The following is a 56,778-nucleotide window of genomic DNA, read 5'->3' as shown; positions in this document are numbered from 1 at the left end:
TGAAAAGCTCTTCCTTGTAGCCGGAAATCTTTTGTTCAATTTCGGCCGTCGTCAGGTTGCGGAAGTCGTTAGCTTTCATTTGCTTCACCACCCGCTTCTTCTCGTTTCACGAACTTCGTCTTCACCGGAAGCTTGTGGGACGCGAGACGCATCGCTTCACGAGCGACTTCTTCGGATACGCCCGCAAGTTCGAACATGATCTTGCCCGGTTTGACGACTGCTACCCACTTCTCGACGTTACCTTTACCGGAACCCATCCGGACTTCCAGCGGCTTCTGCGTGATCGGCTTGGACGGGAAAATCTTGATCCACACCTTGCCGCCCCGCTTGATGTAACGGGTCATCGCGATCCGCGCCGCCTCGATCTGCCGGTTCGTGATCCATGCCGGCTCGAGCGCCTGCAGACCGTATTCGCCGAATGCTACTTCCGTGCCGCCTTTGGCGCGGCCTTTCATTTTACCGCGTTGAACCTTGCGGTGTTTGACGCGCTTCGGTATCAACATGGGTCAGTTGCCTCCTTCCTGGACGGCAGCTTTCTTTCTCGCCGGGAGCACCTCACCGCGGTAGATCCATACTTTCACGCCGATGCGGCCGTAAGTCGTATGGGCCTCCGCCGTGCCGTAATCGATGTCCGCGCGCAGCGTGTGCAGCGGCACCGTGCCTTCGGTGTACCCTTCCGTACGGGCGATTTCCGCACCGCCGAGACGGCCGCTGACGCTGGCCTTGATGCCCTTCGCGCCGGCGCGCATCGTCCGCTGGATCGCCTGTTTCAGCGCGCGGCGGAACGAGATGCGGCGTTCAAGCTGCTGAGCGATCGATTCCGCGACAAGCGTCGCGTCCAGATCCGCTTGTTTGATCTCCAGAATATTGATGTGGACTTTCTTGCCCTTCGTAATCTTCGTCAATTCTGTGCGAAGATTTTCGACTTCCGCGCCGCCTTTGCCGATGACCATGCCCGGCTTCGCGGTGTGGATCGTCACGTTGACGCGGTTCGCCGCCCGTTCGATCTCGATGCGGGAGACCGCGGCGTCTTTCAGTTTCTTCTTCAGGAAATCACGGATTTTGACGTCTTCAAGCAGAAGGTCGCCGAAGTCTTTGCCGGCGTACCATTTGGATTCCCAATCCCGGATGATTCCGATGCGGAGACCGACCGGATTGACCTTTTGACCCACACGTGTCCCTCCTTATTTTTCAGATACCACCAGCGTAATGTGGCTCGTACGTTTCTTGATCGGGAATGCGCGGCCCTGGGCGCGGGGACGATACCGTTTCAACGTCGGCCCCTGGTTCACGTATGCCTGGGAAATGTAGAGCCGTTCTACGTTCATCTGGTAGTTATGTTCTGCATTCGCGACTGCCGAATTGAGCAGCTTTTCCACGATCGGGGATGCCGCCTTCGGCGTATGGCGCAGAATCGCGATCGCTTCACCCACGCTCTTGCCGCGGATCAGATCCACGACGAGCCGTGCCTTGCGCGGCGCGATGCGCACATAGTTCGCGTGTGCCTTCGCTTCTGGCATGGAAGAAACCTCCTCTCATGACATAGGCCTGTTCCGGCATGAACCGCTTGAGGCTGTATGTTCAAAACCGGCAGGCGCCGAATTATCTTCTGCCCGTCTTCTTGTCGTCGTCGGTGTGGCCTTTGAACGTACGCGTCGGCGCGAATTCGCCGAGTTTGTGGCCCACCATGTCTTCCGTTACATAAACCGGCACATGCTTGCGTCCGTCGTAGACGGCGAACGTATGGCCGACAAATTGCGGAAAAATCGTGGAACGGCGGGACCAGGTCTTGATGACGGCTTTCTTGTTGCTTGCGTTCAGTTCTTCGACTTTCTTCATCAGGTGATCGTCGACGAACGGTCCCTTCTTCAGGCTGCGACCCATCGGTGTTCCTCCCTTCGCTTAAATCGAGACCAAAGCCCGCCGGATCCGCGCGGGCGCTTCATGCGGCCCCCGCGCGGGTGCCAAGCTATCTACGCGGCGGGCGTTCGATCACTTCGTGCGGCTGCGAATAATGTACTTGCTCGACGCTTTCTTCTTCTTGCGCGTCTTGTAGCCGAGCGTCGGTTTGCCCCACGGCGACATCGGCGACTTGCGGCCGATCGGAGCGCGGCCTTCGCCGCCGCCGTGCGGGTGGTCGACCGGGTTCATGACGACACCGCGGACCGTCGGACGTCTGCCGAGCCAGCGGCTGCGGCCGGCCTTGCCGATCTTGATCAGCTCGTGGTCTTCATTGCCGACCGAACCGATCGTCGCGCGGCACGTCTTCAGGATGCGGCGCATTTCGCCGGACGTGAGACGGACAACGACATACTTGTCCTCTTTGCCGAGCAGCTGCGCTTCCGTACCGGCGGCGCGCACGAGCTGGCCGCCTTTGCCCGGGCGGAGCTCAATGTTGTGGATGACCGTACCGACCGGGATGTTCTCGAGCGGCAGCGCGTTGCCGACCTTGATGTCCGCGTTCGGACCGGACATGATCTCGTCGCCGACCTTCAGACCCTTCGGCGCGATGATGTAACGCTTCTCGCCGTCGACATAGTGAATTAGCGCGATGTTCGCCGTGCGGTTCGGATCGTATTCGATCGTCGCGACCTTGCCGACGATGCCGTCCTTGTTCCGTTTGAAGTCGATGATCCGGTATTTCCGTTTATGGCCGCCGCCGTGATGGCGGACCGTGATCTTGCCCTGGTTGTTGCGGCCCGCTTTCTTCTTCAGCGGCGCAAGCAGCGATTTCTCCGGGCGGTCCGTCGTAATTTCCTCGAACGTCGAGACCGACATGGCGCGCCGGGCCGGAGAAGTCGGTTTGTACTTCTTGATGGGCACGAATATCCCCTCCTTGTCTCAACAGAATCAGACGGACGCCTCGAAGAACTCGAGTTCCTTGCTGTCCGGGCTGAGCTGCACGATCGCTTTCTTCCATTCGCTCGTGTAGCCCTCATAACGGCCGTAGCGCTTCGGCTTGGCCGGAACGCGCATCGTGTTCACTTTCACGACCTTGACCTTGAAGATCTGTTCGACGGCGGACTTGATTTCCGTCTTCGTCGCCTTCAGATCCACTTCGAACACATAGCGTTTGTTCGCCATCAGTTCGCTCGACTCTTCGGTGATGACCGGACGTTTGATGATGTCGCGCGGGTCCTTCATTGCGCCAGCACCTCCTGTACTTTCAGTGCCGCGTCCTTCGTCATGATGAGCTTGTCGTGGACCATGACGTCACGCACATTGATGCCGTCAGCCGCAATGAATTTCACACCCGGAATGTTCCGTGCGGAAAGCGCCACGTTGTCGTCGTATTCCGCCGTCACGACAAGCGCCTTGCGGTCGACTTTCAGATTGTTCAGGATGCCGGCGAAATCCTTCGTCTTCGGCTTGGCGAGCTTCAGCTCATCCAGCACGATCAGTTCGCTCGCCCCCACTTTCGCGGACAGCGCCGAGCGGATCGCCAGCCGGCGGACTTTCTTCGGCAGCTTGAATCCGTACGTGCGCGGCAGAGGACCGAACACGGTGCCGCCGCCTTTCCATTGCGGAGCCCGGATGCTGCCTTGACGGGCGCGGCCCGTTCCTTTCTGTCTCCAGGGCTTGCGGCCGCCGCCGCTCACTTCCGAACGCCCCTTCGTTTTATGCGTACCGCGGCGCTCGGCGGCTTCCTGCAGCACGATCGCGCTGTGCAGCGCATGCACGTGCGGCTCGATTCCGAATACCGCATCGGACAGCTCGATCTCGCCTACCTGCGCCCCGCTCACATTGTATACTGCTACTTTCGGCATTTCATGTTCCTCCTTTCCTGCAAGAATCGGTTTATTTCTTCACCGAGGATCTGATTTTCACGAACGAGTTCTTCGCGCCCGGGATCGAGCCTTTCACGAGAATAACGTTGCGCTCGGCGTCGACGCGAATGACTTCGAGGTTCTGGATCGTGACGGTCTCGCTGCCCATGCGGCCCGCCAGATGCTTGCCCTTCGGCACGCGGTTCGCCTGGATGGAGCCCATCGAACCCGGTCCGCGATGGTACTTCGAACCGTGCGCCATCGGACCGCGTTGTTGACCCCACCGTTTGATGACGCCGGCGAAGCCTTTGCCCTTCGAAATGCCCGTCACGTCAACAAACTCGCCTTCCGCGAAAATATCCGCCTTGATCTCCTGGCCAACTTCATATTCGCCCGGGTTGACCCCGCGGATTTCTTTTACGTAGCGCTTGGGAGCCGTGCCGGCTTTCTTCGCGTGGCCGACTTCCGGCTTGATCGGGTTCTTCTTGTCGGCAAAACCGAGCTGGATCGCTTCGTAGCCGTCGGTCTCCCGATCCTTCTTCTGGAGCACGACGCACGGGCCGGCCTCGATGACCGTAACCGGTACGACGGAGCCGTCAGCCGCGAAGACTTGCGTCATCCCCAGCTTTCTGCCCAAGATACCTTTCATGTTGACACCTCATTTCCTCTCATGCATATAATAGCCGCCCTTCGCGGCCTGGGCCTTACAGTTTGATCTCGATGTCGACGCCGGACGGCAGGTCCAGACGCATCAGCGCATCGACCGTCTGCGGCGTGGGATTCACAATGTCAATGAGACGCTTGTGCGTGCGCATCTCGAATTGTTCACGGGAATCCTTGTACTTGTGCACCGCCCGCAGAATCGTGATGACTTGCTTCTCCGTCGGAAGCGGAATCGGACCGGACACCCCGGCGCCGGAACGCTTCGCCGTCTCGACGATTTTCTCCGCGGACTGGTCGAGAATTCGGTGATCGTATGCCTTGAGACGGATACGGATCTTTTGCTTTGCTGCCATATGAGTCCCTCCTTCTATCGCCCAATTTGGTAATCGGACATACTCCGCGAGAATAACCCGACAGGCTCCCTATGGCAAAGGGGCCGGGTGTGTCGGCAACCTCCCGCATCATCGCAACGTCGCAGACCAACATGCAATATTATAGCGAAACACCCGGGCGTTTGCAATCTTTTTTCTTTGCGGGACGAATCAAGCATCCGAACCAATAAAAAAGGAAGAGCGGCGGCTTGCGCCGTCACTCTCCCAGCACCCGTTCGATATCTTCCAGCACCAGCTGTCCCGCGATGGCGCCGCTGTACAGCCAGCTGCGGTTCTTGTCCATCTCGTAGACATGTCCCGCTTTGACGGCGGGGATCGTCTTCCAGAGGTCGCTCTCGATCAGCGAGTCCGTCTGGCCTTCTTCGTAGTTCACCAGGAAAATGTAGTCCGCCGTCAGTTCCGACAGTTTCTCGAGCGATATCGGATTCCACGATGCGCGGTTCTCTTCCGGAATCTCGGTGTAGACGTTCGGCGGATTCACGCCAAGGTCGCCGAACACGACCGCTCCGCTCGCCGTCTTCGTGTCGACCATGTAGAACTGCTTGGCGGTCAGCCACAGGATGGCGATCGATTTGCCTTCAAGCTTGCCCTCGAGCTTGGCTTTCGTCTCCTGCACTTTTTGATCGTAAGCTTCGAGCGCGGCTTTCGCTTCTTCTTCCTTGCCGAGCACTTCGCCGATCTTGCTCAGCGCGGCGCGCCAGTCGTTTGCGATCTGATCCCCGAGGACAAAAGTCGGCGCGATTTTCGAATACTGCGAATACAGATCGTTCTGCACCAGCGATTCCGAACCGATGATCAGCAGATCCGGATTGAAGCTTGCCACTTCTTCCGGCGGCAGGTTGTAGCTGATCGTCGGCACGCCTTCCAGGCCGGCAGGCTGCAGATAGTCCTGCACGCCGTTCGGCACCGACCATTGCGCTACCGGCACGACGCCGAGCGTGAGCAGGTGGTCTTCCAGATACGAAGCGATGATCCGCTGCGGATTCGCCGGAATCGTCACTTCATTGCCGAGCGCGTCCGTCAGCGTGCGCTCCTGCGGAGCCGCGGCTTCGCCTTGATCCGCGCCGCTTTCGGCAGCACCGCCGTTCGTTTCGCCGGCCGCGCCGTTGCTGCCGGCGGCCGCCCCGCCATTGGAATTGGCGCCGCTGTTCTCGCCTGCATTGTTATTTCCGCCGCAAGCGGCGAGCGCCAGCGCGAGCACCAGCAGCAACGCCGCGAGCATCCCGACCGTTCTTTTGCCGTCTTTCTTGCTGCGCAACATTTGAGCTTTCCATCCTTTCGCTGATTTGCAGGCGTATGTACAATAACCCGCTTTGTTGTCTCAAACAGGAATGATAATCATTCTCACGTCAGTTGTCAATCAAAAGATTTTTGAAGGCCGGCTCGGCCGCAGCCGCGCGATTCCGTCGGCTCACCGTGCCGGCAACGGCATGGGGTGCCGTTGGCGACGCGCGCACGGGACAATCCTCATCCCGACTGCCGGCCCTTGCGGCGCGCCAGCCAGAGGAAGAACGGCGCTCCGACCAGCGAAATGAGTGCGCCGGCCGGCGTCTCGTAAGGCGGGTTGACCGACCGCGCGCCGATGTCGGCGAGGACCATGAACAGACTTCCGAGCACGGCGGAGGACGGAATGATCCACCGGTAGTCGACGCCGACGAGAAACCGGGCGACATGCGGCACCATCAGCCCGATGAACGCAATGCTGCCGACAGCCGACATCGACGCCCCGGCGAGGACCAATACGACGATCATGCCCGCCGTTTTCACCCAGCCGGTGCGCAGTCCGAGGCCGGCTGCCACATCTTCGCCGAGACTGAGCACCGTGATGGATCGGGACAGCAGCAGCGCGGCGATCAGGCTGGCGCCGATCCAAGGCCACAATACCGATATCTGCTGCCAGGTGATCCCCGCTGCGCCGCCTGCATACCAGAACGCGAGATCTTGTCCGACGCGAAACATGAGCGCGATGCCTTCGCTCACCGCGGTGAGCAGCGCGCTTACCGCGGCTCCCGCCAGCGTCAGGCGCACCGGCGTCATGCCGCTGCGCGCCATCGAGCCGATGCCGAACACCAATCCCGCGCCGAGGGCCGCGCCCAAGAACGAATACACCATCATCAGGATGTACGGCGTCTGCGGAAAGAATGCAAAGCAGACCGCGAGCATCAGGCCTGACCCCGCATTGAGGCCGAGCAATCCGGAGTCCGCCAGCGGGTTGCGCGTCATGCCTTGCATCATCGCGCCGGCGACGGCGAATCCGGCTCCGACGAGCGCGCTGCCGAGCGCGCGCGGCACACGCAAGTCGCGCACGACGTGATGACTCGACAGTTCCGGATCAAAGCGGAACAGGGCATCCCATACGGTGGAAAGCCGAATGTCCGCCGCACCGATGGCCACGGCAGCCGCCATGGCCAGGACCAGCGCAACGAGGCCGCCCGTAATTATGAGGATGGCCGCAAGCGGACGGCCTTTGACCGGCATCTGCCGCGCATTCGCCGCATCATGCCGGGTGTGCGATGCGTTCATTTAACCACCTGCTCATGCTGTTCAATGTGCCGGACGGAACGGCGGGACAAAGACAAAGCCACCGTCCCGACGGGAACCAGTGGCTTCACCATCAGCCGCTTTCTCGAAAGGTTGCAGCTTTCATCCGCATGTCGGAGCGGCCCGTCAACCGTTCGTCACGGCATTCGCCTGCTTGCCGTAAGCCCGATCGCCCTGTTCGCTCTTCGCCTGCTGATGCTCACGGTTCTTCGCCGAACGAAGGCTTTCGCGGAACAGCTCGAATGGCAGACAGAGCGGTACGCCGGTGCGCGGGTCGAAAAGGATATCGGCTTCGATGCCGAATACTTCGCGGAGCACTTCCTTCGTCGTCACTTTCGCCGGTTCGCCTTCGGCCACGATCTCGCCGGACTTGATTGCGACCATGTGATGTGCATAGCGCGTGGCGTGGTTCAGATCATGCACGACCATGACGATCGTCCGGCCCTGCTCTTCGTTGAGCTGCTGCAGCAGCTTCAGCACCTCGAGCTGATGCGCCATATCCAGATAGGTCGTCGGCTCGTCAAGGAACAGAATTTCCGTCTGCTGCGCGAGCGCCATCGCGATCCACGCCCGCTGCCGCTGACCGCCGGACAACTGATCAACCGCACGGTCGGCAAATGAAACAAGACCGGTCACCTCGATCGCCCACTCCACGATTTCACGGTCTTCCCGGCTCATCGTGCCGAAGCCTCTCTGATGCGGATAGCGGCCATAGCCGACCAGTTCGCGGACCGTAAGCCCTTCGGGCGCAACGGGATTCTGGGGCAGAATCGCAAGCTGTTTCGCCACTTCCCGCGTCGATTGCGAGTGGATCGCCTTGCCGTCGAGCAGCACGCTTCCGCGCTGGGGTTTCATGATGCGGGCCATCGTCTTCAAAATCGTCGATTTGCCCGATCCGTTCGAACCCACCAGGGCGGTAATCTTGCCCGTCGGTATGCTCAGGTTCAGGCCGTCCACAATCAGTCGTTCATCATAGCCAATCGCCAGGTCTTGCGTTATCAGTCTGTCCAAGGCGCCTCATCCTCTCCGGTCACCTGCCGCAGTCAGGCCATATCAATACATCACGGTCGGATTCGAAAAATCAATCGGCTTCGCAGCCGCGCCCGATCCTTCATCCACCCTGCTGGTCAAATCAATCCGTCTACTATGATAATGGTTCTCATTATCGTCGTCAATGATCTGCTTGCAATCCGTCTATAAAAACGGCTTGTTCCGTGACGGACGTGAAAAACAAACGGCCGTTTGACAGCGATTGGCTGCCAAACGGCCGTTGAAGCCTGCAATATGCGGCGTGGAGCCGCGCCTGATTACTTCAGGATCGAAGCAACGGCACCTGCGCCTACCGTACGGCCGCCTTCGCGGATAGCGAAGCGCGTACCTTCTTCGATTGCAATCGGAGCGATCAGTTCAACCGTCAGGGTGACGTTGTCGCCCGGCATAACCATTTCGGTGCCTTCCGGCAGTTCGATGACACCCGTTACGTCCGTCGTCCGGAAGTAGAATTGCGGACGATAGCCCGTGAAGAACGGTTTGTGGCGGCCGCCTTCTTCCTTCGTCAGGACGTAAACTTGAGCCGTGAATTTCGTGTGCGGGTTAACCGAACCCGGTTTAACCAGAACTTGACCGCGTTCGATTTCCTTGCGCTCTACGCCGCGGAGCAGCGCGCCGATGTTGTCGCCGGCTTGCGCTTGGTCGAGCAGCTTGCGGAACATTTCAACGCCCGTAACGACCGTCTTCTTCGTTTCTTCTTGCAGACCGACGATTTCAACCTCGTCGCCGACTTTAACCGTACCGCGCTCGACGCGGCCCGTTGCAACCGTACCGCGGCCGGTGATCGTGAATACGTCTTCGACCGGCATGAGGAACGGCTTGTCGACGTCGCGTTCCGGCGTCGGGATGTAGGAGTCGATCGCTTCGAACAGTTCGATGATCTTGTCAGCCCACGGACCGTCCGGATTTTCGAGCGCTTCGCGCGCGGAACCGCGGATGATCGGCGTGTCGTCGCCCGGGAACTCGTATTCGTTCAGCAGGTCGCGAACTTCCATTTCAACGAGTTCGAGCAGCTCTTCGTCTTCAACCATGTCGCACTTGTTCAGGAATACGACGATGTACGGAACGCCGACCTGACGGGAGAGCAGGATGTGCTCGCGCGTTTGCGGCATCGGGCCGTCAGCAGCGGATACGACGAGGATTGCGCCGTCCATCTGAGCTGCACCCGTAATCATGTTCTTGACGTAGTCGGCGTGGCCCGGGCAGTCAACGTGCGCATAGTGGCGGTTCGGCGTTTCGTACTCGACGTGTGCGGTCGAGATCGTGATGCCGCGCTCGCGCTCTTCCGGAGCCTTGTCGATTTGGTCGTAAGCGACTGCAGCGCCGCCGCCATACTTCTTCGACAGAACCGTCGTGATGGCGGCCGTCAGCGTCGTCTTGCCATGGTCGACGTGACCGATGGTGCCGATGTTGACGTGCGGTTTCGTACGTTCGAATTTAGACTTAGCCATTGAACCATTTCCTCCTTGGGATGATGGATTGGGTTATGTGTGGAGCGGGGCGCGGCGCAAGGCGCCGCGGCATCCGTCCTGTAACCACATCGGTTATGTCGTCATGCAGGCTTACTCGTTGCTGCTTCCCTTGTACTTCGCGATGATCTCATCCGCAATCGACTTCGGAACTTCCTCATAGTGGGACAGTTCCATCGAGAACACCCCGCGGCCTTGCGTGCCCGAACGAAGCGTCGTCGAGTAGCCGAACATTTCGCCGAGCGGCACCTTCGCGCGGATGATTTGCGCGCCTGCGCGCGTATCCGTGCCCTCGATGCGTCCGCGGCGGGAGCTGAGCGTGCCCATGACGTCGCCGAAGTATTCTTCCGGCACCGTGACCTCGACCTTCATGATCGGCTCGAGGAGCACAGGGTTACACTTGTCCTTCGCGGCCTTGAGCGCCAGCGAACCGGCGATCTTGAACGCCATTTCGGACGAGTCGACGTCGTGGTACGAACCGTCGACGAGCGTAGCCTTGATGTCGACCATCGGATAACCGGCGAGGACGCCGTTGCGCATCGCTTCTTCGATACCGGCTTGAACGGCCGGCACGTATTCTTTCGGAACGACGCCGCCGACGATCTTGTTCTCGAACACGAAGCCCGCGCCTTGCTCAAGCGGTTCGAATTCGATCCAGACGTGGCCGTATTGACCGCGGCCGCCCGACTGGCGGACGAATTTGCCTTCGACGCGCGCCGGCGTGCGGAACGTCTCGCGGTATGCGACCTGCGGCTTGCCGACGTTCGTCTCGACCTTGAATTCCCGTTTCAGACGGTCGACGATGATCTCCAGATGGAGCTCGCCCATGCCGGCGATGATCGTCTGGCCGGTCTCTTCGTCCGTGTAGGCACGGAACGTCGGGTCTTCTTCGGAGAGCTTCGACAGCGCGACGCCCAGTTTGTCCTGGTCGTTCTTCGTCTTCGGCTCGATCGCGACCTCGATGACCGGTTCCGGGAAGTTCATCGATTCCAGGATAACCGGATGCTTCTCGTCGCAGAGCGTGTCGCCCGTCGTCGTGTCCTTCAGGCCGACGGCAGCGGCGATGTCGCCCGCATACACTTCCGTGATCTCCTCGCGATGGTTCGCGTGCATCTGCAGAATCCGGCCGATCCGTTCGCGCTTGCCCTTCGTGGCGTTCAGCACGTACGAACCGGAGTTCAGGATGCCGGAGTAGACGCGGAAGAACGTCAGCTTACCGACATAGGGATCGGTCATGATCTTGAATGCGAGTGCCGCGAACGGCTCGTCGTCGGACGACTTGCGCGTCGTCTCCGTGCCGTCTTCGAGCGTGCCCTTGATGTCCGGCACGTCAACCGGCGACGGCAGATATTCGATGACGGCGTCCAGCATCAATTGAACGCCTTTGTTCCGGTACGAAGAGCCGCAGACGACCGGGAAAATCTGAACGGAACATACGCCTTTGCGCAGTGCCGCCTTCAGTTCCGGAACGGTGATCTCTTCGCCTTCCAGATACTTCATCATGAGCTCTTCGTCGATTTCAGCGACCTTCTCGACGAGCTCATTGCGAAGCTCTTCGGCCTTGTCGGCCAGGTCGGCCGGAATGTCCCCGACTTCGATATCTTTGCCGAGGTCGTCTTTGTAGAAGTACGCTTTCCGCTCGATCAGGTCAATGATGCCGCGGAAATCGTTCTCGGCGCCGATCGGCAGCTGGATCGCGACGGCGTTCGCCTGCAGACGATCGCGCATGTCCTGGACGACGGCGAGGTAATCCGCGCCGATAATGTCCATCTTGTTGACATAGGCGATCCGCGGCACGCCGTACTTGTCCGCCTGGCGCCAGACGGTCTCGGACTGCGGTTCAACGCCTTCCTTCGCGCTGAACACGGCTACTGCTCCATCCAGCACGCGCAGGGAACGCTCGACTTCGACGGTGAAGTCGACGTGGCCCGGAGTGTCGATGATATTGATCCGGTGACCTTTCCATTGAGCGGTCGTCGCGGCGGATGTAATCGTGATGCCGCGTTCCTGCTCCTGTTCCATCCAGTCCATCGTCGCGGAGCCTTCATGCGTCTCGCCGATCTTGTGGGTGCGGCCGGTATAGAACAGGATGCGCTCCGTGGTGGTCGTCTTGCCGGCGTCAATATGGGCCATGATCCCGATATTGCGCGTATCTTTCAAGGAGAACTGTCTAGGCATGCTGTTGTCTCCTTCCGAAATCTGAATCCTACCAGCGGTAGTGCGCGAACGCCTTGTTCGCCTCGGCCATCTTGTGCGTGTCTTCGCGCTTCTTCACGGCAGCGCCCGTGTTGTTCGAAGCGTCGATGATCTCTGCGGCCAGGCGTTCCTGCATCGTCTTCTCGCCGCGGGTGCGGGCGTAGTTGACGAGCCAGCGGAGGCCAAGGGACGTCCGGCGTTCCGGTCTGACTTCCACCGGAACCTGGTAGTTCGCGCCGCCGACGCGGCGAGCCTTGACTTCGAGCACCGGCATGACATTCTTGAGAGCGGCCTCGAATACTTCCATCGGGTCCTTGCCCGTGCGCTCACGGACAATCTCGAACGCTTCGTACAGGATTCTGGACGCGACTCCGCGCTTGCCGTCGATCATGATGCGGTTGATGAGCCGCGTGACCAGCTTGCTGTTGTAGATCGGGTCCGGCAGCACATCGCGCTTCGGCACCGGTCCTTTGCGTGGCATGGATCCAACCTCCTTCCATCATGTTTCTCCATCGTCAGCCGATCTATTACTTCTTCGCTTCCTTCGGGCGCTTCGCGCCGTACTTGGAGCGGCCTTGCTTGCGGTTGTTCACGCCGGCCGTATCCAGCGCACCGCGGACGATATGATAGCGGACGCCCGGGAGGTCCTTGACCCGGCCGCCGCGGATCAGCACGACGCTGTGCTCCTGGAGATTGTGGCCGATACCCGGAATGTATGCCGTGACTTCAACGCGGTTCGTCAGACGAACCCGCGCGTATTTCCGCAGGGCGGAGTTCGGCTTCTTCGGCGTCATCGTGCCGACGCGGGTACAGACGCCCCGCTTCTGCGGCGAGCTGATGTTGGTCGCTTCACGCTTGAGCGCGTTGAAACCCCGTTGCAGCGCCGGCGATTTCGACTTGACGACCTTGGCTTTGCGGCCTTTGCGCACGAGTTGGTTGATTGTTGGCATGTTGCCACCCCCTTCCTTGGGCGAATCGGTTCATCAGCTGCGTGTCTCAAGTCCACAGATCCAGGCGGTTCATCTTGAAGCAGGCAAAGGCCCGAGCCGCGATTCCTTGGCGAAATCCGGCGCGAACGCTGTCTGCTTTACGGTCCATCCGGAATCCAGGCGGCCGAGGCGGCCCCGACGTCGATCCCGCAATGCTTGCCGAGATCGGCCATCCGGTCCACCCATTCGACCTCGATCTCCGCTTTGCGGCAGAGCTCCACAAGCTTGCCCGTCAACCGAGGATCTGCATCGCGCGCGACGAATACCCGCGCGGCCAATCCTTGCTCCACAGCTTTCGTCGTTTGCTTGGTGCCGATCTTCCAGGGCATGGAGACTCCTCTCTTTCGCGAAGGCGCACGATCCCCATCCTTACAGGCACACTCCGATATAGTATCACCTGCTGCCAGGGTGTGTCAAGCAAAACGGCTTGCAATGGCATCTTCCAAAACCGTGCACCCATTTGCGGTGAAAGATCAGTCATTTGACAAGCGAGCTGCCTGTCGGGTCTTATCTTTCAAGCCAGACGGCTGACGCCTCTCATTGAGAGACTTGTCCGTTTTGCGGCCGGTCGGCTCGAAATCTCCCTCCGACAGCCGCCGGGCCGGCCCGGACGATCGGTTCGTCCGGCCGGCCCAGGCCGCCTTCCTCGGAATCGGGTCAAACGTTATCCTCGGATGTGTGCCGCATCCGATGCGCCCTGACGGAAGGTCCGGCGCATCAGGATTCGACCGCTACGCCTTCAAGCACTTCTTCCGATTGCTGCTCGTCTTCTTCCAGACCGGCGAAGCGAATGTTCCGGTAATGGGCCATGCCCGTGCCCGCCGGAATCAGCTTGCCGATAATGACGTTCTCCTTCAGGCCGAGCAGCTGGTCGACCTTGCCCTTGATCGCGGCGTCCGTGAGCACGCGCGTCGTCTCCTGGAACGATGCGGCGGACAGGAAGGAGTCCGTCTCGAGCGACGCCTTCGTGATGCCGAGCAGCACCGGCTTCGCGACGGCCGGCTCCTTGCCCGCGAGAATCGCTTCGCGGTTCGCCGCCTCGTACTCGTGGATGTCGACGTAAGAACCCGGCAGGAGCGGCGTGTCACCCGCATCGACGATCCGGATTTTCCGGAGCATCTGCTTGATCATGACCTCGATATGCTTGTCGTTGATCTCGACGCCCTGGTTCCGGTAGACGCGCTGCACTTCCTGCAGGATGTAGTTCTGCACGCCGCGGATACCCTTGATCCGGAGCATCTCCTTCGGGTCGATCGAACCGTCCGTCAGCTCGTCGCCCGCTTCGACGCGGTCGCCGATGTTCACGCGGATGCGCGAACCGTAGCTGACCGAGTAAACCTTCGTCTCCGCTTCGCCTTCGACTTCGATCTCGCGCCGGTCTTTCGCGTCGCGGATATCCTTGACGACGCCGTCGATCTCGGAGATCGTCGCCTGGCCTTTCGGATTCCGGGCTTCGAACAGCTCCTGGATCCGCGGCAGACCTTGCGTGATGTCGTCGCCGGCGACGCCGCCCGTATGGAACGTCCGCATTGTGAGCTGCGTACCCGGCTCGCCGATCGACTGCGCCGCGATGATGCCGACCGCTTCGCCGATCTCGACATGCTTGCCGGTCGCCAGGTTGCGGCCGTAGCAGATCTTGCAGACGCCGTGGCGGGCGCGGCAGCTGAGCACGGAGCGGATCTCCAGCTTCTCGATGCCGGCGGCGATGATCTTCTCCGCGATCTCGGCATCGATCATTTCGCCCTTGCCGACGATGATCTCGCCCGTCTCCGGATGGCGCACCGCCGCCGCCGTATAGCGGCCTTCGATCCGGTCGTACAGATCCTCGATGACTTCCTTGCCGTCGTGGATCTTCGTGACGGTAATCCCTTTATCCGTACCGCAGTCTTCTTCGCGCACGATGACGTCCTGCGCGACGTCGACGAGACGGCGGGTCAGATAACCCGAGTCCGCGGTCCGGAGCGCCGTGTCGGCGAGACCTTTCCGCGCGCCGTGCGTCGAGATGAAGTACTCGAGGACCGTCAGCCCTTCGCGGAAGTTCGACTTGATCGGCAGTTCGAAGATCCGGCCGGACGGCGTCGCCATCAGGCCGCGCATGCCGCCGAGCTGCGTGATCTGCGACTTGTTGCCCCGCGCTTTCGAATCGACCATGAGCATGATCGAGTTGTAGCGGTCCATCGATTTCATGAGCACGTCCGTGATCCGGTCCTTCGTCTGGCCCCAGATCTCGATGACGCGGTCGTAACGTTCCTCGTCCGTGATCAGGCCGCGGCGGTACTGGTTCGTGACGACCCTGACCTTCTCCTCGGACTCGGCGAGAATCTCCTTCTTCGCTTCCGGCACGACGACATCCGAGATCGCGATCGTGATGCCGGCCCGCGTCGAGTACGTGAAGCCGAGCTGCTTGATCTTGTCGAGAATGATCGACGTCGTCGTCGTCTGGAACAGGCGGAAGCATTCCGCGATGATCTGGCCGAGATATTCCTTGCCCACCGCGCTGGCGATCGGGAGCTGGGCGATGTACGCGTTCACGTCCGCGCCCTTCTCCTTGACGAACCAGCGTTCCGGCGTGCCCTTGAGCAGGTTGTCCTTCGTCGCTTCGTTGATGTACGGGAACGTGTCCGGGAAAATCTCGTTGAAAATCAGTTTCCCGACCGTCGTCACAATGAGCGAGCGCTCCTGCTCTTCCGTGAACATCTTCTTGTTCAGCGCGCGCGCCGGGATGACGATCCGCGCGTGAAGCGACACGATGTCGCGGTGGTACGCGGAGATCGCTTCGTTCACCGTGGCGAACATCATGCCCGTGCCCTTCGCCTCGGGATTGTCCATCGTCAGATAGTAGCTGCCGAGGACCATGTCCTGCGAAGGCGTAACGACCGGCTTGCCGTCCTTCGGGTTCAGGATGTTGCCCGAAGCGAGCATGAGCAGGCGCGCTTCCGCCTGCGCTTCAGCCGAGAGCGGCACGTGCACGGCCATCTGGTCGCCGTCGAAGTCGGCGTTGTACGCCGTACAGACGAGCGGGTGCAGCTTGATCGCGCGGCCTTCGACGAGCGTCGGCTCGAACGCCTGGATGCCGAGCCGGTGGAGCGTCGGCGCGCGGTTCAGCAGCACCGGGTGCTCGCGAATGACTTCCTCGAGCACGTCCCAGACTTCCGGGCTGACGCGTTCGACCTTGCGCTTTGCGCTCTTGATGTTGTGCGCGAGCCCCTTGTTCACGAGCTCCTTCATGACGAACGGCTTGAACAGCTCCAGCGCCATCTCCTTCGGCAGGCCGCACTGATACATCTTCAGGCTCGGCCCGACGACGATGACGGAACGGCCGGAGTAGTCGACCCGCTTGCCGAGCAGGTTCTGACGGAACCGGCCCTGCTTGCCCTTCAGCATATGGCTGAGCGATTTCAGCGGACGGTTGCCCGGTCCGGTGACCGGACGGCCGCGGCGGCCGTTGTCGATCAGCGCGTCAACGGCTTCCTGCAGCATCCGCTTCTCGTTCTGCACGATGATGTCCGGCGCGCCGAGATCGAGCAGCCGCTTCAGCCGGTTGTTCCGGTTGATGACGCGGCGATACAGGTCGTTCAGGTCGCTCGTCGCGAACCGGCCGCCGTCCAGCTGCACCATCGGGCGCAGTTCCGGCGGAATGACCGGCAGCACGTCGAGGATCATCCATTCCGGACGGTTGCCCGAATTGCGGAATGCCTCAAGAACCTCAAGCCGCTTGATCGCGCGGTTGCGCCGCTGGCCTTGCGCCGTGCGCAGCTCTTCCTTGAGCATCTCGATCTCGCGGTCGAGGTCGATGTCCATCAGCAGCTTCTTGATCGCTTCGGCGCCCATGCCGGCCTGGAAGCCGTAGCCGTATTTCTCGCGGTAGCTGCGGTATTCCTTCTCGGAGAGGAGTTGCTTCTTCTCCAGCGGCGTGTCGCCCGGGTCGGTCACGACATAGGATGCGAAGTAGATGACTTCCTCGAGCGAACGCGGCGACATGTCGAGCGCCAGTCCCATCCGGCTCGGAATCCCTTTGAAATACCAGATATGCGACACCGGGGCGGCCAGCTCGATGTGGCCCATCCGCTCGCGGCGCACCTTCGCGCGCGTCACTTCGACGCCGCAGCGGTCGCAGACGACGCCCTTGTAGCGCACGCGCTTGTACTTGCCGCAGTGGCACTCCCAGTCCTTCGTCGGACCGAAAATTTTCTCGCAGAACAGCCCTTCCTTCTCGGGTTTGAGCGTCCGATAGTTGATCGTCTCGGGTTTCTTCACTTCTCCGCGCGACCAGGAACGGATCTTGTCCGGAGAAGCCAGACCGATCTTCATAAACTCGAAGTTGTTAACATCCAACAAGGAGCAACCCTCCTTCAGTCTCTGCCGCGAGGCAGGCGAGGCCGCCCGTCAGGGAAGGGGCGGCGATGCCTTGTCTGACGATGAAGTCACGAGGCGCCGATCACTCGATGCCGACTTCCGATCCTTCGAGGTTCAGGTTGAGCTTGTCGCCCGCGCCGTCTTCCTCGTCGTCGATCTCCCTCATCTCGATCTCTTCTTCGTTCTCGGTCAGGATCTTCACGTCCATGCCGAGGCTCTGAAGTTCCTTGATGAGGACCTTGAACGACTCCGGAACGCCCGGTTCGGGGACGTTTTCGCCCTTGACGATCGATTCGTACGTCTTCACCCGTCCGACGACGTCGTCGGATTTGACGGTCAGAATCTCCTGCAATGTATAGGCGGCGCCGTATGCTTCAAGCGCCCACACTTCCATCTCGCCGAACCGCTGGCCGCCGAACTGCGCCTTGCCGCCCAGCGGCTGCTGGGTGACGAGCGAGTACGGACCGGTCGAACGGGCGTGGATCTTGTCGTCGACCATGTGGGCCAGCTTGATCATGTACATGACGCCGACGGTGACTTCCCGCTCGAACGGTTCGCCCGTCCGGCCGTCGTACAGGATCGTCTTGCCGTTGCGCTGCATGCCGGCTTCTTCCATCGCGTTGAACACGTCTTCCTCGTTCGCGCCGTCGAAGACTGGCGTCGCGGCGTAGATTCCCATCCGCTTGCACGCCATGCCGAGGTGCACTTCGAGCACCTGACCGATGTTCATCCGCGACGGAACGCCGAGCGGGTTCAGCACGACGTCGACCGGCGTGCCGTCCGGCAGGAACGGCATGTCTTCCTCCGGCATGATGCGCGCGATGACCCCCTTGTTGCCGTGGCGTCCGGCCATCTTGTCGCCTTCGGAAATCTTCCGCTTCTGCGCGATGTACACGCGCACGAGCTGGTTCACGCCCGGCGGCAGCTCGTCGCCGTTCTCGCGGGTGAACACCTTGACGTCGACGACAATGCCGTCGGTGCCGTGCGGCACGCGGAGCGACGTGTCGCGCACTTCGCGCGCCTTCTCACCGAAGATCGCGTGCAGCAGCCGCTCTTCCGCCGTCAGCTCGGTCACGCCCTTCGGCGTCACCTTGCCGACGAGGATGTCGCCCGCGCTGATCTCGGCGCCGACGCGGATGATGCCGCGCTCGTCGAGGTTCTTCAGCGCGTCTTCACCGACGTTCGGAATGTCGCGCGTAATCTCTTCGGGTCCGAGCTTCGTGTCGCGCGCTTCGGACTCGTATTCTTCGATATGGATCGAGGTGTACACGTCTTCCTTGACCAGCTTCTCGCTAAGCAGGATCGCGTCCTCGTAGTTGTACCCTTCCCAGGTCATGAAGGCGACGACGACGTTGCGGCCGAGCGCCAGTTCGCCCTGGTCGGTCGACGGACCGTCCGCCAGAATGTCGCCTTTCTTCACGAACTCGCCCTTCTTCACGATCGGGCGCTGGTTGATGCAGGTGCCCTGGTTCGAACGTTCGAACTTGTGCAGCTTGTATTTCACGAGATCGCCGGTCACCTGCTTGCCGTCGATCGTCTCGACGCGGCGCAGCCAGATCTCGTTCGCGGTGACGCGCTCGATGATGCCGTCGTACTTCGAGACGATGCAGACGCCCGAGTCCTTCGCCGCCTTGTACTCCATGCCGGTGCCGACGAGCGGCGCTTCCGGCACGAGCAGCGGCACGGCCTGGCGCTGCATGTTCGCGCCCATGAGCGCGCGGTTCGAGTCGTCGTTCTCAAGGAACGGGATGAGCGCCGTCGCGACGGAAACCACCTGTTTCGGCGACACGTCCATGTAGTCGACGCGGTCGCTCGGCATCGTCAGGATGTTGTCCGCCTGCTTGTTGTAGCGGACGATCACCATGTCGTCCGCGAATTTGCCTTCCGGCGTCAGCGCGGCGTTCGCCTGCGCGATGACGTAGTTGTCCTCTTCATCCGCCGTCATATAATCGATATGGTCCGTGACGATGCCCGTCTCCGGATCGACGCGGCGGTACGGCGCCTCGATGAAGCCGTACTCGTTGATCCGCGCGTACGTCGACAGCGAGTTGATCAGGCCGATGTTCGGACCTTCCGGCGTCTCGATCGGACACATCCGGCCGTAGTGGGACGGATGGACGTCGCGCACTTCGAAGCCCGCGCGTTCCCGCGTAAGCCCCCCCGGACCGAGCGCGGACAGCCGGCGCTTGTGCGTAAGCTCGGCCAGCGGGTTCGTCTGGTCCATGAACTGCGACAGCTGCGAGCTGCCGAAGAATTCCTTGATCGCCGCGATGACCGGACGGATGTTGATCAGCGCCTGCGGCGTGATCGCATTCGCGTCCTGGATCGACATCCGCTCGCGGACGACGCGTTCCATCCGGGAGAGGCCGATGCGGAACTGGTTCTGCAGCAGCTCGCCGACCGAACGGAGGCGGCGGTTGCCGAGGTGGTCAATGTCGTCCGTGCTGCCGATGCCGTGCAGCAGATTGATGAAATAGTTGATCGACGCGATGATGTCGGCCGGCGTAATGTGCTTGACCGACTTGTCGATATTGCCGTTCGAGATGATCTTGACGATCTTCCCGTCCTCATTGGGCGAGAATACGCTGATTGCCTGAAGGGGAATACTGTCGGCATCCAGCACCCCGTTCGCGACATGGTACGTCTTGAAGCCGACGCCGCCATCCAGGTACGGCGTAATCTGATCAAGCAGCCGGCGGTCGATCACCTGGCCCGCTTCGGCGATAATCTCGCCGGTCGACGGATCGACGAGCGTCTCCGCGAGCCTCTGATTGAACAGCCGGTTCTTGATGTTCAGTTTCTTGTTGATCTTGTAGCGGCCCACGTTCGCCAGGTCATACCGCTTCGGATCGAAGAAACGGGCGACGAGCAGACTCTTCGCGTTCTCGAGCGTCGGCGGTTCGCCCGGACGGAGCCGTTCATAGATTTCGATGAGCGCCTTCTCGACGGAATCGGTGTTGTCCTTGTCGAGGGTGTTGCGGATGAACTCATCCTGACCGAGCAAGTCGAGAATTTCGGCATCCGTGCCGAAACCGAGGGCGCGGAGCAGCACGGTGACCGGAATCTTCCGCGTGCGGTCGATCCGGACGTAGATGATGTCCTTCGCGTCCGTCTCGAACTCGAGCCATGCGCCGCGGTTCGGGATAACCGTCGCCGTGTAAGTCTTCTTGCCGTTCTTGTCAACCTTCGTGCTGAAGTACACGCTGGGGGATCGGACCAACTGGCTGACAATGACGCGTTCCGCGCCGTTGATGATGAACGTGCCGGTCTCGGTCATGAGCGGAAAATCGCCCATGAACACCTCCTGCTCCTTCACCTCGCCGGTCTCCTTGTTGATGAGGCGCACCTTGACGCGGAGCGGAGCAGCGTACGTCACATCGCGTTCCTTCGCATCATCCACCGTATATTTCGGTTCGCCCAAGGAATAGTCGATGAACTCGAGCGACAAGTTGCCCGTGAAATCCGTAATCGGCGAAATGTCCTGGAACAGCTCGAGCAGATCGCGTTCCAGAAATTTCTGATACGATTTCTGCTGGATTTCAATCAGGTTCGGTACTTCGAGCACTTCTTTGATGCGGGAATAGCTCCTGCGCGTGCGTCGGCCATACTGAACGAGATGTCCTGCCAACTTTACCCCACCCCTCATGGTTGACTTGCAGCCTTGCCTTGCTATATGATCAATCCGCCGCGGTATTTAGCGGCGGCCTGAAAACGCCCATAGACGAAAGAAAGGCCTTACCGGACGCATGCGCCCGGTTGAAGACCGTCGTGCCGCGAATCGCCGCCGAACCGGTACCTGCCGCGCGCGGGCAGCCGCGAAAACGGAAAACGGCCGAAGCGCCGCACTCCTCCGGTTGAGGCAGAAATCCCCATATGTTTAATCATTTTCACCGAAAAGACAGTCATTATACCTGAATCCGCCGGATCATGGACACGGTCCGTTCCGCCTATTGAAATTTGCACTTGACAAACGGCGGACAAAAGACTTGTGCCCTATTTTAATGCTGACATTTTATAATGATATCACAGGCAAGAAGGCGAGTCAACAAATGTTTGACCGCTCCGCCCGCAGAATGTAATAACCTTTGTCCCGTGCCGCCATCCTCACGTTGTCTGCTCCGAAAATATCTTCCAGCTTCGCTTCGGCCGAAGGAGCCCCCTGCTTCTTCTGGATGACGACCCACAGCGCGCCGCCCGGGACCAGCCGCTCAAAAGCCTCTTCGAAAATCCGATGCACGACCGCCTTCCCGGCCCGGATCGGCGGATTGGTCAGCACGGCGTCGAAGGTCTGATCGCGCACCGCCTCGAACAGATCGCTTTCCAGAATCGTCACATTGCGGATGCCGTTCCGTTCCGCGTTCTCGCGTGCCAGCTTCACGGCCCGCTCGTTGATGTCAATCATGGTGACGTGCGCGGACGGCTTCGCGGCCGCGATCGCGAGGCCGATCGGGCCGTAACCGCAGCCGACGTCCAGCACGCGCGCGCCGTCCGGGATGTCCGCCGTCTCGATCAGCAGCCTGCTGCCGAAGTCGACGCCCGATTTCGAAAAGACCCCCGCATCCGTTGCAAATGCCAGCCGTCTGCCGCGCAGCACCGCTTCGATCCGCTTTCGGTCGCTGACAGACCGCGGCGTCTTCGTGTAATAGTGTTCGGACATGCAGCACACCTCCCGGCCGGTTGCCGCGCACCTGGCCATAATGACGACGAACCCCCCGAAGCCATGCTTCAAGGGGTTCGACACAGACGATTACTTCAGTTCGACGGTAGCGCCAGCTTCTTCGAGCTTCGCCTTGATCGACTCGGCCTCTTCCTTGCTGACCTTCTCTTTCAGCGGCTTCGGAGCGTTGTCGACCAGGTCTTTCGCTTCCTTCAGGCCGAGGCCCGTAACTTCGCGGACAACCTTGATGACATTGATCTTCGATGCGCCGGCGTTTGCCAGGATGACATCGAATTCCGATTGTTCAGCAGCTTCGGCACCGCCGGCTGCGCCGCCTGCAACAACCGCAACCGGAGCTGCGGCCGTTACGCCGAATTCTTCTTCGATCGCTTTTACCAGTTCGTTCAGTTCAAGGACCGTCATGCCCTTGATCGCTTCAAGAATTTGTTCCTTCGACATGGATAACCCTCCATCGAATTTGATTTATTGTGCCGCTTGCCCGGCCGGGCAGCGGATCATGCGCAATGCATCTGTTCGATCAAGCTTCCGCTTCCTTCTTGTCCGCGACCGCCTTGACGGCGAGCGCGAAGTTGCGGATCGGAGCCTGCAGCACGCTGAGCAGCATGGAGAGCAGGCCTTCGCGGGACGGAAGATCCGCCAGCGCCTTGATTTCGTCGAAGCCGACCACGCGGCCTTCGACGACGCCGCCCTTGATCTTGAGCGCTTCGTTCTGCTTCGCGAACTCGCTCAGAATCTTGGCCGGAGCCACGACATCGTCCTTGCCGAACGCAACGGCCGTCGGACCGGTGAGCACCGAATCCAGTTCCGTCAGCTCGGCGTTCGCCGTTGCGCGGCGGATGAGGGTGTTCTTCAGCACCCGGAATTCGATGCCCGCTTCGCGCAGCTTGCGGCGCAGTTCCGTCACCTGCGCGACGTTCAGGCCGCGATAGTCGGTGATCACCGTTGCCGCGCTTTCGCGAAGTTTCGTCGTGATTTCGTCAACGATCTGCTGCTTCTCCTGGATGATCCTGGCGTTTGCCATGATGGACACCTCCCGTGCATAGAGTCGCGCATCCGTAACCCGTCGGCCTCAGTACCCGATGCATGAACATGGCCTCCGCAGACAGCGGAGGCCATGACTCGCGCCGCCGGTTCCGAACGGTCCGGCGATCGCGTCTATTCATAGCACCTCGGTAGGACATTAAGCCTTGCGGCACCTACTGTCTACGGTACGCATATTCGATTTGGATGTGCGCCTTTCGAGAATCAACGATAGGCCGCCGTATTGACGGTAACGCTCGGACCCATCGTGGAAGAGATCGCGATCTTCTTCAGATAGACCCCTTTGGCCGCCGCCGGTTTCGCGCGGTTCAGCGCTTCGATGAGCGCCCGCAGGTTCTCTTCCAGCTTCTCGGCTTCGAACGACACCTTGCCGATCGGCGCGTGGATTTGACCCGCGCGGTCGAGACGGTATTCGATCTTGCCGGCCTTGATCTCCTGCACGGCTTTCGCCACGTCGAACGTGACCGTGCCGGCCTTCGGGTTCGGCATGAGCCCTTTGCCGCCGAGAATCCGGCCGAGCTTGCCGACTTCAGCCATCATGTCGGGCGTCGCCACGCAGACGTCGAAGTCGAACCAGCCTTGCTGGATCTTGTTGATCAGGTCGGAATCGCCGACGTAATCGGCGCCCGCTGCTTCAGCTTCTTTCGCTTTTTCGCCTTTGGCGAATACGAGCACGCGCTTCGTCTTGCCCGTGCCGTGCGGCAGGACGACGACACCGCGCACCGCCTGGTCTTGCTTCTTCGGATCAACGCCGAGACGAACGGCAACTTCAACCGATTCGTCGAACTTGGCGGTTGCCGCTTTCTTCACAAGCTCCACCGCCTGGCGCGGTTCATAAACCGCGTCGCGGTCGATCAGCTTGGCGGCTTCCTGATATTTCTTGCCGCGCTTTGCCATGTTGCTCTCCTCCTTGTGTGGTTGTAGCGGACAATCCCCTTGCGGGCATCCTCCCACTTAAGCGGATGCGAAGCATCCGCGAAAGTGAACGCGGAGCGTTCACCGAAGCAGTCGCGGAGCGACTGCGGGACCAAAGTGAACGCGGAGCGTTCACCGAAGCAGTCGCGGAGCGACTGCGGGACCAAAGTGAACGCGGAGCGTTCACCGAAGCAGTCGCGGAGCGACTGCGGAACCAAACCCATCAGTCTTCTACAACAATGCCCATGGAACGAGCCGTTCCTTCGACCATCCGCATCGCAGCTTCGACGGAAGCCGCGTTCAGGTCGGGCATCTTCTGCTCGGCGATTTCGCGAACTTTGCTGCGCTTGATCGTGGCGACCTTGCGCTTGTTCGGTTCGCCGGAGCCTTTCTCAACGCCTGCCGCGATGCGAAGCAGCACCGCTGCCGGCGGCGTCTTCGTCTCGAACGTGAACGAACGGTCTTCGAACACGGTAAGGACGACCGGAATGATCAGACCAGCCTGGTCAGCCGTGCGGGCGTTGAACTCTTTGCAGAATTGCATGATGTTCACGCCGGCCTGACCGAGCGCGGGACCGATCGGCGGCGCCGGATTGGCCTTGCCCGCAGGAACCTGCAGCTTCACAACCTTGATGACTTTCTTTGCCATTTTGCAACACCTCCTGCCCCTGGAATGTGGTCAGACGGACCGCTTCCCACGCATCGGACGCCGGCTTCGCAAACAGCCGCGCCGGACGCATGTTGCCGCAGCCCTCCCACCGCCGCGCGCAAGGCGCGCGCGGACGCCGGAAACCGGATAATTATATTTTTTCCACCTGAGTATAATCGAGCTCAAGCGGGGTTTCCCTTCCGAACATATTGACGTGGACTTTCAGCTTGTTCTTGTCGAACAAGATTTCCTCCACCGTGCCGATGAAATCGGTGAAAGGCCCGTATTTGACGCGGACGGTGTCCTTCAGCTCGAATTCCATCTTCGGTTTCGGCTCTTCCATGCCCATATGTCTCAGGATCTGATCGACTTCTTCCGGCATGAGCGGCGTAGGCTTCGATCCCGATCCGGTCGATCCGACGAACCCCGTCACGCCCGGCGTGTTGCGGACGACATACCAGGAATCGTCGGTCTGAATCATCTCGACGAGGACATAGCCCGGATACACCTTGCGCTGAACGGTCTTCTTCTTTCCGTCCTTGGTGACCACTTCTTCCTCGGTCGGGACGAGCACGCGGAAAATTTTGTCCTGCATGCCCATCGATTCGACCCGCTTCTCGAGATTCGTTTTCACCTTGTTCTCATACCCGGAGTACGTATGGACAACATACCATCGTTTCTCCATATCCAGGCCACCTTCGGATTCGTTCATCAAACGATCAGTTCGAGCAGCTCGGAGATGATGATGTCCAGTACCCAGAAGTAGATCGTCACGAAGATAATCGCCACAAACACGACGATCGAGTAGCTCGTCAGCTCCTTGCGGTTGGGCCAGCGGACTTTCTTCAGTTCGTTCCAGCTGTCGGAGAAAAAGGCGATCGTCGAACCGAAGCCCTGTTTCATTCTCGCCAGGAAGGTCACGTCAATACCTCCAGTGCCTTATCTCGTCTCGCGGTGAGGCGTGTGCTCGTTGCAGAACTTGCAGAACTTCCTCAATTCGATGCGGTCGGGGGTCGTCCGCTTGTTCTTGGTCGTCGTGTAATTCCGTTGTTTGCAATTCGTGCAAGCCAGCGTAATGATCACCCGCATGTGAAGTACACCTCCCGAACATGAAAATGCCGTGTGCAGCATTCCGGCGAACCGCCGGGATCAGTTGCCCGGGCGACACGGTCTGCCGTCCCGTGTACGGCAAGGCCGGTCACAGGATAAAGCGCAAAAAAAATAAACCGTTCGCAATATATGGGGCTACCTAAACCACTTTAGCATAACGGATGTCCCGTGTCAACGCACAATGTGCGGGTGCTTTCCGCAGCGAGCCGCGCCAATGTTTCCCGTTTCAACCATTATGAACAAAAAAGGCCCCCTCCATACCCTTCCTTCGACCGATTCTCGCCCGCAGCGCCGCACACCGGTGCTGCATACCCGTCCTCGAGTCCTCACGTCCGGAACATACCCCCGTCCGAACCTCGCCGATAAGCAAAAACGCCGACAACGCATTCCTCGTCATCGACATGATCACGATCACGAATGGAATTTGGTGCATTTTTGCGCTACATTGGGCGGTACCGGCGTATGGCGCGCGAATCCGGTGCATTTTTGCACTATATTGGGTCCAATTCCGTCGGTGCATCGAAATCCGCATCCGGAAGCCGCCGGCCGTCCCGACTTCGCATCGCCGCCAGGCATCCGCCACCGGCATCCCTCTCCGGCATCCGTCACCGACATCCGACGCCCCGGCTTTCGCCATCGCCGTGCGTTTTCCAGTGTTAGCGCTTCCGAATCGCCGGGCGCCTTTGCCAGGCCGTTTTGCGCCCTTATCCGCCGACGTTCCGGATTTCCAGGTAGCGCTCGAGCTTGCGCTTGACGCGCTGCAGCGCGTTGTCGATCGACTTCACGTGCCGGTCCAGATCGACCGCAATCTCCTGGTAGGACCGGCCGTCCAGATAGAGCATGAGCACCTGGCGCTCGAGATCGCTCAGAATCTCGGCCATCTTGTCCTCCAGCCCGACGAACTCTTCCTGGTTGATGATCAGTTCTTCGGGATCGGATACGCGCGATCCGCTCAGAACATCCATCAGCGTCCGGTCGGAATCCTCGTCGTAGATGGGCTTGTCCAGCGAAATGTAGGAGTTCAGCGGGATATGTTTCTGCCGGGTGGCCGTCTTGATGGCGGTGATGATCTGCCGCGTGATGCACAGCTCGGCGAACGCCTTGAACGACGCGAGCTTGTCGCCCTTGAAGTCGCGGATCGACTTGTAGAGGCCGATCATGCCTTCCTGGACGATGTCTTCGCGGTCCGCGCCGATCAGGAAATACGACCTGGCCTTGGCCCGGACAAAATTCTTGTATTTGTTGATCAGGTACTCCAGCGCATCGCTGTCGCCTTCGCGCACCGCCTCGACAATGTCTTCGTCCGATCTCGATTCATATTCACGCATACGCGCTGCTTTGAGGTCGACGCCCACGAACTATCCCTCCGGCCTGCAAGACGTGTACGCAACCGAGCCCGCACGAAGCGGCGCAATAATAGATTCAGTATAAAGGATGATCTTTTGGAGCGTCAACAAGGGCGGGCCGGCATTTATTGTAACAATGGGATCATGCCGGAAACGGACGCCGCGCCATTCCCTGCCGCTGATTCCAGGTTTTGGAATGCTCGTTCTCGTCAAGAAGGCCTTCCGGCGATGCCGTGCAGGAGAATGTCCACCGTCCGCTCGATCTCTTCTTCCTCGTCGAACGGAAAATCCGGCGCCAGGAAGACGTGGAACACGATCATGCCGACGAACTGGCTGACGGTCGACCGGATGACGCGCCACGGCGGTATCTCCTTCAGCACGCCCTGCGCCTGGAAGTGCAGAATGGCCTTCTCGACCCGCGTGACGACGATATGGGTGAACAGCTCCTTGACCTGCGCGAGCAGCTCCGGCTGAAACGGCACCTCGTGGACCAGAATCTTGATCAGTTTCATGTTCTTGCGGGCGAATTCCAGCCGGTCCCGCAAGATCGCGCGCAAGAAATCTTCGACCCGGTCGTACGGAAGTTCCAGCAGCCTGGCGAAATCGCGCATGAGGAACGGCGCGAACAGCTTGGCCGCGACCGGACCGGCGATCGACAGCAGCAGGTCTTTCTTTGTCTTGTAATGACGAAAGATCGTCCCTTCCGCGACGCCGGCCCGCTGCGCGATCTCGCTCGTGGAAGCGGCGGCGAACCCCTTCTCCGAGAAAACCTCCACGGCCGCCTCGATGATCCGGATCTGCTTCTCGGTTTTCTTCCCGTCATCGTCTTCGAGCCGGCGGAGCAAGTCGACCAGCCATTGTTCCTTCTCGTCTGTCATGGCGGCTCTCTCCTCGCTCCTCTCGGAAAATCGTCTGCCACCTCAGGTTACTATATTTTCCGATGCTTGCGCAATGCGAGCACGTTGGCCGCCATGAAGACGAGCGCAAGCCCGAGCAGGACGAAGACTTCGCGCGCGATAGCGCTCCAGCCTTCGCCGCGGATCATGACGTCCCGCAGCGCGTCCGCGCCGTATTTCAGCGGCGTCACGTGCGACAGCCAGCGAAGCCACGGGGATATGCTCTCCAGATCGAACAGGCCGGAGAAAAACACTTGCGGCACGATGACGAGCGGAATGAACTGGATCATCTGGAACTCCGTATCGGCGAACGCGGACAGGAATGTGCCGAGGCTCAGTGCGGTCAGCGACAGAAGCAGCATGATCAGGAGCACGTACCCGAACGATCCGACCATAAGGCTCCCGAGCGCACCGACGGCATAGCCCGCGATCAGCACGGCCTGCAGGCTTGTGAAAATGCCGAAGCCCGCCGTATAGCCGGCCACGATCTCCCAGCGGCGCAGCGGCGTGGCGAGCAGACGCTCCAGCGTGCCGCTGGTCCGCTCCCGCAGGAAGGATACGCCCGCGATCAGAAAAACGAAGAAAAACGCGAACAAGCCGATCAATACGGGGCTGAGGCTGTCGAAGGCCGACATGTCCGGTCCGCCGTGCAGATATTCAAAGGCAGGCAAGGTGACGGCGACCGCCCGGCTCTGCAAGACGGCGAGATCCTGCATGGCCGCCTGTATCACCGCCATGGCGGCGCGGTTCTTCGACGGATCGCTGCCCTCCAGCTTCACCCGGGGCGCGCCGGCATCCATCCGGACGATCGCGTCGATCTCCCGGCCGGCAAGCGCTTTCTCGGCGTCTTCCGCGCTGCCATACACCGTCACTTCGGCATGGTGTTCGCCGAGATGCTGCGTGATCGGGTCCGGCACCTGGACGACGCCGATTTTCGGCTGATACGTATCGCCGTCGAAAACAAGATAAATCAGCGACAGCACGGCCAGGGGGACGATGATCAACAGCGCCAGCGTCCGCTTGTCATGGATGAACTGGCGGATGATCCGGACGATCAGGGCGCGGATTCTCATGCGCGGACACCCCCGTAATGGAGAAAAGCTTCCTCGATGGACGCGGTTCCCGACTCAGCCTTGAGCTCCTCCAGCGTGCCCGTGGCGATCAGACGGCCGTCGCGGAGCATGCCGAGCCGGTGACATTTCTCGGCCTCGTCCATGACGTGCGTCGTGGCGAGCACCGTCGTGCCCCACCGGCTCAAATTTTGCAGTTCGTCCCAGATTGACTTGCGCAGCACGGGGTCGATGCCGACGGTCGGCTCGTCGAGGATGAGCACCTCCGGCTCGTGCAGCAGCGCGATGGCCAGCGACAGGCGACGCTTCATGCCGCCCGAGTACGCGCTGACGGGGCGGTTCAGGTGCGCGGTCAGGTCCACCAGTTCCATCGCTTCCCGCATGCGCGTCTTCAGCCTGCCGCCGCGCAGGCCGTACAGCGATCCGAAGAACGCGAGGTTCTCCCGGGCGGTCAGCTCCGCATACAATGCATCGGACTGCGCCATGTATCCGATCCGGCTCAACATTTCCAGCTTCGGCATGCGGATGCCGAGCACGTCGATCTCGCCGCCGGTCGCCTTGTCGATGCCGGCCAGCATCTTGACCAGGGTCGTCTTGCCCGAGCCGGAAGGACCGAGCAAGCCGAAAATCTCGCCGGAGCGGACCGTCAGCGTAATGCCGTGAAGCACTTCCTTGTCGCCGAACTTGCGGGTGACGCCGCGGACCGAGATGCACGCGGCCTGTTCGCGGGACATGGCAACCCCTCCCGTTACAAGAGTGAGTAATCACTCACTATTCCTTGAATCCAGTATAAACCTGGCTTCCTCTGTCAGTCAAGTGAGTACTCACTCATTTTTGGGGTTAAAAAAAGCCGGACCGGCGGCAGAATTTACGCTTTGTCCGCATCGTCCGAATCGATGCCGCCGCGCCGCATCCGCTCCAACTTGGTGCGGATGTCCAGATCCAGCAGGCTGTCCAGCGGATTGCGCTTTACCGGCGGCGTCCGGCGGAGGGCGTCGCCGATGAATTTGCGGTTCTGCTCGATCTCGATCAGCAATTCGCGGGCCGAAATGCGCAGCGCGCCCTTGCCGAAAGCGACATGCTGCTCCACGAGGTCGGAGGTTGCGACATAGATGTGCCGCCCCCGTCCCGACAGTTCGCCGACGAGACGCTCGATGCATTCGTCCGCGGTCTCGTTTTCCTTCGTATAGATGACGGTCAGCTTCTGCTGCTTGTAAGTCCGGCCGAGACCGGGCACCTGGTGCGCGTCAAAAATGACGTACACCCGCGTGCCGGAGTAACCCTGATATTCGGCGAGCAGATCCAGCAGCCGGTCGCGCGCTTCCTCGAAGTCGCGTTCCTTCAGCCTTTCCAGTTCGGGCCATGCGCCGATCATGTTGTAGCCGTCGACCAGGAGCACGACTTCCCGACCCGCGGACATGTCAGCCGTCCCGCTCCGGAGACAGACCGCTGCCTCCGGCTGCTTCCAGCGCGGCGTTCCGCTGTCGGACGGCTTCATACAGCAGGACGCCCGCGGCGACGGAGGCGTTCAGTGAATTGATCCTGCCGAACATCGGCAGTTTGACGAGAAAATCGCATTTGTCCCGGATGAGCCGGCCGATGCCGCGTCCTTCGCTGCCGATCACAATGGCCAGCGGCAGCGTCAGGTCCGCGCGGTAGACGTCGTCCCGCGCGCCCGCGTCGGCGCCGGCGATCCAGAGGCCGCGCTCCTTCAGCCGGTCGATCGTCTGCGCCAGGTTCGTAACCCGGGCGACGGGCACGAACTCGGCCGCGCCGGCCGACGCCTTGTACACGGCGGCCGTAAGGCCCGCCGAGCGCCGCTTCGGAATGACGACGCCGTGCGCGCCCGCGCATTCGGCCGTGCGCAGAATCGAACCGAGGTTGTGCGGATCCTCGATCTCGTCCAGCAGCAGAAGGAGCGGCGGCTCCCCCTTCGCCTCGGCCGCTTCGAGCAGCTCGTCCAGCTCCGCGTAGCGGTGGGCCGCCGCCTGCGCGGCGACGCCCTGGTGGGCGATCCCCTGCGCGAGCTGATCGAGCCGGCGCCGGTCCACCGTCTGGATGACGATGCCGCGCCGGCGCGCTTCCGCCTCGATCGGCTGGATCAGCGCGCGCTGGACGCCTTCGGCGATCCAGATTTTGTGGATCTCCCGGCCGGCCTTGAGCGCCTCCAGCACCGGATGCCTGCCGGCGATGATTTCATCTTGATGCTTGCTGTCTTCCCGACCGGTCATCGGTCATCCTCCTTGCGATGAACTGCGGCATCCGCGCCCGCGGACGGCTCGCCCAATTCCGTCAGGCGCAAGAGCTCCGCCATGCGGTCGAACTTTCCCGCATAATACAGCCAGCCGAACAGGCACTCCAGCGCCGTCGCATGCCGGTAATCGCGGATGTCCGCGCCCTTGGGCGGCGCGCCGGACTTCGCGTTGCGTCCCCGGCGGACGATCTCGGCTTCCTCCTCCGTCAGGTGCGGCTGCAGCTTCTCGAGCAGCGCGCGCTGCGCCTTCGCGGAGACGAACCGGACGGCGCCGCGGTGCAGCTCATCCGGCTTGTGGTTCGGCCTGGCCGCCAGATGCTGGCGCACCAGCAATTCGAACACGGCGTCGCCGACATAGGCGAGCACCACGGGATTCATGAGGTTCAGCGGCTTGGCCGGCGGCATGACCGGCCATGCTCCGGACTTCGTCATACCGTTCATTTGCGGCGCCAGCGCACGCCTTGCGGCGTGTCCTCGAGAAGGATGCCCCGATTCGCCAGCAGATCGCGGATCTCGTCCGCGCGCGCCCAGTTCTTGTTCCGCCGCGCCTCCGTCCGCTCCGCGATCAGCCGCTCGATCTCCTCGTCCTCCAGCTGCGCGGCATCCGCCGGCGGCAGGAAGCCGAGCACCCGATCCATCGCCTCCATCTCGTCGAGCAGCACCCGGATGACGGCGCCCGACAGCACTTCCCGCTTGAGTGCCTGATTCGCCTCGCTGACCAGGTCGAACAGCGCGGTCACCGCGTCCGGCGTGTTGAAATCGTCGCTCATCTTCTCATGGAAACGGGCGCGGATCTCCGCGATCCGCTGATCGAGCTCCGGCTCGCCGGTCGATCCGGACGCGCGCGCCTGCTCCGCTTCGGCGGCGCCGCGGCTGCCGAGGGCGGCCAGCCGGTGGTTCAAATTCACATGGCAGTTCACGATCCGCTCGATGCTGTTCTCGGCCTGCCGGATCGTCTCGTCGGTGAAGTTGAGCGGGCTCCGGTAGTGCGTCGACAGCATGAAATAGCGCACCGCCGCCGGCTTCGTCCGCTTGAGCAGTTCCTTCACCGTAATGCCGTTGCCGAGCGACTTCGACATTTTCTCATTGTTGATGTGGATGTAGCCGTTGTGCATCCAGTACCGTGCCAGCGGCTTGCCGGTGAACGACTCTGATTGCGCGACTTCGCACTCGTGATGCGGGAACTGCAGGTCGTGGCCGCCGCCGTGGATGTCGAGCGTGTCGCCCGCATACTCCCGCGCCATCGCCGAGCATTCGATGTGCCAGCCGGGACGTCCCGGCCCCCACGGGCTTTCCCAGAAAATTTCCCCCGGCTTCGCCGCCTTCCACAGCGCGAAATCCTGCGGATTCTCCTTCTTCTCGCCGACCTCGATCCGGATGCCGTACTGCAGCTCCTCCGGATTCTGGTGCGAGAGCTTGCCGTATTCCGGGAATTTCAGCGTGCGGAAATAGACGTCGCCGCCGCTTTCATACGCATATCCGCGTTCGACAAGCCCCTGGATGAACGCAATGATCTGGGGAATATGGTGCATGACGCGCGGGTTGACCGTCGCCTTCCGCACGCCGAGCGCCTCGATGTCCTCGTTGAACGCCGCGATGTACTTCTCCGCCACCTCCGGCACCGTCGAACCGGTGTCCGCGGCTTTGCGGATCAACTTGTCGTCGACGTCCGTGAAGTTCATGATATAGTTCACTTCGTAGCCGACCGCTTCCAGATAGCGCCGCACCACGTCAAAGAAGATTGCCGGCCGCGCGTTGCCGATGTGGATGTAGTCGTAGACGGTCGGTCCGCATACGTACATGTTTACTTTGCCCGGCGTCAGCGGGACGAACACTTCTTTCTCCCGCGACATCGTGTTGTAAATTCTGATTTGGCCGTCTGCCATGTCACGCGTCTCCTCCGGTCGTGATCTTGAGCTTGTGCATGTCCGCCTCGTCCCGCTCCGGCGCGGTTTCCGCGGCTTGCGCCCGCGTCTGACGGTCTGCCGCTTCCCGCTTCAACGTTTCCAGCTCTCCCCGAAGCTCCTCGATCTCCCGCTGCATGCTGCGGAACATCTCCATGATCGGGTCCGGAATTTTCGTATGGTCAAGCCGGTCGACCCGGCGGCCGTTGCTCCGGACGATCCGTCCGGGGATGCCGACGACCGTGCTGTTCGGCGGAACTTCCCTCACGACGACCGAGTTCGCGCCGATATTCGAGTTGTCGCCGACCTTGAACGAGCCGAGCACTTTCGCCCCCGAGCCGATGACGACGTTGTTGCCGATCGTCGGATGGCGCTTGCCTTTCTCCTTGCCCGTGCCGCCGAGCGTGACGCCTTGATAGATGACCACGTCGTCGCCGATCTCGCACGTTTCGCCGATGACGACGCCCATCCCGTGGTCGATGAACAGCCGGTTGCCGATTTTCGCGCCGGGGTGGATTTCGATTCCGGTCATGAACCGGCTGAACTGCGAGATGATGCGCGCAAGCGTGTAGAACTTCCGCTTGTACAACGCATGCGCCATCCGGTGGAACCAGATGGCATGCAGTCCGGAATATGTGAAGACGACTTCGAACCAGCTGCGCGCCGCGGGATCGTTATCGAATACCGCCTGAATGTCCGACCTCAGCCGACGAAACATCCTTCCCACCCCCTGAAAAACGAGTTCGCATACACCGCCCGTTCCGCGCATCGCGCCCGACGACCCGCCGGTCTTTCACGCCAAAAAGCCTCTGCAGCCGAAGCTGCAGAGGCACGGTCGATGCGGTTCCACTCTGCCTGGGACCCCCCTCCTCCGTTCGCTGGAGGCGAACGGTGTGGTGACACGGTCGGTTCCCGTCTCTTGCGCGTGTAACGGCGCGACCCGCCGCCGCCTACTGCCGCCGGCACTTCAGGCCGCGGGTTCGGGGCGAAGCTCCCAGGCGCATGTTCGGTTCCGCGGAATGGACAACTTCCAGCCGGCAGGCGCGGGCTTTCAGCCGCTCGCATGCCGGTTGTCCTCTCTGCGATTCCTGCCGGAACGTACTTCTCCTGTTCAACGCTTGTCGTCTGTATCGCTAGTCTGTCTGCTCCCTCCGCACCTGCCGCGCATGGACGGGAGCACGTCTGACTGTAGTATAACTTGCGGTGCGCAATCTTGCAATCCGCCGGGTTGGCCGTCATTCCGCCGGCCGCGCAGTGCAAAAATGCACCATATTTCGCCGCTTTTTCGGGATTTGGGCGAATGTAGTGCATTTTTGCACTATGTCGGACGACCGGCGGAGCGCTGCATCGGGCTCATCCGAACCGTCAGCCAGGCCCGAATCCGGTTCACCCGCCTGCATCAACCCAAGCCGCTGCTGCAGGCGCGCACGGCCGTCAACCGGCACGTCAGCCCGGCATGCCGGCCCGAAACCTCGGCCCGGAGCTTTCAGCCCGGCGCGTCAACCCAGCCGCTGCTGCAGGCGCTGCACCGCTTTCTCCCGGCCGAGCAGTACGATCGTCTCGTTCAGGTCCGAACCGTGCGTCTGGCCCGTCAAGGCCGCGCGGATCGGCATGAACAGCTGCTTGCCCTTGAATCCCGTCGCCTGCTGCACGCCCTTGATGAGCGCCTTGACGCTGTCCGCCGTCCATTCGTCCGCGGAGCGGAGCGCGTCCAGGAACGCGCGCAGCACCGTCGGCACATGCTCCTCGCGCAGCACCTCGGCCGCCTCCGGCTCGTCCGCGAGGTCATCGCGGAAGAACACCTCGGCGAGCGGCACGATATCCGCCGCGCTGCGCAGCTTCTCCTGGACGAGCGCCACGAGCCGCTTCGTCCACTCCAGCTGCGCCTGATCCGGCTCCGCCGGCAGGAAACCCGCCGCCTGCAGATGCGGCACGCAAAGCGCCGCGATCCGGTCCGCGTCGGCCCGCTTGATGTAGTCGTTGTTCATCCACGCCAGCTTCTGCGTGTCGAACACGGCCGGGCTCTTGCTGAGCCGCGCCGGCGTGAAGATCTTCGTCAGCTCTTCCCGGGTGAAGATCTCCTGCTCGCCCTCCGGCGACCAGCCGAGCAGCGCGATGAAATTGAACAGCGCTTCCGGCAGATAGCCGAGCTTGTCGTACTGCTCAATGAATTGGATGATCGACTCGTCGCGCTTGCTCAGCTTCTTCCGCTGCTCGTTCACGATCAGCGTCATATGGCCGAACACCGGCGGCTCCCAGCCGAACGCTTCATAGATCATGAGCTGGCGCGGCGTGTTCGAGATGTGATCCTCGCCGCGCAGCACATGGCTGATCTTCATCCCGTGGTCGTCGGCGACAACCGCGAAGTTGTAGGTCGGGATGCCGTCTTTTTTCACGATGACGAAATCGCCGAAGCCTTCGGACTCGAACGAAATCTCGCCCTTCACCATATCGTTCCAGGCGTACGTTTTCCCTTCCGGCACCCGGAAACGGACGCTCGCCTCGCGGCCTTCCGCTTCCAGAGCCGCGCGCTCCGCGTCGGTCAGGTGCCGGCATCTGCCGGAATAACGCGGCGTCTCGCCGCGGGCCGCCTGCTCTTCGCGCTCCCGCTCCAGCTCTTCCTCCGTGCAGTAGCACTTGTAGGCGAGGCCGCGCTTCATCAGGTCGTCCGTCAGCTCCCGGTAGTAGTCCAGCCGCTCCGTCTGCCGGTACGGACCGTACGGCCCGCCGACATCGGGGCCTTCATCCCAATCGACGCCGAGCCAGCGCAAATATTGCAGCTGGTTCTGCTCGCCGCCTTCGACGTTGCGTTTCGTGTCGGTGTCTTCGATCCGGATGATGAATTTTCCGCCCGCGCTGCGCGCGAACAGATAGTTGAACAGCGCCGTTCTCGCGTTGCCGATGTGCAGATGCCCCGTCGGCGACGGCGCATAACGGACGCGGACTTCGCTTGTCATGCCCGGCATCCCCTTTCCGCTGTCAGTCATGATCAAATTCGAGGCTGCATCGCCCCTCTAAGCCTGCTTCACCAGACATACGGCTGCCTGTGCCGCAATGCCCTCTTCCCGGCCCGTGAAACCGAGCCGCTCCGTCGTCGTCGCCTTCACATTCACCTGCGACGGCTCGTCCGCTTCCAGCACGCGCGCGATGGTCTGCGCCATCTGCGGAATGTAAGGCGCCATCTTCGGCCGCTGCGCGATGATCGTCGCATCGACGTTGCCGAGCCTGTAGCCCCGCTCCTTCGCGAGCGACCATACGTGTTCGAGCAGCTTCACGCTGTCGGCGTCCTTGTACGCCGGATCGGTGTCGGGAAAATGTTTCCCGATATCCCCGAGTCCCAGCGCGCCGAGCACCGCGTCCGCAATCGCATGCAGCAGCACGTCGGCGTCCGAATGGCCGAGCAGCCCGCGCTCATGGGGAATCGTCACCCCGCCGACGATGAGCGGCCGCCCTTCCGCGAACGCATGCACGTCAAAACCTTGTCCGACCCGGATCATGTTGCCCGCTCCTTTGGTGTTGCCGCCGTTGTCCGCGTCCGGAGGCGTGCCGGCCGCCCCCGGCCGGCCGATCCGCAGCAGCCATTCCGCTGCCGTCAAATCTTCCGGCGTCGTAATCTTCACGTTCGAATATTCGCCTTCCGCAACGGCGACCGGATGGCCGTACCGCTCGACGATGCCCGCGTCGTCGGTCGCGGCGAACCCTTCGCGCGCCGCCCGCTCGTGACAGGCGAGCAGCAGCTCCCGCCGGAACGCCTGCGGCGTCTGCACCGCCCGCAGCGTGCGGCGGTCCGGCGTCGCCGCGATCCGGCCGGCCTCGTCCACGACCTTGATCGTGTCCTTCACCGGCACGGCGAGCACCGCGGCGCCCGCCGCTTCAGCCTGCGCCATGCAGCGCCTGACCGCCTCGGGCGTCACGAGCGGCCGGACCGCGTCGTGCACGAGCACCCATTCGCCCGTCGCCGCGGCGAGCCCGCGGTGCACCGACTGCTGCCGCTCCGCGCCGCCGGCGACGATCCGCCGCACCTTGCGCAGGCCGTGCGCCGCGCACAGCGCCTCGCAGCGCCCGATCTCGTCCGCGCCGGTCACCAGTACGATCTCGCCGATCTCCGGCATCGCCTCGAACCGTTCCAGCGCATGCAGCAGAATCGGCTTGCCGGCGAGCGCGAGATATTGTTTCGGCTCGGCCGTTCCCATGCGCGAGCCGCGTCCCGCCGCGACGACGACAGCGCTCCAGGCCGGCGGGGAAGCGGCCGAGTCTTCTTTTCGCTCCAACATGCGGCAATCCCGCCTTCTCGCATCCAGCGTATCTTCCCTATCATACAACAGCGCTGTCGGCGGTTCAACGCCGGTGCCTTCAAACACGCCAAGGCCGCCCGAGCGGCCCCGCTCCGTCAGGAGCCGGGTGCCGTCGGACGGCCTCAAGCCGGCAATGGCAATCCGCCGCTTACTGCGCCTTCTCGAGCAGTTTCGGCTTGGCGAAGATCATGCGCCCCGCCGAAGTCTGCAGCACGCTGGTGACGAGCACTTCCATCGTCGATCCGATGAAGTCGCGCCCGCCTTCGACGACGATCATCGTGCCGTCGTCCAGATAGGCGACGCCCTGGCCGTGCTCCTTGCCGTCCTTGATGACCTGGACGACGATCTCCTCGCCCGGCAGGACGACCGGCTTCACGGCGTTCGCCAGATCGTTGATGTTCAGGACGGACACGCCCTGCAGCTCGCACACCTTGTTCAGGTTGAAATCGTTCGTCACCACTTTGCCGTGCAGCGCCTTCGCCAGCTTCACCAGCTTGCTGTCCACTTCGCCGATTTCGTCGAAGTCGTCCTCGTAGATCAGCACTTTCACGTCCAGTTCTTTCTGAATCTTGTTCAGAATGTCAAGCCCGCGCCGTCCCCGGTTCCGCTTGAGCAGATCGGAAGAATCGGCGATATGCTGCAATTCTTCCAGAACGAATTCGGGAATGACCAGAGTACCCTCGATGAATCCGGTCTTGCAGATATCCGCAATCCTTCCGTCGATGATGACGCTGGTATCCAGAATCTTGTGCTCCTCGTGCCGCGGTTCGGTTTCCTCCGGCGCCGGCGCCTGACGCGGTTCCAGCAGCATCCGGACGAGGTTTGCGAGTTCTTCTTTCTTGCTCAGCCCGATGCGCATCCCCATATAACCGAAAAATAACGTCATCACCGCCGGTACGACAAACCCTGCACCGGGCAATCCCGCAGCAGCCGGATAGAGAAGCGCCGACAGCGCCAGACCGGCCGTCAGCCCCAGACCGCCCGCCGCCAGATCGATCGTCGGGATGGACGCCGCGCGTTCCGCGCCCTGCTGCATCCATCGCGCCGCCGGCCCGGCCAGCATCGTCGCGGCCGCGAGGCCGATCAGCGCGCCGAGCGCGACATTGGTATAGTAATTGCCCGACCGGAACCAATCGCCGTAACCGCTCCAGAGTGCGGTGCCATGGGTCCAGGCGTAAAGCGAGTCGCCCGCCATTCCCCCGAGAATCAGGCCCAGCACCTGGATCGTGCGTTTGACCGCCATATTCTTCACCTCCGTTACAATTATGCGCCGATCTTGGACGCCCTAACCGTAGGGAGGCGATTTTCGCGGAAAGCGGCCGATTCCGCCGTGCACAATCGCGTTTATTAAGAAATCTTCTTTTGGAAATCCGGCCCTGCATGTTCTATAATGGAAATCGTGAACGACATTCTCGAAATGAGGTGGAAGGATGACGCTGGAGGATTTTCAGCGGCAGGTATCCGAGCTGCTGCTTCGCCATCGCAGTCTGTTGGATGTGTTGTCCAAGCACGGACAATCGAGCGCTTCCGTGAACCGAGCCGTCACCAAGGCCGTCACGGAGTGCGGGTGCATCGAGCTGCACGCCCGCAAGCAGGATTTCCGCAGCGAACTCGATATCGAAGAGCTGAAGCTGAAGCTCGACCATCACATCTCGGGAACGTTGTGCGAGAACTGCCGGGACGTGCTGAAGGCCGAGCTCGGCAAGCAGATGTTCTACATGGGCGCGCTCGCCAATCTGCTCGACATCAAGCTGGACGACGTGCTCGAAGAGGAATCGAAGAAATGCGCCACGCTGGGCATTTTCAACATGACCTGATCCCCGGCCGGCGTCTGCACCACCGATCGGAACGACGAAAAAGCCCGAAGACAGCGGATGCATGTCCTCGGGCTTGTTTGCTTGGGCTCTAAGCCGTGTGTTCGGATTGCGTCGACTCTTCCGCCTGGCGGGCACGGGCCCGCTTCTTCTTGGCGATGCGGCGGTCAACGTTTTTTTTTAGTCCGTAGAGCGCATACAGCACAAGCGGAATAAAGACGATCTTCGGCAGATGGTCGGGGAACAGCAGGCCGAGCGCGACGGTGACCGCCACGATCAGCGGCACGATCCATACCGCTTGCCGCGGAATGCCGACCTTCTTGAAATTCGGATACTTGATGTTGCTGACCATCAGGAACGACAGCGCCAGCGTGGTGATCATCAATACGATGACGGGAATGTCTTCGTAGAACAGCGCCAGCGTCGCGACGACGACGCCTGCGGCCGGAATCGGCAAGCCGACGAAATAACCCGGCGATCCGGAGGCGGTGTTGAACCGCGCCAGCCGAAGCGCGCCGCAGATCGGGAAAATCGCCGTGATGATCCAGGCTGCTGCCGGGTTCACATCCTGGAACGCGGCGACGTACATGATGAAGGCCGGAGCAACGCCGAAGGAAATGACATCGGACAGCGAGTCCAGTTCCTTGCCGAAATCGGTCTGCGCGTCCAGCGCCCGGGCAATTCGGCCGTCCACGCCGTCGAGCAGCATGGCGAAGATGACCATCAGGGCCGCCAGTTCCGGGTTTCCATGGAACACGAGCATGATCGCGGCAATCCCGAGGAACAGGTTGCCGACCGTGATCAGGCTCGGTATGGACTTCGTGATCATCTGCTCCACCTCATCTCTTCTGTGACCCCAAGCAAAACGTCACGTCCGGCGTCGTCCATTCGGGCGAACGCATCCGTTCTGCGGTGGAAGACAAGCCGATTGGCAAGCGAAAAGCTTATCAAGGCTTATCTTCGAACAATGTCGGGGAGCGGGATTCACCCTATTCTAATGAATATCAGATGTGCCTGTCAATGAACACTTGTTCCTGCAGGCGCCGCAGACCGTCCCGGATGGCGCGGGCCCTCGCTTCGCCGACGCCGTCCACCTCATCGAGCTCTTCGATCGTCGCCGCAAGAATCCGCGGCAGGCTGCCGAACCGCTGAACCAGATTGTTGCGAATGACGGACGGCAGGCGCGGGATCTTGCTCAGCAGGCGGAAGCCGCGCGGCCGGACCGGTTCCTCCGCGCCGGCCTGCGCGTGCGGATGCCCGAGCAGGCGGACGACGACGGCCGGGTCCAGCAGCTCCTCGATGGTCAGCCTGCCGAGCGACGCCGCGACTTCGCGGACTTTGTCCGCTTCGACATTCTTGGCGTAGTCGTTGAGCAGCAGTTTGTATTCATTCTCGATGCCGCCGACGAGTTCTTCCAATTGCATGCGGATGAGCCGGCCTTCCGTGCCGAGCTCGTGAATATACCGCTGGATCTCGGCTTTCACCCGGAGCACACGCTCGATGCGCTGGATGACGGACGCCACTTCCGCGAGCGTGACGATCTCCTCGAATTCGGATGCCGACAGGTTCGTGAAGTCCTGGCGCAAGACGGTCATATAGTGCTCAAGCGTCTGGATCGCCTGATTCGCTTTCGTCAGAATGACGCCGATATCTTTCAGCGCGTAGCGCAGATCGCCCTGATACAGCGTGATGACGCCGCGCCGCTGCGAGATCGAGATGACGAGCTTGCCGGTCTGCTTCGCCACCCGCTCCGCCGTCCGGTGGCGGATGCCGGTCTCGCTCGACGGGATCGAGCTGTCCGGGATGAGCTGCGCGTTCGCGTACAGGATGCGCTCCAGATCGCCGCTCAGGATGATCGCGCCGTCCATTTTCGCCAATTCATACAAGTTATTGGGGGTAAATTCGCAGTCGATCGCGAAACCGCCGTCGACGACCGCCGCCACTTCCGGCCCGTACCCGACGACGATCAGCGCGCCCGTCTTGGCCCGCAGCACATTCTCCAGCCCTTCGCGGAACGGCGTTCCCGGAGCGACAAGCTGCAGCAGCCGGTTCATCACATCCTGCGGATTCGATGGTTTCATGACCGTACAGCCTCCTGCCCTGCCGTCTAACCCAATGCGACGCTGAGCGCTTCTTCCACCGATCCGACGCCGATGATCTCGATGCCCTCCGGAGGCTTCCAGCCCCTCATGCTTCGCTCCGGCATGATGACCCGCTTGAACCCGAGCTTGGCCGCTTCCTTCACCCGCTGCTCGGCGCGGGAGACGGCGCGCACTTCGCCGGTCAGCCCCACTTCGCCGAAAATGACGTCATACGGCCGCGCCGGGGCGTCGCGGAAGCTGGATGCCAGGCTGACGGCGGCCGCCAGATCGACCGCCGGTTCGTCCAGCCGGACGCCGCCTGCGACGTTCAGGTATGCGTCCTGGTTCTGGAGGAACAGGCCGATCCGCTTCTCGAGCACGGCGATGATCAGCGCCATCCGCTGATGGTCAATGCCGGCCGACATGCGCCGCGGAGACGGGAACATCGTCGGCGCGACCAGCGCCTGCAGTTCGACGAGCACGGGCCGCGTTCCCTCCATGCTGGCGGCGACCGTCGAACCGGAGACGCCGAGCGGACGCTCGGACAGGAACAGTTCCGACGGATTCGCCACCTCGCGCAGGCCGGCTTCCGACATTTCGAAGATGCCGATCTCGTTCGTCGAGCCGAACCGGTTCTTGACTGCCCGCAGCAGCCGGTACGAATGATGCCGCTCGCCTTCAAAATAAAGGACGCAGTCCACCATATGTTCCAGGAGCCTCGGACCGGCGATGGCGCCTTCCTTCGTAACATGCCCGACCAGCACGGTTGCAATCCCCCGGATTTTCGCCGCGCGCATGAACCAGGCGGTGCATTCCCGCACCTGCGCAACGCTGCCGGGCGCTGAAGGAACGGAAGGCTCATACACCGTCTGGATCGAGTCAATGACGAGAAAATCCGGCTGCACCTGCTCGATCGCCTCGCCGATCGCCTCGACGTTCGTCTCGCACAGGACGAACAGCCGCTCATGCAGCGCGCCCAGCCGGTCCGCCCGCATTTTCGTCTGCCGGACCGACTCTTCGCCCGATACGTAGAGCACCGTCCGCCCGGCAGATGCCAGCTCGTGCGAGGTCTGCAGCAGCAGCGTCGACTTGCCGATGCCGGGATCGCCGCCGACGAGGATGAGCGATCCGGGCACGACGCCGCCGCCGAGCACGCGGTTCAGTTCCCGCATGCGCGTCTCGATTCGCGGTTCGCTCCCGCCTTCTATGTGTATGATCGCTTTCGGTTTTTCTTGCGTCTGGAAGGCTCGGGACGCCGCCTGCGCTTTGTGCGCGGTCTCCCGCTCCTCGACCATCGAGTTCCATTCGCCGCAGCCGGGGCATTTGCCCATCCACTTCGGCGATTCCGTGCCGCACTCCGTGCAGACAAACTTCGTCTTGATCTTCGCCATGCTTCGATTTCTCCGTTTCCGCCGCCAAATTGTCATTCCAAGTTTACCATTTTCGGCGTCCGGAAGAAAGAGATTTGCGAACAAATGTTCTCTATCAATCCGCCATCATAGCCATTTCCGCAGAAAAGCGAGCGCCTCCCGCCGCATCTCCTCCGTCTCTTCATGGCCGACGGGGAACCGCAGCTGCCGCCACCGGTCTTCCGCGCCCAGCGCCCGGTAAATCTCCCGCATGTCCCGCTCGATCGAGTCGAGCCCCTGCACCGGCGTCAGTTTGTCATGTTCGCCGGCCAGGCTGAGGTGCGGCCGCGGGGCGATCAGCGCATTGATCTCCGCGGCGCGGAAATGTTCCAGCAGCCCCGGCACGAAATAGTAGAGATTGTGCCCGTCATAGGCTCCGGTCTCAAGCAGCGCATCGTACTCGGATAGCGAGCAGATGTCGACGACGGCCCGGATGCGCGGTTCAAGCGCCGCCAGCCACCAGGCCATCGTGCTGCCCATCGACATGCCGAGGGTGGCGATCCGCTCCGGATCGACGTCCGGCCGGGACGCCGCGTAATCGACCGCGCGCAGGCTGTCGAACACCATCATCCCCCACATGACGCGGCCGCGCCAGAGCATTTCCTTGAAAATCTGCCTTTCCGTCCGCGTGCTGCGCTCGCCGAACGCCCAATGGTCGATGCAGAGCACCGCATACCCTTCCGCCGTCAGCGCTTCCCCGTAAGCCGGCTTGAGCAGATAAGGCGCCGAACGCAACACTTCCTCCTTGCCGACGTCGTAGTAGCCGCCGTGCGAATGATTGTAGATGACGAGCGGCAGCCGGCCTTCCGCGCCGGCCGGCTTCAGAAAGTACGCCGGCACCGGCTCCAATCCGTTCAGATCCAGGATCAGCTTCTCGATCTTGATGCCGCCCTCGACGCTCGAATCAACCGTCCTGGCTTCGGGTACGCCTCGCCGCTCGGGAAGTTTGCCGAGCAGGGCGTACAAAGCCTCCCGCCGCGCCTTCTGTTTGCCGGGATCTGCGAGTTCCCAGGTCATCCGTCCATGCACCCGCCTTCTGGTTTGCAGAGCTATTCACTCGCAAGTCCGTTATTTGTATCCGCTTTCTAAAAGTTTACCAGATTGCAGAACCTGGTTGAAACCTTTTCCCCGGCCGGACAGTATCAAATACTGTAGTTGGCGATTCGCATCCATTATGAACGGGAGGCTGGGAACGATGAGCATTTTGGCACGTTTCAGGGACATCATGGCCGCAAACTTCAATGCATTGCTCGATAAAGCGGAAGACCCGGAAAAAATGATTGACCAATACTTGCGCAACCTGAACAGCGACCTGGGGAAAGTGAAGTCGGAGACCGCCGCGGTCATCGCCGAAGAGCGCCGCACCAAGCGGGAATACGACGAGAACCAGGAAGAGATCGCGAAGCTCGAGCAATATGCCATCAAGGCGCTCGAAGCCGGCAACGAAGCCGATGCGCGGAAATTTCTCGAACGGAAAGCGGCTGCGGCCGCGAACGCCGAGTCGCTGCACAAGGCGTGGCAGATCGCCGCTTCCAACGCCGAGCGGATGCGGCAGCTCCATGACAAGCTGGTAAGCGACATCAGCGAGCTGGAGAAACGCCGGGCGATGCTGAAAGCGAAATGGTCGGTGGCGAAGACGCAGCAGCGGATCAATCAGATCACATCGTCGGTGACGGATTCCGGCCGCTCGCTCGCCGCATTCGAGCGCATGGAAGACAAGATCAACCGCGAGCTCGACAAAGCCGAGGCGCTGGCCGAGCTGAACGCGGGCGCCACGGACGATATCGAAGAACTGAAAGCGAAATATGACACCCCTTCGGGGACGTCCATCGACGACGAATTGGCCGCTCTGAAAGCGCGCATTCAGGGCAAGGAACAAGCTTGACCGGAAAGCTGCGGCCCGCAAGAGGCCGCGGCTTTTTTCTCTTGTTAGGATCGGCTTATCGGGTTCGAACGGAAAGGGGTGACGCGCTTTGGTCCTGCATTACAAATGTCCGCACTGCGGAAGCGACATGATCTATGACGCCGATACGGGAAAGCTCGCCTGCCCCTCCTGCCGCACGCGGCTGGACATCGAAGAGATGGACGTTCCGCGCGAACCGGCGGGGGAGGCGACAGAGACCGTCACCTGGCATTGCAACAACTGCGGCGCCGATCTCATGGCGCTGCCCGAGACGGCCGCGACAACCTGCAGTTTCTGCGGCGCCGGCGTCGTCATCGCGGAACGGGTGACGGGCGACCAGTCGCCGCATTACGTCATCCCGTTTACCATCAGCAAGGAAGAAGCGATCAAGGCGTTCAAGAAATGGTGCCGGAACGGGCTGCTTACGCCGAAAGGCTTCATGACGGCCGACCGGATCAAGAACATCACGGGCATCTATGTGCCGTTCTGGCTGTACGACCTGAACAGCCGGGCGAGGGTGAACGCCACCGCCACGAAGGTCCGCACCTATACAAGCGGCGATTACCTGTACACCGAGACCAGCTATTACGACGTCTACCGCGAGCTCGATCTCCACTACGTGAAAGTTCCCGTTGACGCATCCGTGAAAATGGACGACCGTTTCATGGACCGTCTGGAGCCCTATCAATACAGCGGCCTGAAGGAGTTCAAACCGCCGTATCTGGCCGGTTACCTGGCGGAGAAATATCAGTTTACGGACGCCGAATTGCTGGATCGGGCCAAAAACAAGATCCGCAGCTACATCGAGTCGGCCATCGGTTCAAGCCTGTCCGGCTACACCACCGTTACCCGCTTGTCGGAGGATATCGAGACGCGAAACGTGAAAAGCCACTACGTGCTGCTCCCCGTCTGGCTTGTCGTCTATGATTACGATAATTTTGAGCACAATTTCGTCATGAACGGCCAGACCGGCAAGGTGGTCGGCAAGCCTCCGCTCAGCTACGGGAAAATCGCCGCCTGGTTCGGCGGCATTGCGGCCGGCGTGTTTCTGGCGATGAAGTTCTTGTCCTTGGCGATGGGAGGCGGTTTCCTGTGAACGGACGGAGGAGAAACGCCTGCTTTACGATGCTCTTGCTGCTGGTATTCGGAATCGGACTGATGAGCACACCGCAAGCGATTCAGGCCGCGAGCGGGCCTCTGGTGTACGATTACGCGGAATTGCTCTCCGACGAGGAAGAGGCCGCACTCGCCGGCCTTGCCGCCAGATTGGGCGCAAATCGCGAAACCGACTTCATCATCATCACGCTGGACGGTACCGGCGGCATGGACATTCAGGACTACGTCGCGCACTTCTATGACGAGACCGCGCCGGGCTATGACAAGCCCCACGGCAACGCGGCGATTCTGGCCATTGACCTGAAGGAGCGGGATGTGTTCCTAGCCGGATTCGGCAAGGCCGAAACGCGGCTCGATTCCGGAAGACTGGACAAAATCCGCACGAAGATTACGCCCTCCCTCTCGGAAGGCGATTACTACGAAGCGTTTGAGAGGTATGTCAAGCTGGCGCATCAATACATGGGCTACCGTCCCGGCGTCAATCCGGACAATATTTTGTTCAAGTTCTGGTTTCAGGCAGCCGTCTCCCTGGTTGTCGCCGGCGTGGCAGTCGGCTTCATGGCAATCAACTCCGGCGGCCGGGTAACCGTGAACGCCCGCACCTATCTGGACGAAACACGATCGGGCATTGTCGCCAAGCATGATCGTTTCATCAACAAGACCGTCACGCGGACGAAGATCGAGAAGCCTTCCTCCGGCGGCGGCAGCTTCGGAGGCGGTGGCGGCGGCGGTGTCACGCCGGGCGGACGTTCCTTCAGCAGCAGCAGGGGCAAGTTTTGATTTCCGAAGCGAGGAGGAGTGGTCATGTTTTTCCGCAAACAGTTCGCGAATGTGGTGGAATGGCAGGAATTTCGCGACGACATGATTTTTTACAAGTGGAAGAATGACGAGATCAAGAAGGGCAGCCGGTTGATCATCCGCCCGGGACAGGACGCGATCTTCCTGAACAACGGGAAGATCGAGGGGATATTCCGCGACGAAGGCGAGTATGACATCGAATCGCAGATCATCCCGTTCCTGTCCACGCTCAAAGGCATCAAATTCGGCTTCAACAGCGGCATGCGGGTGGAAGTACTGTTCGTCAGCACGAAGGAATTCGTCGTGAAATGGGGGACGCCGAACGTCATCAACATTCCGGCGCAAGGATTCCCCGGCGGCATGCCGGTCCGCGCCAACGGCACGTTCACCTTCAAGGTGAGCGACTATGTGACGCTCATCGACCAGATTGCCGGCGTGCGCGACCAATATCTGGTCGAAGACGTGCGCCTCCGGATCAGCGCCGTGCTCGATCAGCTCCTGATGAAATGGATTACGCGGGAAGGCAAGGACATGTTCAACCTGCAGGCCAATTCGTTCGAGATCGGCCGGGGCATCCGTGAGGACCTGGACATGGAGATGATGAAGAGCGGCATTTCGATCACCGGCTTCAACATCATCAGCTTCAACTATCCGAAGGAAGTCCAGGACATGATCAACAAGATCGCTTCCCAGGGCATGGTAGGCGACATCGGCCGGTACCAGCAGATCGCCATGACCGAAGGGATGGCATCCGGCAAGATGGCGGGCGGAGGAACCGCGGCGGACATGGCGAGCATGATGATGGGCATGCAGATCGCCGGGAAGATGCTGGAGCAGATGAACCAGCAACCGGCGCAACCGCAACCGGCTCAGCAGCAGCCGACCCGACCTCAGCCGGTTCAGCCGCAGCCGTCGGCACAGCCGCCGCAGTCCGGCGGCGCCGTCCGGCCGAACTTCTGCCCGAACTGTGGAACGAAGGCGGGCGAAGGCAATTTCTGCTCGAACTGCGGGCACAAGCTGGTGTGACCTGTCCGCGCTCTTTTCTTTATATTGCAAACAAGAATGCCATCTCGCCGCTCGGGGAGGTGGCATGTTTTTTACCAACCGATGATTTATCCTGTCGCCTGCCCGCCCGCAACATCCGGCACGCCGGCAGGACGTTCTTCCCGCCGAATCGTCAGGCCGTATACCGTCAGGTCTCCCCTGTGCCATACCGTCTCCATTCCGCAGCCATCCGGCATGCGCGGAGCCGGGGGAATGGGCAATTCGCCCAGTTCGAGGGATTCGCTCCGGAACAGGAAGACGCGGCGGGCGACCCGATCGAGCTCGTTCAACATCGCGCTCAGGAGCTCCGCCGGGAGTATTCGCCATATGTCCGTCACCACGGCGACGTCGTAATGCTTGTCTCCGCACGGGTGGACGGCGCCCAGCCTGTCCTCGACCGTCGCGTCCGGACATGCCTCGCGGATGCAATCCGCCGTTTCCCGTCCGATCGCACAGATCGCATCGGCCTGAAGCCTCTTCGCCGATTCGGGAGACAGGCAGCCGACCAGAAGCGTTTTGCCGTCCGCGGGCATGAAGGCGCCCGGGTCCAGCGTTTCGTAATCCCGGGGCAGCATTTCAACACCCATGTATAGATGCGGCAGCACCAGATCCAATCCGTACGGCAAATCCAGCTGCAGCATCTCGAAGGGCAGTTCCCGATGTTTCGAGTAGAAATAGGCCAGGTTCTTCTTGCTGGTCGCTTCGGGCGGCGCCGCCTGTTCGTGCGGGAGATGGAGTCCCCTGATCCGGTCGTCCGTGTAGAAGCGGACGCCGTGTTTCCAGAGTCTGTACCCGAATTCGATGTCCTCGTGCCCCCACCCGACGAATCCTTCATCGAAATATCCGACCTCCGACGCAACGGCCGTCTCCACGGTGACCAGACTAGTCCAGTACAGACTCCAGGGCGCCGATCCCCGGTTCAGGTCATGGCCCCAGAGATCGAAAATCGGCTGCCTGGCATCCGGATAAGCTCTCAGCATCGGACTTTTCAGGCATTGTTCCGGATGTTCGGAGATCGATATCTGCCTGAAATACCTCACCAACGGATGAGTCCCGTCTCTCATTTTCGAACCATGGACTATGCCGATGCATGCGGCTCTCCGGTGCCGCCGATGAAAATCGACGACGCTCCGGATGAAGTCCTCGCCCACGATGACGCCCGTATCGACGAAGGCGCAAATTTCTTGCCTGGCCAGCCGAATCCCCATGTTCCGGGCCGTTCCTGCGCGAAATCCCCGGTCCGGCTGGTAGCAATACCGCAAATCCAGCCGCGAATCGAACGAGCAGGCCACTTCTTTCGTGTTGTCGCTCGAGCCGTCATCGCACACGATGACCTCGAACGCCTTGGGATCGACATCCTGATGGCACAGACAGCGCAAGGTTCGCGACAGCCAGTCCGGACCGTTGTAAGTCGGAATGATGACCGTTACCTGCAACTCCACAACCCCTTTCTCCGCGAAGTGCCGTAGTCATTGGGCAATCGAAGGCGACAAATCCAGCACGGCTTCCAGCAGACGTTCCAGACTTTCGCCGGTGTGCCGATAGGACGCGAACGGTCGGCCAAGCGCGGATTCGACTTTTAGCGCGAGCGTCTCCTCGGTCAACTCCGATTCGTCCAGCCATTCGATATCGTTGCGCGCCGCCATCTGCCTTGCGTAAACCGCGTTGTACGGATTGACGTCCGCGGGGCGGGGAATGGCGATGCCCGGAATGCCCAGGGCGGCCAGCTCCCACAGCGTCGTGTGCCCTCCCCGACAGATGACCAGCCGGCTTGACGCCGCCTCGTTCAGGAACGTCGTCTGGTCAAGCACGAACCGGACGGAATCGTCCTTGAGCCGCTCGAGCGATCGGGTCAGCGTCCCGCCGTAAATCAGCTTCCGATACCGGCGGTCCGGCTTCAAGGCCTGGATGGCCTTCGCGAAGAAGCGGGCATCCGCGATCGTCGGGGATCCGGCGGTCACCACGATCTGGTCGGAAGGGTTGCGTTCGATCGGGGAGATGTCCAGCACCGGGCCGACAAACCGGATTTTCTCCCGGATCGCATCCGGAATCGGGAACAGCCAGTGGTCTTCCATATCGACCACCGCGATGCTGTCGGCCATCCGCAGATAAACGAGCATTTCCCGGTTGTCATCCAGCCAGTTCGTGACGAAGCACACGGGTATGCCCTGACTGACCGCGATCGGCAGGGCGAGCAGTTCTTCGTCGGAAACGACAAGTTCCGGAGCAACGTCACGGAACAGATCGAGCAGCTTCCGCACCCGCTCCGCTTCGTTGCCGAAGGCCGGCAGTCCGAGGTCGATCAATCGACCGTCGTAAAAATTTTTCAGCAGCGCAAGAGCGCTGGCATAGGACGCCATCGTCACCTCGTGCCCCGCCCGCTGAAGCGCCCGGGCGAGCAACATGTCCCGCCTGGCGTGCCCGAATCCGTTCCCCCGCGAAATGAGCAGAATGTTCAACCCGATTCCCCCTTTCATGATCCGCTTTCGACCTGCGCCGACGCCTGCAGGAGCGCCACCTGGGCGCCGTACATGTCCCTGAAGATGCCCTCTTCCCGGATCAGCTCCTTCGGGCTGCCGACCTGCGCGATGGTCCCGTTCCGCATCACATAGACGATGTCGCATTGCATGACGGTGCTGACGCGGTGCGCGACCAGGACGGCCGCCTTTCCCTCGGCGACGAATTGCTTCAGCTTCGCCACGACCTCCCCTTCCGTGATCGGGTCCATCGCCGCCGTCGGCTCATCCAGCAGCACGACCGTCTTCGTGTTCGAGATCGCCCGCGCCACGGCAAGCCGCTGCCATTCGCCTCCCGAGAGGTCGACGGCTTCCGTGTATCCCTGGCCGATTCGCCTCTCTCCGGCGCGGCGCAGGATGTCTTCCGCCATTCCCGCCGCATCGGCGCCCGGTTCATTCATGAAGCCGATATTTTCTTTCGCGGCAAGCGGAAATTGGGCAAAGTCGGCGTAAGCGACCGCCACCGCCCCGAGCCTCGCGGCGGCCGCGACCGGCCGTCCGTCGACGCGGACTTCCCCCCGCGTCGGCTCTAGGAGACCGCTGATGATATGGCACAGCGTCGTCTTGCCCGCGCCGTTCGGCCCGACCAGGCCGATCAATTGGCCGGTTCCGATCCGCATGTCGATCTCCGACAGGACATCCCGGGTGCCGTTAGGATAACGGAATCCGACCCCGGACAGTTCGATCTCTTCCCGGATTTCGATCGTCGGATGATCCGACGCCGGCACCGGCTGCCGCAAGAACTTCATCAGATTCGTCGAGATCAGCAGCTCTTGCGTCAGCAGCCGCAGCTCCAGCACGAACGCGTTCGCCTTGCCGAGCATCTCATCCACGAGCTTGAACGCGATGATCATGCCGCCGATCGCCGCCTTCGAGGTCAGAATGACCGCGACATAGACCCCGGTGATGAGCAGGAGCTGGCCGATCTGCAGCAGGACGGTGACGCGCTGCGATTTCAGCAGGAACGACAGGTTTCTGCCGCTGATTTCACGGAAGACGTCCCGCCACAGCTTCACGATGTAAGGCATATGGCGAAACAGCGCCCGCTCTTTCCCCAGATCGCCGTCCAGCAGGACGCTTCGGTAGTACTTCTCCCGAATGCGCTCGCCCGCCAGCTCGTTTTCGAGGTTGAACATCGCGCGCCCCAGCTTCATTTGCCTGTAGATGATGAGCGCCAGAGCCGCCAGCATGACGAGGGCGCCGACTTCCGTCACGAAGAACAGCGCGACAATGAGGCTGACGAGCATCGCCCCCGAGCGCAGCACGTCGAAGCCAAGCGTGAACAGGCGGTGTCCCCTGCCGAGACTTGACGCCGCCTTCTCCGCGTCCTTCATGTAGTCCTCGTCCAGGAACCGGACATACTCGACCTTGCCGAACCGGTCCATGAATTCTTCCCTGGCGATTCGCCCGATTTTCAGGTGAAGCCCCTCCGACGCGATCGAGGAAACCGCGTCAAGCAGTTTCTCCGCGATGGTTGCGGTAGCGAACAGAGCCGCCGTGAACAGAATCAGACTTTCGGGCCGGCCAGCCGCAATCTGCTCGATCGCCGATCCGAACAGATAGATGCGGTATCCCGGAAGCGCCCCCGCACACAGCGTCACAACCAGCGTGAAAATCATCCACGGCAATACGCCGACAAATCGTCTTGAACGGATCAGCCACACGGCACATCGCCCCCGAGAATCAATGCCCTGTTTACATGAACGATGATGAAGCTTTCCACATTTCCCGATAAAGCGGGTTCGTCCTCAACAAATGATCATGCGGGCCGTAGTCCGACACCTTGCCCGCTTCCATGACCAACACTTTGTCGGCGAACGCGCATCCGACCAACCGGTGAATGACGAAGATCACCGTGTAATCCCGCAGTTGCTCCATCACCGATGTCAGCAGCTCGAGCTCCGCGTCGGGATCGAGCGACGCGGTGGGCTCATCCAGAATGACGATGGAACCGGACCGGTACGCCGTCCGGTAAAGGCTTCTCGCCATCCCGATCCGCTGCCACTGCCCCTCGGACAGATCGACGCCGCCGATTTCCGGCCAGAGCATGGTCTTCTCCTTCCCGGGCAGCGAAGCAACGAAATCAGCCCGGACATGCCGAAGCTGCTGCTTCGCCAGCGCGGCATCCGGACGGTCAACATCGCCCAGCATCACGTTGTCTTCCACGGACAGCTTGTAGCGTCCGTAATCCTGCAGACAGAAGCCGCCGATTTCGTCCGTCTGCACGGTGCCCGTATCGGGCTTCAAAATGCCGCCGATGATGTGCATCAACGTGCTTTTGCCCGAACCGTTCGGTCCGACGACCGCCAGCTTCGTCCCTTTCGGAATGTCCAGGCTGACGCCTGACAGCGCCTGCTTGCGGCCGTCGTAGCTGAACGAGACATCGGTCAGACGGACGGCCATGTCCGGCCGAAGCGCTCCGGACGCGGCTTCCGGACGTTCCGTCTGCCGCCGGTCCGCGGCGTCGTCGAACAGGGGCGCCAAATACATTTTGCGTCCGAGCCAATGCTTGCCCTGGGTCAGCACCATGTTCAGCAACTGTTCCAGGTACAGGCCGCCGACCAGAAGCGCGGCGATGTCCCCGGCACCCAGCGCGCCTTCATGAAGCCTCCACAATCCCGCGAGCAGCACGATCAAGGTGACGATGCTCGTCGAGAGATTGCTCGCCAGCCGCAGGGCGGAGACGCGGACCGTATGGCCGATGGTCTTCCGCGCGATGGCGTCATACTCGTGCCGCCACTTGCCGCGCAGCCAATCCGCGATGCCGAAGACGCGCACTTCCTTGGCGTGCTTGTATGACGTAAGCGATTCCATGAACGCCGATTCCAGGCGCGACTGTTCGGCGATGCCGCCCAGGAACGCGGTCTCTCTCGCGGCGGCTTTCCGGGTAAGATAAACATTCAAGAGCGCCCCTGCAAGAATCAACGGCGGCGCCCACCAGGCCGTCAGCAGCAGCACCCACGTCAGAGCCAGTCCCGTCAGCATCGTCTGCAGCAGCGCGGCATACCCGTCGATGCCTTCGTGATACAGTGAGGAGACCGATTCCGAAGTGTTCGCCAGTCTGTTCCTCGTATCGGCCCGGATCCAGTCGTTGACCGTCGTCCGGTCCACCAGGCTGAACAGCCTCAGGGACAGCCGCTCGTAGATCCGGTCCTTGACTTTGCGCAGAAAATAGGGATGAAGCCCATAGAGCAGGATGGCGATGGCGCCGAGTCCCGCCATGATCAGGATGTAAGTGATCGCATCGCTACGGCTGTTCTGGTCGACGAAGTTGACGACCTGTTTGACCAGCCATACCTCAATTCCGGGCCACAACCCCAGCAGGACGATCAGGCCGAACGCGAGCCAATTGCTCATGTCTCCCGCGTTCAGGATGTTCCCCGCCTGTTTCATCGATGCAACGATTCTGCCCATACGACTCTCCTTCCCCCGCGATCATCACCCGCATCCGCGGAGCGTTTCGTTATCCGGAGCCGGTCGCGTCACCCGGATTGTCCGCGTGTTTCGAAAAAGAGCCGGTTCTCCTCGATGCTGTGCCGCCATTGTTTCGGCACCGCCGCCGCGGGGAATATAGCCGCGACGGGACATGTCAGATCGCAGAGGCCGCAATCCGTGCATTTGTACGGATTTATGTAATACTGGCCTGCGTCCTCGGACGTCTCGATCGCGTTCTCCGGACATACCGCGACGCATTTCGCGAGCTTCTCGCCCTCGCAAGGCGGAGTGATTACCCAAGCCATGACCTTCTCCTTCCCGCTCCGAAGCCGACCGCAACCCCCAGATCGAGCGCGATGTCTCTTTCCTGCCAGAACGCCGTCGACGCTCTTGCGACGAACGTGACATCGGTTACCCCGATGGTTCCCGTCGCGCGATCGGTCGTTCGGCCCGCTTCGTAGCCGATAAAGATCGAGATTTCTCCGTGGAACGGCGGCAGTTCGGACACATGCCGCCTCGCTCCGGGGTGGATCAGCAGCATCCGGCTTCCGGCTTTCTTCAGCTCATCCACCCTCGTGAAGGGGTCCGGTTCCGGCACAATGTCAATCGCCAGCGACTCCGACCACCTGCGGCAATCGTCGATTCCCGCCACGGCGGGATTCATGTATACAACCGGCGACCAGTCCGCGCCGCATTGCGCTTCGCGCTCGTCGTCCGCAAGTTCCACAATCCCCAGCACCTCGCTCATCGCGATCGGAGGATCGGCGATCTTGTTGCGGTCTCCGGCCGTCACCACCCAATCCCCCGATATCTCGATGATGCGGTGCGCCAAAAACCGGTTCATCCGGTCGCGATAGAGGACGATGTCCCCGATCCGCAATTTCCGAACCGGCAAGACGTTGACGGTCTGTCCGTTCCGCAGCAACGGATGCATGCAATCCCCCTGTATCCGGAATGCCACCGATCTTCCGTTCCGCAGGGCGCGGATCAGGAACTCACTTCCGTCAAGTTTGGACATTCCTCAAGCACTCCCAATTTCTCCAGGGTGGATATGAAGTCCCGGATGTCTTCATCAACCGTATCGTCCGGCGAAATCTCGAAACTGCCGCGAATTTCCCGCTGCGCCTCTTCGACGGTCCTCGGCTTCTCGGTGATGAAATGCCAGACCGCTTTGCTCACATCATCCTCCAGCACGTAGACTTCGCCGGCGCCGGTCAGGATGAAAATCCCTTCGATGTTCTCGTCATAGAAGACATCACCGGCCAATTGAAACCGTCTGCTCATCGGCGCGCTTCCCTCCCGCCAGTTTGAAATACGCGACCATTTTCTTGCGAATGCCACGGCGTATGCCGGAACATTCGAGCTGTGTCGTTCCGTTGACGTCGCCGGTCATGCCCCAGTGGAATGCTCTGCATCCTCCGCCGCACGATTCCCGGAATGTGCACTTCATGCACTCGGGCAGCGTATGAACCGTACGGTTCCGGGCCGCTTCGAACACCGGAGACGTCTCCCATATCTCCCGCAGCGGCTTCTCGCGGATCGAACCGGCATAGAACAACGGATGGTGCATGAGTTTGCACGGAAACACATTGCCCCTGGCGTCGATGGAGAACTCGCCGGTGCCGTGTCCGCACTGCCACCTGTGCTCAAATTGCTTTACACCCAACGATCGGCAGTCGTCATGCGCGGCGCCTTCCAGCTGCAGCTCCTCGATGCGATCGAGTATGCGCCTGCGCTCGGCGAAGGTGAGCCCCTGCGATCGGTCATCACCTCTGCCCAACTGGACGATGGGCATGATGTTGAGCCGGATGGAGCGCTGCTTCGTGAACTCGACCATCGGCTCGACCGCGTTCAGGTTGTGCCGGGTGACCGTCTGATTGAGCTTCAGACGGACGCCGGCATCCTGCAAATAGCCGATGGCCCGCATGACCCGGTCCCATGTATCCTTGCCGCGGTTCGCCTCATGCTCCTCCTTGTTCAGCGAGTCGAGGCTGATCGTGAACAGATCGACCAGCTTGGCGATCTCTTCGGCCTTCTCCCTGCTCGTGATCAGCGTGCCGTTGCTGATGACGTTCACGCGCAGCCCGATCTGCCTGGCATGCGCCATCAGGACGAGAAGATCTTTCCGGAGGAAGGCTTCGCCTCACGTAAAGACGATCGTATTCGTACCCAGATCCTTGATCTGGTTGATCATGTCCATGGCTTCTTCGGTGTCCATATCGCCTTTCATGGAACGGCCCGGACCGCTGTCCGCATAGCAGTAGATGCAGTTGAGGTTGCACTTGTATGTGGTCACAAAATAGACGTAGTGCGGCGGAACCTTACCCACCCCCTGCTTCTGCATCGATTCGAAATAATCGTAATCCGGCGGCCTTTCCCCCTGGTAACCGACCCGGTACAGGAGCAGCATGTTGACAATACGCCTCACCGTTCGTTCATCGTTGCCCGCCCGGATCAGTTCCGCCATGAGATCCCTCCTTTGCCACGCACATGATGGATCGGGGAGGGAAGGCCGCGGCGGGCCCTCCCTCGACTGGATAAGTACTTAGCATCCCGAACCACTGCCGGAAAAAGAACCACACGCGCAAGCGCAAGCCGCATAAGCGCCAGCCTCAACCTTGCGGATGATCGGTTTGCTGTACTTCCGCATAGCTTTATCACCTCCTTTCACACGTGTTGCCCACCCTCGGGTCAACGACAGGCATCTTTCACGTGTAGCGGGAACGGTGATTGTTGTGGAAGCGATTGCTGCAATCGCTTACAAATCGGTTGGCGGGATATCTGCAGTCTGTCAAGCGTTCCACTCCCAAAGGCAAGCAGAAATGCGCGGCCTGCCGGTTTGCACCTCGCTCGCCATGGGACAAGCTCAATTCCAATACAATAATAAAAAAGCAATTTTATTCCTTCAAGTATATATTGGCTCAATATCCCCAATTGTTAGAGGATTTATAATAACCTGAATCCGTGATCATTCGACGAATAAATACAAGGAGAAAGCAGGCAAATGCAGCCCCGAAGACGAATCATTCAGGTATTCGAAGCTTCGCAACCATTCACCTGCGGGGTGCTGTATGAAAATCA

Annotated in this window: 57 protein-coding genes, 2 pseudogenes and 1 other annotated feature (1 of these 60 only partly in view); of the genes and pseudogenes, 5 read left to right on the top strand and 54 right to left on the bottom strand. The window is 61.1% G+C overall.

All coding sequences use genetic code 11. The annotated features are described in order from the left end of the window. The 41 genes and pseudogenes from rpmC to C6W55_RS03495 all read right to left on the bottom strand — a co-directional run. Window positions 1-79: the start of a 50S ribosomal protein L29 gene (gene rpmC, locus C6W55_RS03695; protein WP_015253296.1), read on the bottom strand. 119 nt of this gene lie to the left of the window's left edge; the window shows 79 of its 198 coding nt (coding positions 1-79); it begins with the start codon at window positions 77-79; the stop codon falls past the left edge of the window. Then, complete coding sequence (gene rplP / locus C6W55_RS03690) at window positions 69-503, bottom strand: 50S ribosomal protein L16 (protein WP_015253295.1); 435 nt, start codon at window positions 501-503, stop codon at window positions 69-71. Before rplP ends, rpmC begins: the two co-directional genes overlap by 11 nt. Before the next feature lie 3 nt (window positions 504-506). Continuing rightward, window positions 507-1,172 carry a 30S ribosomal protein S3 gene (rpsC, locus tag C6W55_RS03685; RefSeq protein ID WP_015253294.1) on the bottom strand — a complete coding sequence of 222 codons (666 nt, stop codon included), beginning with the start codon at window positions 1,170-1,172 and terminating at the stop codon, window positions 507-509. Between the two features lie 12 nt (window positions 1,173-1,184). Then, entirely contained in the window at window positions 1,185-1,520 is a 336-nt protein-coding gene (rplV, locus tag C6W55_RS03680; RefSeq protein ID WP_015253293.1) for a 50S ribosomal protein L22, read from the bottom strand. 82 nt (window positions 1,521-1,602) lie between these two features. Continuing rightward, complete coding sequence (gene rpsS, locus C6W55_RS03675; protein ID WP_015253292.1) at window positions 1,603-1,884, bottom strand: 30S ribosomal protein S19; 282 nt, start codon at window positions 1,882-1,884, stop codon at window positions 1,603-1,605. Between the two features lie 108 nt (window positions 1,885-1,992). Further along, on the bottom strand, window positions 1,993-2,823 hold the full coding sequence (gene rplB / locus C6W55_RS03670; protein ID WP_015253291.1) for a 50S ribosomal protein L2: 831 nt from the start codon (window positions 2,821-2,823) through the stop codon (window positions 1,993-1,995). Window positions 2,824-2,850: 27 nt separating this feature from the next. Then, on the bottom strand, window positions 2,851-3,144 hold the full coding sequence (gene rplW, locus C6W55_RS03665; protein ID WP_015253290.1) for a 50S ribosomal protein L23: 294 nt from the start codon (window positions 3,142-3,144) through the stop codon (window positions 2,851-2,853). Then, window positions 3,141-3,767 (bottom strand): 50S ribosomal protein L4, encoded by a 627-nt coding sequence (gene rplD / locus C6W55_RS03660; RefSeq protein ID WP_015253289.1) that lies wholly within the window; start codon window positions 3,765-3,767, stop codon window positions 3,141-3,143. Before rplD ends, rplW begins: the two co-directional genes overlap by 4 nt. A gap of 31 nt (window positions 3,768-3,798) precedes the next feature. Then, window positions 3,799-4,416, bottom strand: coding sequence for a 50S ribosomal protein L3 (gene rplC / locus C6W55_RS03655; protein ID WP_015253288.1), 618 nt, complete (start codon window positions 4,414-4,416; stop codon window positions 3,799-3,801). A gap of 55 nt (window positions 4,417-4,471) precedes the next feature. Next, window positions 4,472-4,783, bottom strand: a complete 312-nt coding sequence (gene rpsJ, locus C6W55_RS03650; protein ID WP_015253287.1) for a 30S ribosomal protein S10 — start codon at window positions 4,781-4,783, stop codon at window positions 4,472-4,474. 235 nt (window positions 4,784-5,018) lie between these two features. Next, window positions 5,019-6,083 carry an ABC transporter substrate-binding protein gene (locus tag C6W55_RS03645; protein WP_286891518.1) on the bottom strand — a complete coding sequence of 355 codons (1,065 nt, stop codon included), beginning with the start codon at window positions 6,081-6,083 and terminating at the stop codon, window positions 5,019-5,021. A 206-nt stretch (window positions 6,084-6,289) separates the two neighbouring features. Next, window positions 6,290-7,345, bottom strand: coding sequence for a FecCD family ABC transporter permease (locus C6W55_RS03640; protein ID WP_286891516.1), 1,056 nt, complete (start codon window positions 7,343-7,345; stop codon window positions 6,290-6,292). A gap of 144 nt (window positions 7,346-7,489) precedes the next feature. Then, window positions 7,490-8,374: an ABC transporter ATP-binding protein gene (locus tag C6W55_RS03635; RefSeq protein ID WP_286891514.1), complete on the bottom strand. Its 885-nt coding sequence runs from the start codon at window positions 8,372-8,374 to the stop codon at window positions 7,490-7,492. Window positions 8,375-8,670: 296 nt separating this feature from the next. After that, window positions 8,671-9,864: an elongation factor Tu gene (gene tuf / locus C6W55_RS03630; protein WP_286891513.1), complete on the bottom strand. Its 1,194-nt coding sequence runs from the start codon at window positions 9,862-9,864 to the stop codon at window positions 8,671-8,673. 111 nt (window positions 9,865-9,975) lie between these two features. After that, window positions 9,976-12,060, bottom strand: a complete 2,085-nt coding sequence (gene fusA, locus C6W55_RS03625; RefSeq protein ID WP_015253284.1) for an elongation factor G — start codon at window positions 12,058-12,060, stop codon at window positions 9,976-9,978. A 28-nt stretch (window positions 12,061-12,088) separates the two neighbouring features. After that, on the bottom strand, window positions 12,089-12,559 hold the full coding sequence (rpsG, locus tag C6W55_RS03620) for a 30S ribosomal protein S7 (protein ID WP_015253283.1): 471 nt from the start codon (window positions 12,557-12,559) through the stop codon (window positions 12,089-12,091). A 46-nt stretch (window positions 12,560-12,605) separates the two neighbouring features. After that, window positions 12,606-13,028 (bottom strand): 30S ribosomal protein S12, encoded by a 423-nt coding sequence (rpsL, locus tag C6W55_RS03615; RefSeq protein WP_015253282.1) that lies wholly within the window; start codon window positions 13,026-13,028, stop codon window positions 12,606-12,608. Window positions 13,029-13,165: 137 nt separating this feature from the next. Then, window positions 13,166-13,396, bottom strand: coding sequence for a ribosomal L7Ae/L30e/S12e/Gadd45 family protein (locus C6W55_RS03610; protein ID WP_015253281.1), 231 nt, complete (start codon window positions 13,394-13,396; stop codon window positions 13,166-13,168). Window positions 13,397-13,784: 388 nt separating this feature from the next. Beyond that, window positions 13,785-17,405, bottom strand: a complete 3,621-nt coding sequence (gene rpoC / locus C6W55_RS03605; protein WP_286891509.1) for a DNA-directed RNA polymerase subunit beta' — start codon at window positions 17,403-17,405, stop codon at window positions 13,785-13,787. A gap of 100 nt (window positions 17,406-17,505) precedes the next feature. Further along, on the bottom strand, window positions 17,506-21,069 hold the full coding sequence (rpoB, locus tag C6W55_RS03600; RefSeq protein WP_286891507.1) for a DNA-directed RNA polymerase subunit beta: 3,564 nt from the start codon (window positions 21,067-21,069) through the stop codon (window positions 17,506-17,508). Between the two features lie 396 nt (window positions 21,070-21,465). Beyond that, entirely contained in the window at window positions 21,466-22,080 is a 615-nt protein-coding gene (locus C6W55_RS03595; protein ID WP_286891505.1) for a class I SAM-dependent methyltransferase, read from the bottom strand. 90 nt (window positions 22,081-22,170) lie between these two features. Continuing rightward, window positions 22,171-22,539 carry a 50S ribosomal protein L7/L12 gene (gene rplL, locus C6W55_RS03590; RefSeq protein ID WP_015253277.1) on the bottom strand — a complete coding sequence of 123 codons (369 nt, stop codon included), beginning with the start codon at window positions 22,537-22,539 and terminating at the stop codon, window positions 22,171-22,173. A 79-nt stretch (window positions 22,540-22,618) separates the two neighbouring features. Then, window positions 22,619-23,122: a 50S ribosomal protein L10 gene (rplJ, locus tag C6W55_RS03585; protein ID WP_286891503.1), complete on the bottom strand. Its 504-nt coding sequence runs from the start codon at window positions 23,120-23,122 to the stop codon at window positions 22,619-22,621. Between the two features lie 54 nt (window positions 23,123-23,176). Next, window positions 23,177-23,328 (bottom strand) — a sequence feature (ribosomal protein L10 leader region). Window positions 23,329-23,346: 18 nt separating this feature from the next. Beyond that, a complete protein-coding gene (gene rplA / locus C6W55_RS03580; RefSeq protein WP_015253275.1) occupies window positions 23,347-24,039 on the bottom strand; it encodes a 50S ribosomal protein L1 in 693 nt (230 codons plus the stop codon). A 241-nt stretch (window positions 24,040-24,280) separates the two neighbouring features. Next, window positions 24,281-24,706, bottom strand: a complete 426-nt coding sequence (rplK, locus tag C6W55_RS03575) for a 50S ribosomal protein L11 (protein ID WP_213483697.1) — start codon at window positions 24,704-24,706, stop codon at window positions 24,281-24,283. A 151-nt stretch (window positions 24,707-24,857) separates the two neighbouring features. Then, complete coding sequence (nusG, locus tag C6W55_RS03570; RefSeq protein ID WP_015253273.1) at window positions 24,858-25,391, bottom strand: transcription termination/antitermination protein NusG; 534 nt, start codon at window positions 25,389-25,391, stop codon at window positions 24,858-24,860. A 26-nt stretch (window positions 25,392-25,417) separates the two neighbouring features. Further along, a complete protein-coding gene (secE, locus tag C6W55_RS03565) occupies window positions 25,418-25,627 on the bottom strand; it encodes a preprotein translocase subunit SecE (protein WP_015253272.1) in 210 nt (69 codons plus the stop codon). An 18-nt stretch (window positions 25,628-25,645) separates the two neighbouring features. Next, window positions 25,646-25,795 (bottom strand): 50S ribosomal protein L33, encoded by a 150-nt coding sequence (gene rpmG, locus C6W55_RS03560; protein ID WP_015253271.1) that lies wholly within the window; start codon window positions 25,793-25,795, stop codon window positions 25,646-25,648. Between the two features lie 725 nt (window positions 25,796-26,520). Continuing rightward, window positions 26,521-27,171 carry an RNA polymerase sporulation sigma factor SigH gene (sigH, locus tag C6W55_RS03555; protein ID WP_015253268.1) on the bottom strand — a complete coding sequence of 217 codons (651 nt, stop codon included), beginning with the start codon at window positions 27,169-27,171 and terminating at the stop codon, window positions 26,521-26,523. 200 nt (window positions 27,172-27,371) lie between these two features. Further along, window positions 27,372-28,040 (bottom strand): TetR/AcrR family transcriptional regulator, encoded by a 669-nt coding sequence (locus C6W55_RS03550; RefSeq protein ID WP_015253267.1) that lies wholly within the window; start codon window positions 28,038-28,040, stop codon window positions 27,372-27,374. A 50-nt stretch (window positions 28,041-28,090) separates the two neighbouring features. Next, entirely contained in the window at window positions 28,091-29,131 is a 1,041-nt protein-coding gene (locus C6W55_RS03545) for an ABC transporter permease (protein ID WP_286891502.1), read from the bottom strand. Next, window positions 29,128-29,862 carry an ABC transporter ATP-binding protein gene (locus tag C6W55_RS03540; RefSeq protein WP_015253265.1) on the bottom strand — a complete coding sequence of 245 codons (735 nt, stop codon included), beginning with the start codon at window positions 29,860-29,862 and terminating at the stop codon, window positions 29,128-29,130. Before C6W55_RS03540 ends, C6W55_RS03545 begins: the two co-directional genes overlap by 4 nt. Window positions 29,863-29,996: 134 nt before the next feature. Beyond that, the gene (locus C6W55_RS03535; RefSeq protein ID WP_015253264.1) at window positions 29,997-30,548 is read right to left on the bottom strand and encodes an NYN domain-containing protein; all 552 of its coding nucleotides are present in this window, start codon (window positions 30,546-30,548) and stop codon (window positions 29,997-29,999) included. A 1-nt stretch (window position 30,549) separates the two neighbouring features. Next, window positions 30,550-31,359: a 23S rRNA (guanosine(2251)-2'-O)-methyltransferase RlmB gene (rlmB, locus tag C6W55_RS03530; protein WP_015253263.1), complete on the bottom strand. Its 810-nt coding sequence runs from the start codon at window positions 31,357-31,359 to the stop codon at window positions 30,550-30,552. Beyond that, the gene (locus C6W55_RS03525; protein WP_015253262.1) at window positions 31,356-31,787 is read right to left on the bottom strand and encodes a Mini-ribonuclease 3; all 432 of its coding nucleotides are present in this window, start codon (window positions 31,785-31,787) and stop codon (window positions 31,356-31,358) included. Before C6W55_RS03525 ends, rlmB begins: the two co-directional genes overlap by 4 nt. 32 nt (window positions 31,788-31,819) lie before the next feature. Continuing rightward, window positions 31,820-33,268, bottom strand: a complete 1,449-nt coding sequence (gene cysS, locus C6W55_RS03520; RefSeq protein ID WP_286891497.1) for a cysteine--tRNA ligase — start codon at window positions 33,266-33,268, stop codon at window positions 31,820-31,822. A gap of 1 nt (window position 33,269) precedes the next feature. Continuing rightward, the gene (cysE, locus tag C6W55_RS03515) at window positions 33,270-34,004 is read right to left on the bottom strand and encodes a serine O-acetyltransferase (RefSeq protein WP_286891495.1); all 735 of its coding nucleotides are present in this window, start codon (window positions 34,002-34,004) and stop codon (window positions 33,270-33,272) included. Window positions 34,005-34,785: 781 nt separating this feature from the next. Next, on the bottom strand, window positions 34,786-36,243 hold the full coding sequence (gene gltX, locus C6W55_RS03510) for a glutamate--tRNA ligase (RefSeq protein ID WP_015253259.1): 1,458 nt from the start codon (window positions 36,241-36,243) through the stop codon (window positions 34,786-34,788). 57 nt (window positions 36,244-36,300) lie between these two features. Further along, window positions 36,301-36,783 carry a 2-C-methyl-D-erythritol 2,4-cyclodiphosphate synthase gene (gene ispF, locus C6W55_RS03505; protein WP_232427769.1) on the bottom strand — a complete coding sequence of 161 codons (483 nt, stop codon included), beginning with the start codon at window positions 36,781-36,783 and terminating at the stop codon, window positions 36,301-36,303. A gap of 84 nt (window positions 36,784-36,867) precedes the next feature. Beyond that, a pseudogene (gene ispD / locus C6W55_RS03500) lies at window positions 36,868-37,560 on the bottom strand (2-C-methyl-D-erythritol 4-phosphate cytidylyltransferase); the annotation flags it as partial. Window positions 37,561-37,729: 169 nt separating this feature from the next. After that, window positions 37,730-38,824, bottom strand: coding sequence for a PIN/TRAM domain-containing protein (locus tag C6W55_RS03495; protein WP_015253256.1), 1,095 nt, complete (start codon window positions 38,822-38,824; stop codon window positions 37,730-37,732). Between the two features lie 187 nt (window positions 38,825-39,011). Between C6W55_RS03495 and C6W55_RS03490 the strand changes: the two genes are divergently transcribed. Then, a complete protein-coding gene (locus C6W55_RS03490; protein WP_015253255.1) occupies window positions 39,012-39,398 on the top strand; it encodes a hypothetical protein in 387 nt (128 codons plus the stop codon). Between the two features lie 88 nt (window positions 39,399-39,486). Here C6W55_RS03490 and pssA read toward each other — a convergent pair whose 3' ends face one another. The 4 genes from pssA to C6W55_RS03470 all read right to left on the bottom strand — a co-directional run bounded on the left by pssA (window position 39,487) and on the right by C6W55_RS03470 (window position 43,902). Next, window positions 39,487-40,224, bottom strand: coding sequence for a CDP-diacylglycerol--serine O-phosphatidyltransferase (pssA, locus tag C6W55_RS03485; protein WP_286891492.1), 738 nt, complete (start codon window positions 40,222-40,224; stop codon window positions 39,487-39,489). A 175-nt stretch (window positions 40,225-40,399) separates the two neighbouring features. Continuing rightward, the gene (gene disA, locus C6W55_RS03480; protein WP_015253253.1) at window positions 40,400-41,476 is read right to left on the bottom strand and encodes a DNA integrity scanning diadenylate cyclase DisA; all 1,077 of its coding nucleotides are present in this window, start codon (window positions 41,474-41,476) and stop codon (window positions 40,400-40,402) included. 26 nt (window positions 41,477-41,502) lie between these two features. Further along, entirely contained in the window at window positions 41,503-42,867 is a 1,365-nt protein-coding gene (radA, locus tag C6W55_RS03475) for a DNA repair protein RadA (protein ID WP_015253252.1), read from the bottom strand. A 105-nt stretch (window positions 42,868-42,972) separates the two neighbouring features. Then, window positions 42,973-43,902 (bottom strand): alpha/beta hydrolase family protein, encoded by a 930-nt coding sequence (locus tag C6W55_RS03470; RefSeq protein WP_286891490.1) that lies wholly within the window; start codon window positions 43,900-43,902, stop codon window positions 42,973-42,975. Between the two features lie 178 nt (window positions 43,903-44,080). On the opposite strand from C6W55_RS03470, the gene C6W55_RS03465 reads away from it, so the two are divergent. From C6W55_RS03465 to C6W55_RS03450, 4 genes are all read left to right on the top strand, one after another. Next, window positions 44,081-44,770: a PspA/IM30 family protein gene (locus tag C6W55_RS03465; protein ID WP_213485164.1), complete on the top strand. Its 690-nt coding sequence runs from the start codon at window positions 44,081-44,083 to the stop codon at window positions 44,768-44,770. Between the two features lie 88 nt (window positions 44,771-44,858). Beyond that, the gene (locus C6W55_RS03460; RefSeq protein ID WP_286891488.1) at window positions 44,859-45,884 is read left to right on the top strand and encodes a TFIIB-type zinc ribbon-containing protein; all 1,026 of its coding nucleotides are present in this window, start codon (window positions 44,859-44,861) and stop codon (window positions 45,882-45,884) included. After that, complete coding sequence (locus C6W55_RS03455; RefSeq protein WP_286891487.1) at window positions 45,881-46,684, top strand: TPM domain-containing protein; 804 nt, start codon at window positions 45,881-45,883, stop codon at window positions 46,682-46,684. The genes C6W55_RS03460 and C6W55_RS03455 overlap by 4 nt, the downstream gene beginning before the upstream one ends. Window positions 46,685-46,708: 24 nt before the next feature. Next, window positions 46,709-47,728, top strand: a complete 1,020-nt coding sequence (locus C6W55_RS03450; protein WP_286891486.1) for an SPFH domain-containing protein — start codon at window positions 46,709-46,711, stop codon at window positions 47,726-47,728. Window positions 47,729-47,814: 86 nt separating this feature from the next. Here C6W55_RS03450 and C6W55_RS03445 read toward each other — a convergent pair whose 3' ends face one another. The 9 genes and pseudogenes from C6W55_RS03445 to C6W55_RS18240 form a co-directional block, all read right to left on the bottom strand. Beyond that, window positions 47,815-49,188 (bottom strand): glycosyltransferase, encoded by a 1,374-nt coding sequence (locus tag C6W55_RS03445; protein WP_286891485.1) that lies wholly within the window; start codon window positions 49,186-49,188, stop codon window positions 47,815-47,817. A 27-nt stretch (window positions 49,189-49,215) separates the two neighbouring features. Beyond that, on the bottom strand, window positions 49,216-50,205 hold the full coding sequence (locus C6W55_RS03440) for a glycosyltransferase (protein WP_286891484.1): 990 nt from the start codon (window positions 50,203-50,205) through the stop codon (window positions 49,216-49,218). A 14-nt stretch (window positions 50,206-50,219) separates the two neighbouring features. After that, window positions 50,220-51,926 carry an ATP-binding cassette domain-containing protein gene (locus C6W55_RS03435; protein WP_286891483.1) on the bottom strand — a complete coding sequence of 569 codons (1,707 nt, stop codon included), beginning with the start codon at window positions 51,924-51,926 and terminating at the stop codon, window positions 50,220-50,222. Between the two features lie 31 nt (window positions 51,927-51,957). Continuing rightward, window positions 51,958-53,676: an ATP-binding cassette domain-containing protein gene (locus tag C6W55_RS03430; RefSeq protein ID WP_286891482.1), complete on the bottom strand. Its 1,719-nt coding sequence runs from the start codon at window positions 53,674-53,676 to the stop codon at window positions 51,958-51,960. Between the two features lie 68 nt (window positions 53,677-53,744). Further along, window positions 53,745-54,002 (bottom strand): 4Fe-4S dicluster domain-containing protein, encoded by a 258-nt coding sequence (locus tag C6W55_RS03425; RefSeq protein ID WP_286891481.1) that lies wholly within the window; start codon window positions 54,000-54,002, stop codon window positions 53,745-53,747. Continuing rightward, window positions 53,990-54,631, bottom strand: coding sequence for a S24/S26 family peptidase (locus C6W55_RS03420; RefSeq protein WP_041853738.1), 642 nt, complete (start codon window positions 54,629-54,631; stop codon window positions 53,990-53,992). The genes C6W55_RS03425 and C6W55_RS03420 overlap by 13 nt, the downstream gene beginning before the upstream one ends. Before the next feature lie 53 nt (window positions 54,632-54,684). After that, window positions 54,685-54,981 carry a PqqD family protein gene (locus C6W55_RS03415; RefSeq protein ID WP_015253240.1) on the bottom strand — a complete coding sequence of 99 codons (297 nt, stop codon included), beginning with the start codon at window positions 54,979-54,981 and terminating at the stop codon, window positions 54,685-54,687. Further along, a complete protein-coding gene (locus C6W55_RS03410) occupies window positions 54,953-55,492 on the bottom strand; it encodes an SPASM domain-containing protein (protein WP_286891547.1) in 540 nt (179 codons plus the stop codon). Before C6W55_RS03410 ends, C6W55_RS03415 begins: the two co-directional genes overlap by 29 nt. Window positions 55,493-55,537: 45 nt before the next feature. After that, a pseudogene (locus tag C6W55_RS18240) lies at window positions 55,538-56,041 on the bottom strand (radical SAM protein); the annotation flags it as partial. Between the last annotated feature and the right edge of the window lie 737 nt (window positions 56,042-56,778).

It is taken from the genome of Thermobacillus sp., assembly GCF_003390775.1.
Lineage (GTDB): Bacteria > Bacillota > Bacilli > Paenibacillales > Paenibacillaceae > Thermobacillus > Thermobacillus xylanilyticus.
This window is presented reverse-complemented; position numbering and strand designations above follow the sequence as displayed.

Excerpts from the sequence above, each read along its gene's own strand:
- C6W55_RS03430 (WP_286891482.1), bottom strand. The coding sequence starts at position 53,676 with ATGGGCAGAATCGTTGCATCGATGAAACAGGCGGGGAACATCCTGAAC.
- C6W55_RS03525 (WP_015253262.1), bottom strand. The coding sequence starts at position 31,787 with ATGCCGCCGGCCAAGCCGCTGAACCTCATGAATCCCGTGGTGCTCGCC.
- C6W55_RS03465 (WP_213485164.1), top strand. The coding sequence starts at position 44,081 with ATGAGCATTTTGGCACGTTTCAGGGACATCATGGCCGCAAACTTCAAT.
- cysE (WP_286891495.1), bottom strand. The coding sequence starts at position 34,004 with ATGTTTCGTCGGCTGAGGTCGGACATTCAGGCGGTATTCGATAACGAT.
- C6W55_RS03410 (WP_286891547.1), bottom strand. The coding sequence starts at position 55,492 with ATGCCCATCGTCCAGTTGGGCAGAGGTGATGACCGATCGCAGGGGCTC.
- rplL (WP_015253277.1), bottom strand. The coding sequence starts at position 22,539 with ATGTCGAAGGAACAAATTCTTGAAGCGATCAAGGGCATGACGGTCCTT.
- rplP (WP_015253295.1), bottom strand. The coding sequence starts at position 503 with ATGTTGATACCGAAGCGCGTCAAACACCGCAAGGTTCAACGCGGTAAA.
- C6W55_RS03545 (WP_286891502.1), bottom strand. The coding sequence starts at position 29,131 with ATGAGAATCCGCGCCCTGATCGTCCGGATCATCCGCCAGTTCATCCAT.
- C6W55_RS03535 (WP_015253264.1), bottom strand. The coding sequence starts at position 30,548 with ATGTCCGCGGGTCGGGAAGTCGTGCTCCTGGTCGACGGCTACAACATG.
- C6W55_RS03595 (WP_286891505.1), bottom strand. The coding sequence starts at position 22,080 with ATGTCCGAACACTATTACACGAAGACGCCGCGGTCTGTCAGCGACCGA.
- radA (WP_015253252.1), bottom strand. The coding sequence starts at position 42,867 with ATGGCGAAGATCAAGACGAAGTTTGTCTGCACGGAGTGCGGCACGGAA.
- ispF (WP_232427769.1), bottom strand. The coding sequence starts at position 36,783 with ATGATCCGGGTCGGACAAGGTTTTGACGTGCATGCGTTCGCGGAAGGG.
- C6W55_RS03610 (WP_015253281.1), bottom strand. The coding sequence starts at position 13,396 with ATGCCCTGGAAGATCGGCACCAAGCAAACGACGAAAGCTGTGGAGCAA.
- rplC (WP_015253288.1), bottom strand. The coding sequence starts at position 4,416 with ATGAAAGGTATCTTGGGCAGAAAGCTGGGGATGACGCAAGTCTTCGCG.
- rpsS (WP_015253292.1), bottom strand. The coding sequence starts at position 1,884 with ATGGGTCGCAGCCTGAAGAAGGGACCGTTCGTCGACGATCACCTGATG.
- tuf (WP_286891513.1), bottom strand. The coding sequence starts at position 9,864 with ATGGCTAAGTCTAAATTCGAACGTACGAAACCGCACGTCAACATCGGC.
- C6W55_RS03425 (WP_286891481.1), bottom strand. The coding sequence starts at position 54,002 with ATGGCTTGGGTAATCACTCCGCCTTGCGAGGGCGAGAAGCTCGCGAAA.
- C6W55_RS03415 (WP_015253240.1), bottom strand. The coding sequence starts at position 54,981 with ATGAGCAGACGGTTTCAATTGGCCGGTGATGTCTTCTATGACGAGAAC.
- rplW (WP_015253290.1), bottom strand. The coding sequence starts at position 3,144 with ATGAAGGACCCGCGCGACATCATCAAACGTCCGGTCATCACCGAAGAG.
- C6W55_RS03645 (WP_286891518.1), bottom strand. The coding sequence starts at position 6,083 with ATGTTGCGCAGCAAGAAAGACGGCAAAAGAACGGTCGGGATGCTCGCG.
- pssA (WP_286891492.1), bottom strand. The coding sequence starts at position 40,224 with ATGATCACGAAGTCCATACCGAGCCTGATCACGGTCGGCAACCTGTTC.
- cysS (WP_286891497.1), bottom strand. The coding sequence starts at position 33,268 with ATGGCAGACGGCCAAATCAGAATTTACAACACGATGTCGCGGGAGAAA.
- C6W55_RS03450 (WP_286891486.1), top strand. The coding sequence starts at position 46,709 with ATGTTTTTCCGCAAACAGTTCGCGAATGTGGTGGAATGGCAGGAATTT.
- C6W55_RS03495 (WP_015253256.1), bottom strand. The coding sequence starts at position 38,824 with ATGGCGGTCAAACGCACGATCCAGGTGCTGGGCCTGATTCTCGGGGGA.
- C6W55_RS03420 (WP_041853738.1), bottom strand. The coding sequence starts at position 54,631 with ATGCATCCGTTGCTGCGGAACGGACAGACCGTCAACGTCTTGCCGGTT.
- C6W55_RS03470 (WP_286891490.1), bottom strand. The coding sequence starts at position 43,902 with ATGACCTGGGAACTCGCAGATCCCGGCAAACAGAAGGCGCGGCGGGAG.
- rpmG (WP_015253271.1), bottom strand. The coding sequence starts at position 25,795 with ATGCGGGTGATCATTACGCTGGCTTGCACGAATTGCAAACAACGGAAT.
- rplV (WP_015253293.1), bottom strand. The coding sequence starts at position 1,520 with ATGCCAGAAGCGAAGGCACACGCGAACTATGTGCGCATCGCGCCGCGC.
- rpoB (WP_286891507.1), bottom strand. The coding sequence starts at position 21,069 with ATGAGGGGTGGGGTAAAGTTGGCAGGACATCTCGTTCAGTATGGCCGA.
- gltX (WP_015253259.1), bottom strand. The coding sequence starts at position 36,243 with ATGACAAGCGAAGTCCGCGTCCGTTATGCGCCGTCGCCGACGGGGCAT.
- rplA (WP_015253275.1), bottom strand. The coding sequence starts at position 24,039 with ATGGCAAAGCGCGGCAAGAAATATCAGGAAGCCGCCAAGCTGATCGAC.
- rpsJ (WP_015253287.1), bottom strand. The coding sequence starts at position 4,783 with ATGGCAGCAAAGCAAAAGATCCGTATCCGTCTCAAGGCATACGATCAC.
- fusA (WP_015253284.1), bottom strand. The coding sequence starts at position 12,060 with ATGCCTAGACAGTTCTCCTTGAAAGATACGCGCAATATCGGGATCATG.
- rpsG (WP_015253283.1), bottom strand. The coding sequence starts at position 12,559 with ATGCCACGCAAAGGACCGGTGCCGAAGCGCGATGTGCTGCCGGACCCG.
- rplK (WP_213483697.1), bottom strand. The coding sequence starts at position 24,706 with ATGGCAAAGAAAGTCATCAAGGTTGTGAAGCTGCAGGTTCCTGCGGGC.
- nusG (WP_015253273.1), bottom strand. The coding sequence starts at position 25,391 with ATGGAGAAACGATGGTATGTTGTCCATACGTACTCCGGGTATGAGAAC.
- C6W55_RS03640 (WP_286891516.1), bottom strand. The coding sequence starts at position 7,345 with ATGAACGCATCGCACACCCGGCATGATGCGGCGAATGCGCGGCAGATG.
- rlmB (WP_015253263.1), bottom strand. The coding sequence starts at position 31,359 with ATGACCGGTCGGGAAGACAGCAAGCATCAAGATGAAATCATCGCCGGC.
- rpsL (WP_015253282.1), bottom strand. The coding sequence starts at position 13,028 with ATGCCAACAATCAACCAACTCGTGCGCAAAGGCCGCAAAGCCAAGGTC.
- C6W55_RS03550 (WP_015253267.1), bottom strand. The coding sequence starts at position 28,040 with ATGACAGACGAGAAGGAACAATGGCTGGTCGACTTGCTCCGCCGGCTC.
- C6W55_RS03540 (WP_015253265.1), bottom strand. The coding sequence starts at position 29,862 with ATGTCCCGCGAACAGGCCGCGTGCATCTCGGTCCGCGGCGTCACCCGC.
- rplJ (WP_286891503.1), bottom strand. The coding sequence starts at position 23,122 with ATGGCAAACGCCAGGATCATCCAGGAGAAGCAGCAGATCGTTGACGAA.
- rplD (WP_015253289.1), bottom strand. The coding sequence starts at position 3,767 with ATGCCGAAAGTAGCAGTATACAATGTGAGCGGGGCGCAGGTAGGCGAG.
- C6W55_RS03490 (WP_015253255.1), top strand. The coding sequence starts at position 39,012 with ATGACGCTGGAGGATTTTCAGCGGCAGGTATCCGAGCTGCTGCTTCGC.
- disA (WP_015253253.1), bottom strand. The coding sequence starts at position 41,476 with ATGAAACCATCGAATCCGCAGGATGTGATGAACCGGCTGCTGCAGCTT.